General features: G+C 75.0%; 56 protein-coding genes (1 of these 56 cut by a window edge). 40 read left to right on the forward strand and 16 right to left on the reverse strand.

The genetic code is table 11. The annotated features are described in order from the left end of the window. The first annotated feature begins 308 nt into the window (after nt 1-308). The 10 genes from ACGF15_RS28240 to ACGF15_RS28285 all read left to right on the forward strand — a co-directional run bounded on the left by ACGF15_RS28240 (nt 309) and on the right by ACGF15_RS28285 (nt 10429). A complete protein-coding gene (locus ACGF15_RS28240) occupies nt 309-1052 on the forward strand; it encodes a PIG-L deacetylase family protein (protein ID WP_392803023.1) in 744 nt (247 codons plus the stop codon). Between the two features lie 166 nt (nt 1053-1218). Beyond that, nucleotides 1219-1812 (forward strand): XRE family transcriptional regulator, encoded by a 594-nt coding sequence (locus tag ACGF15_RS28245; protein ID WP_345608137.1) that lies wholly within the window; start codon nt 1219-1221, stop codon nt 1810-1812. Between the two features lie 129 nt (nt 1813-1941). Beyond that, nucleotides 1942-2919 (forward strand): NADPH:quinone oxidoreductase family protein, encoded by a 978-nt coding sequence (locus ACGF15_RS28250; protein ID WP_392803026.1) that lies wholly within the window; start codon nt 1942-1944, stop codon nt 2917-2919. Further along, entirely contained in the window at nt 2916-4097 is a 1182-nt protein-coding gene (locus ACGF15_RS28255) for an acyl-CoA dehydrogenase family protein (protein ID WP_345608133.1), read from the forward strand. Before ACGF15_RS28250 ends, ACGF15_RS28255 begins: the two co-directional genes overlap by 4 nt. Next, the gene (locus ACGF15_RS28260) at nt 4094-5173 is read left to right on the forward strand and encodes an acyl-CoA dehydrogenase family protein (protein WP_392803030.1); all 1080 of its coding nucleotides are present in this window, start codon (nt 4094-4096) and stop codon (nt 5171-5173) included. Before ACGF15_RS28255 ends, ACGF15_RS28260 begins: the two co-directional genes overlap by 4 nt. Before the next feature lie 126 nt (nt 5174-5299). After that, a complete protein-coding gene (locus ACGF15_RS28265; RefSeq protein ID WP_392803033.1) occupies nt 5300-6904 on the forward strand; it encodes an ABC transporter substrate-binding protein in 1605 nt (534 codons plus the stop codon). A gap of 23 nt (nt 6905-6927) precedes the next feature. Further along, nucleotides 6928-7893, forward strand: a complete 966-nt coding sequence (locus ACGF15_RS28270; protein ID WP_345609784.1) for an ABC transporter permease — start codon at nt 6928-6930, stop codon at nt 7891-7893. Further along, nucleotides 7886-8779, forward strand: a complete 894-nt coding sequence (locus ACGF15_RS28275; protein WP_392803036.1) for an ABC transporter permease — start codon at nt 7886-7888, stop codon at nt 8777-8779. The genes ACGF15_RS28270 and ACGF15_RS28275 overlap by 8 nt, the downstream gene beginning before the upstream one ends. Nucleotides 8780-8874: 95 nt before the next feature. Then, on the forward strand, nt 8875-9777 hold the full coding sequence (locus ACGF15_RS28280) for an ABC transporter ATP-binding protein (protein ID WP_392803125.1): 903 nt from the start codon (nt 8875-8877) through the stop codon (nt 9775-9777). Continuing rightward, nucleotides 9770-10429: an ABC transporter ATP-binding protein gene (locus ACGF15_RS28285; protein ID WP_392803039.1), complete on the forward strand. Its 660-nt coding sequence runs from the start codon at nt 9770-9772 to the stop codon at nt 10427-10429. Before ACGF15_RS28280 ends, ACGF15_RS28285 begins: the two co-directional genes overlap by 8 nt. 77 nt (nt 10430-10506) lie before the next feature. Here the strand turns inward: ACGF15_RS28285 and ACGF15_RS28290 are convergent, their stop codons facing one another. Beyond that, on the reverse strand, nt 10507-11148 hold the full coding sequence (locus ACGF15_RS28290) for a TetR/AcrR family transcriptional regulator (RefSeq protein ID WP_392803042.1): 642 nt from the start codon (nt 11146-11148) through the stop codon (nt 10507-10509). Between the two features lie 188 nt (nt 11149-11336). Here ACGF15_RS28290 and ACGF15_RS28295 point away from each other — a divergent pair, with 188 nt between their 5' ends. Then, entirely contained in the window at nt 11337-12152 is an 816-nt protein-coding gene (locus tag ACGF15_RS28295; RefSeq protein WP_345608120.1) for a DUF2306 domain-containing protein, read from the forward strand. A 371-nt stretch (nt 12153-12523) separates the two neighbouring features. Here the strand turns inward: ACGF15_RS28295 and ACGF15_RS28300 are convergent, their stop codons facing one another. After that, a complete protein-coding gene (locus ACGF15_RS28300; RefSeq protein WP_345608118.1) occupies nt 12524-13303 on the reverse strand; it encodes an SDR family oxidoreductase in 780 nt (259 codons plus the stop codon). 722 nt (nt 13304-14025) lie between these two features. Between ACGF15_RS28300 and ACGF15_RS28305 the strand changes: the two genes are divergently transcribed. Further along, a complete protein-coding gene (locus ACGF15_RS28305; RefSeq protein WP_392803047.1) occupies nt 14026-14568 on the forward strand; it encodes a hypothetical protein in 543 nt (180 codons plus the stop codon). Between the two features lie 139 nt (nt 14569-14707). After that, a complete protein-coding gene (locus ACGF15_RS28310) occupies nt 14708-14866 on the forward strand; it encodes a hypothetical protein (RefSeq protein ID WP_345608114.1) in 159 nt (52 codons plus the stop codon). A 267-nt stretch (nt 14867-15133) separates the two neighbouring features. Here ACGF15_RS28310 and ACGF15_RS28315 read toward each other — a convergent pair whose 3' ends face one another. Further along, the gene (locus ACGF15_RS28315) at nt 15134-15907 is read right to left on the reverse strand and encodes a hypothetical protein (protein WP_392803050.1); all 774 of its coding nucleotides are present in this window, start codon (nt 15905-15907) and stop codon (nt 15134-15136) included. 266 nt (nt 15908-16173) lie between these two features. Between ACGF15_RS28315 and ACGF15_RS28320 the strand changes: the two genes are divergently transcribed. After that, nucleotides 16174-16623, forward strand: a complete 450-nt coding sequence (locus tag ACGF15_RS28320; RefSeq protein ID WP_392803053.1) for a hypothetical protein — start codon at nt 16174-16176, stop codon at nt 16621-16623. 367 nt (nt 16624-16990) lie between these two features. Here ACGF15_RS28320 and ACGF15_RS28325 read toward each other — a convergent pair whose 3' ends face one another. Together ACGF15_RS28325 and ACGF15_RS28330 are read right to left on the reverse strand one after the other, a co-directional pair. Continuing rightward, complete coding sequence (locus ACGF15_RS28325; RefSeq protein WP_345608108.1) at nt 16991-17605, reverse strand: YdeI/OmpD-associated family protein; 615 nt, start codon at nt 17603-17605, stop codon at nt 16991-16993. Nucleotides 17606-17983: 378 nt separating this feature from the next. Further along, nucleotides 17984-18535, reverse strand: coding sequence for a TetR/AcrR family transcriptional regulator (locus ACGF15_RS28330; RefSeq protein ID WP_392803056.1), 552 nt, complete (start codon nt 18533-18535; stop codon nt 17984-17986). Between the two features lie 108 nt (nt 18536-18643). Here ACGF15_RS28330 and ACGF15_RS28335 point away from each other — a divergent pair, with 108 nt between their 5' ends. After that, entirely contained in the window at nt 18644-19108 is a 465-nt protein-coding gene (locus tag ACGF15_RS28335; RefSeq protein ID WP_392803059.1) for a nuclear transport factor 2 family protein, read from the forward strand. Nucleotides 19109-19272: 164 nt separating this feature from the next. On the opposite strand, the gene ACGF15_RS28340 is transcribed toward ACGF15_RS28335, so the two are convergent. Further along, nucleotides 19273-19902, reverse strand: coding sequence for a type III effector protein (locus ACGF15_RS28340; RefSeq protein ID WP_345608101.1), 630 nt, complete (start codon nt 19900-19902; stop codon nt 19273-19275). A 124-nt stretch (nt 19903-20026) separates the two neighbouring features. Between ACGF15_RS28340 and ACGF15_RS28345 the strand changes: the two genes are divergently transcribed. The 4 genes from ACGF15_RS28345 to ACGF15_RS28360 all read left to right on the forward strand — a co-directional run bounded on the left by ACGF15_RS28345 (nt 20027) and on the right by ACGF15_RS28360 (nt 22280). After that, nucleotides 20027-20458 carry an Hsp20/alpha crystallin family protein gene (locus tag ACGF15_RS28345; RefSeq protein WP_345608098.1) on the forward strand — a complete coding sequence of 144 codons (432 nt, stop codon included), beginning with the start codon at nt 20027-20029 and terminating at the stop codon, nt 20456-20458. Between the two features lie 111 nt (nt 20459-20569). Continuing rightward, nucleotides 20570-20965 carry a DUF2267 domain-containing protein gene (locus ACGF15_RS28350; protein ID WP_256526541.1) on the forward strand — a complete coding sequence of 132 codons (396 nt, stop codon included), beginning with the start codon at nt 20570-20572 and terminating at the stop codon, nt 20963-20965. Nucleotides 20966-21025: 60 nt separating this feature from the next. Beyond that, nucleotides 21026-21469, forward strand: a complete 444-nt coding sequence (locus ACGF15_RS28355) for a DUF2267 domain-containing protein (RefSeq protein WP_392803064.1) — start codon at nt 21026-21028, stop codon at nt 21467-21469. Nucleotides 21470-21818: 349 nt separating this feature from the next. Then, complete coding sequence (locus ACGF15_RS28360; protein ID WP_345608092.1) at nt 21819-22280, forward strand: hypothetical protein; 462 nt, start codon at nt 21819-21821, stop codon at nt 22278-22280. Between the two features lie 218 nt (nt 22281-22498). On the opposite strand, the gene ACGF15_RS28365 is transcribed toward ACGF15_RS28360, so the two are convergent. Next, the gene (locus ACGF15_RS28365; RefSeq protein ID WP_392803067.1) at nt 22499-23422 is read right to left on the reverse strand and encodes a LysR family transcriptional regulator; all 924 of its coding nucleotides are present in this window, start codon (nt 23420-23422) and stop codon (nt 22499-22501) included. Nucleotides 23423-23531: 109 nt separating this feature from the next. On the opposite strand from ACGF15_RS28365, the gene ACGF15_RS28370 reads away from it, so the two are divergent. Continuing rightward, on the forward strand, nt 23532-24575 hold the full coding sequence (locus ACGF15_RS28370) for a zinc-dependent alcohol dehydrogenase family protein (RefSeq protein ID WP_392803070.1): 1044 nt from the start codon (nt 23532-23534) through the stop codon (nt 24573-24575). Nucleotides 24576-24822: 247 nt separating this feature from the next. Here the strand turns inward: ACGF15_RS28370 and ACGF15_RS28375 are convergent, their stop codons facing one another. Further along, nucleotides 24823-25752 (reverse strand): MurR/RpiR family transcriptional regulator, encoded by a 930-nt coding sequence (locus tag ACGF15_RS28375; protein WP_392803073.1) that lies wholly within the window; start codon nt 25750-25752, stop codon nt 24823-24825. A 108-nt stretch (nt 25753-25860) separates the two neighbouring features. Between ACGF15_RS28375 and ACGF15_RS28380 the strand changes: the two genes are divergently transcribed. From ACGF15_RS28380 to ACGF15_RS28405, 6 genes are read left to right on the forward strand one after another with little or no spacing between them, the layout of a single operon-like run. Continuing rightward, nucleotides 25861-27000, forward strand: a complete 1140-nt coding sequence (locus ACGF15_RS28380; RefSeq protein WP_362607702.1) for a C45 family peptidase — start codon at nt 25861-25863, stop codon at nt 26998-27000. Nucleotides 27001-27040: 40 nt separating this feature from the next. Next, nucleotides 27041-28687, forward strand: a complete 1647-nt coding sequence (locus ACGF15_RS28385) for an ABC transporter substrate-binding protein (RefSeq protein ID WP_392803076.1) — start codon at nt 27041-27043, stop codon at nt 28685-28687. A 6-nt stretch (nt 28688-28693) separates the two neighbouring features. Continuing rightward, entirely contained in the window at nt 28694-29647 is a 954-nt protein-coding gene (locus ACGF15_RS28390; RefSeq protein WP_362607698.1) for an ABC transporter permease, read from the forward strand. After that, the gene (locus ACGF15_RS28395; RefSeq protein WP_392803079.1) at nt 29644-30498 is read left to right on the forward strand and encodes an ABC transporter permease; all 855 of its coding nucleotides are present in this window, start codon (nt 29644-29646) and stop codon (nt 30496-30498) included. Before ACGF15_RS28390 ends, ACGF15_RS28395 begins: the two co-directional genes overlap by 4 nt. Nucleotides 30499-30504: 6 nt before the next feature. Further along, nucleotides 30505-31524, forward strand: a complete 1020-nt coding sequence (locus ACGF15_RS28400) for an ABC transporter ATP-binding protein (RefSeq protein ID WP_345608076.1) — start codon at nt 30505-30507, stop codon at nt 31522-31524. Then, nucleotides 31521-32360 (forward strand): ABC transporter ATP-binding protein, encoded by an 840-nt coding sequence (locus ACGF15_RS28405; protein ID WP_392803084.1) that lies wholly within the window; start codon nt 31521-31523, stop codon nt 32358-32360. Before ACGF15_RS28400 ends, ACGF15_RS28405 begins: the two co-directional genes overlap by 4 nt. A gap of 747 nt (nt 32361-33107) precedes the next feature. Here ACGF15_RS28405 and ACGF15_RS28410 read toward each other — a convergent pair. Next, entirely contained in the window at nt 33108-33572 is a 465-nt protein-coding gene (locus ACGF15_RS28410; RefSeq protein WP_362607691.1) for a hypothetical protein, read from the reverse strand. A 177-nt stretch (nt 33573-33749) separates the two neighbouring features. Beyond that, nucleotides 33750-34781 carry a helix-turn-helix transcriptional regulator gene (locus ACGF15_RS28415; protein ID WP_345608069.1) on the reverse strand — a complete coding sequence of 344 codons (1032 nt, stop codon included), beginning with the start codon at nt 34779-34781 and terminating at the stop codon, nt 33750-33752. Between the two features lie 452 nt (nt 34782-35233). Between ACGF15_RS28415 and ACGF15_RS28420 the strand changes: the two genes are divergently transcribed. Then, nucleotides 35234-35422 carry a hypothetical protein gene (locus tag ACGF15_RS28420; RefSeq protein WP_345608067.1) on the forward strand — a complete coding sequence of 63 codons (189 nt, stop codon included), beginning with the start codon at nt 35234-35236 and terminating at the stop codon, nt 35420-35422. A 55-nt stretch (nt 35423-35477) separates the two neighbouring features. Then, nucleotides 35478-35696 carry a helix-turn-helix transcriptional regulator gene (locus tag ACGF15_RS28425; protein WP_345608065.1) on the forward strand — a complete coding sequence of 73 codons (219 nt, stop codon included), beginning with the start codon at nt 35478-35480 and terminating at the stop codon, nt 35694-35696. A 12-nt stretch (nt 35697-35708) separates the two neighbouring features. Here the strand turns inward: ACGF15_RS28425 and ACGF15_RS28430 are convergent, their stop codons facing one another. From ACGF15_RS28430 to ACGF15_RS28455, 6 genes are all read right to left on the reverse strand, one after another. After that, the gene (locus tag ACGF15_RS28430) at nt 35709-36533 is read right to left on the reverse strand and encodes a hypothetical protein (RefSeq protein ID WP_345608063.1); all 825 of its coding nucleotides are present in this window, start codon (nt 36531-36533) and stop codon (nt 35709-35711) included. Further along, a complete protein-coding gene (locus ACGF15_RS28435) occupies nt 36526-37284 on the reverse strand; it encodes an ABC transporter permease (protein ID WP_392803091.1) in 759 nt (252 codons plus the stop codon). Before ACGF15_RS28435 ends, ACGF15_RS28430 begins: the two co-directional genes overlap by 8 nt. Next, nucleotides 37281-38219, reverse strand: a complete 939-nt coding sequence (locus ACGF15_RS28440; RefSeq protein ID WP_345608059.1) for an ABC transporter ATP-binding protein — start codon at nt 38217-38219, stop codon at nt 37281-37283. The genes ACGF15_RS28435 and ACGF15_RS28440 overlap by 4 nt, the downstream gene beginning before the upstream one ends. 3 nt (nt 38220-38222) lie before the next feature. Beyond that, a complete protein-coding gene (locus ACGF15_RS28445) occupies nt 38223-39317 on the reverse strand; it encodes a hypothetical protein (RefSeq protein WP_392803094.1) in 1095 nt (364 codons plus the stop codon). A gap of 84 nt (nt 39318-39401) precedes the next feature. Next, on the reverse strand, nt 39402-40289 hold the full coding sequence (locus tag ACGF15_RS28450) for a hypothetical protein (RefSeq protein ID WP_392803097.1): 888 nt from the start codon (nt 40287-40289) through the stop codon (nt 39402-39404). Further along, complete coding sequence (locus ACGF15_RS28455) at nt 40286-41512, reverse strand: M16 family metallopeptidase (protein ID WP_392803100.1); 1227 nt, start codon at nt 41510-41512, stop codon at nt 40286-40288. The genes ACGF15_RS28450 and ACGF15_RS28455 overlap by 4 nt, the downstream gene beginning before the upstream one ends. Before the next feature lie 471 nt (nt 41513-41983). Between ACGF15_RS28455 and ACGF15_RS28460 the strand changes: the two genes are divergently transcribed. The 12 genes in view from ACGF15_RS28460 to ACGF15_RS28515 are tightly spaced (at most 33 nt apart) and all read left to right on the forward strand, a layout consistent with a single transcriptional unit that may run on beyond the window. Next, complete coding sequence (locus tag ACGF15_RS28460; RefSeq protein WP_392803103.1) at nt 41984-42883, forward strand: hypothetical protein; 900 nt, start codon at nt 41984-41986, stop codon at nt 42881-42883. Then, nucleotides 42880-44496: an amino acid--tRNA ligase-related protein gene (locus ACGF15_RS28465; RefSeq protein WP_392803106.1), complete on the forward strand. Its 1617-nt coding sequence runs from the start codon at nt 42880-42882 to the stop codon at nt 44494-44496. Before ACGF15_RS28460 ends, ACGF15_RS28465 begins: the two co-directional genes overlap by 4 nt. Next, nucleotides 44493-46001, forward strand: a complete 1509-nt coding sequence (locus ACGF15_RS28470; RefSeq protein WP_362607673.1) for a fatty acid--CoA ligase family protein — start codon at nt 44493-44495, stop codon at nt 45999-46001. The genes ACGF15_RS28465 and ACGF15_RS28470 overlap by 4 nt, the downstream gene beginning before the upstream one ends. Further along, nucleotides 45998-46837, forward strand: a complete 840-nt coding sequence (locus ACGF15_RS28475; RefSeq protein WP_392803109.1) for a sugar phosphate isomerase/epimerase family protein — start codon at nt 45998-46000, stop codon at nt 46835-46837. The genes ACGF15_RS28470 and ACGF15_RS28475 overlap by 4 nt, the downstream gene beginning before the upstream one ends. Beyond that, nucleotides 46834-48261, forward strand: coding sequence for a pentapeptide repeat-containing protein (locus tag ACGF15_RS28480; protein ID WP_362607669.1), 1428 nt, complete (start codon nt 46834-46836; stop codon nt 48259-48261). Before ACGF15_RS28475 ends, ACGF15_RS28480 begins: the two co-directional genes overlap by 4 nt. Continuing rightward, a complete protein-coding gene (locus ACGF15_RS28485; RefSeq protein ID WP_362607667.1) occupies nt 48258-48923 on the forward strand; it encodes a PIG-L deacetylase family protein in 666 nt (221 codons plus the stop codon). Before ACGF15_RS28480 ends, ACGF15_RS28485 begins: the two co-directional genes overlap by 4 nt. Before the next feature lie 33 nt (nt 48924-48956). Then, nucleotides 48957-50369 carry a UDP binding domain-containing protein gene (locus ACGF15_RS28490; protein WP_362607665.1) on the forward strand — a complete coding sequence of 471 codons (1413 nt, stop codon included), beginning with the start codon at nt 48957-48959 and terminating at the stop codon, nt 50367-50369. Then, nucleotides 50366-51493 (forward strand): acyl-CoA dehydrogenase family protein, encoded by a 1128-nt coding sequence (locus ACGF15_RS28495; RefSeq protein WP_362607663.1) that lies wholly within the window; start codon nt 50366-50368, stop codon nt 51491-51493. The genes ACGF15_RS28490 and ACGF15_RS28495 overlap by 4 nt, the downstream gene beginning before the upstream one ends. After that, entirely contained in the window at nt 51490-52701 is a 1212-nt protein-coding gene (locus ACGF15_RS28500; protein WP_345608034.1) for a pyridoxal phosphate-dependent aminotransferase, read from the forward strand. The genes ACGF15_RS28495 and ACGF15_RS28500 overlap by 4 nt, the downstream gene beginning before the upstream one ends. Further along, nucleotides 52698-53543 (forward strand): YggS family pyridoxal phosphate-dependent enzyme, encoded by an 846-nt coding sequence (locus ACGF15_RS28505; protein ID WP_362607661.1) that lies wholly within the window; start codon nt 52698-52700, stop codon nt 53541-53543. The genes ACGF15_RS28500 and ACGF15_RS28505 overlap by 4 nt, the downstream gene beginning before the upstream one ends. Beyond that, a complete protein-coding gene (locus ACGF15_RS28510) occupies nt 53540-54310 on the forward strand; it encodes a class I SAM-dependent methyltransferase (RefSeq protein WP_362607659.1) in 771 nt (256 codons plus the stop codon). Before ACGF15_RS28505 ends, ACGF15_RS28510 begins: the two co-directional genes overlap by 4 nt. Then, nucleotides 54307-55138 carry the 5' portion of a methyltransferase domain-containing protein gene (locus tag ACGF15_RS28515; protein ID WP_345608027.1) on the forward strand. It continues 362 nt past the right edge of the window, so the window shows 832 of its 1194 coding nt (coding positions 1-832); the start codon lies at nt 54307-54309; its stop codon lies off the right edge, out of view. The genes ACGF15_RS28510 and ACGF15_RS28515 overlap by 4 nt, the downstream gene beginning before the upstream one ends.

Genomic DNA, 55138 nt, shown 5'->3' on the forward strand with positions numbered 1-55138 from the left:
AAAAACCCCGGCCCCCCCCCCACCGGATGGTACCAAACCCACCCGCCCCCCCCGTCCCCGGGGGGCCCGCGGGGCGGGGGGGCGGCCCGCCCCCCCCGCCGCCCGGCGCGCGCGTTCCCCGGCCCGGGCCGGGGGCATTCGGGCTGGGGCGTGCCGGCCTCCAGCATGATCGCAGCGTGCCCGGGGGCGCCCGGCCCGGCGTCCCCGCCGGGCGGGTCCTGCGGCTCCCGCGGCAGGTGCCGCGCCGCGCCGTTCGGGCCGTCCCCGGCCGGCGGACCGGCCGGGCTGACGGACCGTATGCTGCCGCCATGAGCGATCACACACCCGAGCAGCTCGCGGAGATGCCCGCGGACTGGAAGCGCGCGCTGGCCGTCGTCGCCCACCCCGACGACCTGGAGTACGGCTGCGCGGCCGCGGTGGCGGCCTGGACGGACCAGGGCAAGGAGGTCACCTATCTGCTGGCCACACGGGGCGAGGCGGGCATCGACTCCATGGACCCCGAGGAGGCGGCGCCGCTGCGCGAGCGCGAGCAGCGGGCGAGTGCCGCGGTGGTCGGCGTCACCGCGGTGGAGTTCCTCGACCACCGGGACGGCGTCATCGAGTACGGGACCGCCCTGCGGCGCGACATCGCCGCCGCGATCCGCCGCCACCGCCCCGAGCTGGTGGTCACCCTCAACCACCGCGACACCTGGGGCGGAACGGCCTGGAACACCCCCGACCACCGCGCGGTGGGCCGGGCGGTACTGGACGCGGCGGCCGACGCCGGCAACCGGTGGATCTTCCCCGAGCTGGTGGGCCAGGGGCTGCTGCCCTGGAACGGTGTCCGCTGGGTGGCCGTGGCCGGCTCCTCCTCGCCGACGCACGCCGTCGAGGCGGGACCCGGTCTGGAGCGCTCGGTGCGCTCGCTGCTGGAGCACCGGACGTACATCGAGGTGCTGACCGACCAGGAGCCGGAGGCCTACTGCCGCACCCTCCTGACCTCCTTCGCGGAAGCGGCCGCGCCGCGCTTCGCGGGCCGCCCGGCCGTCGCCTTCGAGCTCTTCCCGCGCTGAGGCGCCTCTCGCGGCGCCGTGCGGCCCCGCACCTTCCCGCGCGACCCCGCCCTTTCCCTTGCGGCCCCTCCCGGTGCGGCCCCGCCCTTTCCCTCAGGGACCCTCCCGGTGCGACCGGGCCATGTGCTGACTTGACACGCGGGTTTGCCGTTTCTGCAATGGAGGCATGGTTCGAGAAGACGAGGACGAGCGCCTGGGCGCCGTGCTGAACGAGGTCGGCCCCCGGCTGCGCAGGATCCGCAAGGAGCGGGGGGCCACGCTGGGTGCCCTCTCGGAGGCCACCGGGATCTCGGTGAGCACGCTCTCGCGGCTGGAGTCCGGAGGCCGCCGCCCGAGCCTGGAGCTGCTGCTGCCCATCGCCCGGGCGCACCAGGTGCCACTGGACGAACTGGTGGGGGCTCCTCCGGTGGGGGATCCGCGGGTACGCGCCAAGCCGGTGGTGCGCGGCCACCGCACGATGTACGCGCTCACCAGCCGCCCGGGCGGGCTCCAGGCGTACAAGGCCGTCTACCAGCCGTCGTCCGAGCCGCCCGAGCGGCGCACCCACGAGGGCTACGAGTGGCTCTACGTGCTCTCCGGGCGGCTGAGGCTGCTGCTCGGGGACCACGACGTGGTGCTGACGCAGGGGGAGGCCGCGGAGTTCGACACCCGGGTGCCGCACTGGTTCGGGGCCGCGGGCGACGAGCCGGTCGAGTTCCTGAGCCTGTTCGGGCCGCAGGGGGAGCGGATGCACGTGCGGGCCCGGCCGCGGCGCGGCTGAGCGCCCCGCGGGCACCCGTGGCCGGAGGCGACGGGCCGGCGCCTCTTCCACTGGCGGCAAGCGACCGCTTAGTATGCGGGCTGGCACAGTTCTGCCCGTACTGCCCTACGGCCGGTGGGAGGCCCCGAGATGCAGGCATGGCGAGTACACCGCAACGGCGAACCGGGCGAGGTGATGCGGCTCGACGAGGTCGAGCGGCCCGAACCGGGGCCCGGTCAGGAACTGCTGCGGGTGAGGGCCGCCAACGTCAACTTCCCCGACGCCCTGCTGTGCCGCGGCCACTACCAGGTGCGCCCGCCCCTGCCCTTCACCCCGGGCGTCGAGGTGTGCGCCGAGACCGCCGACGGCCGCCGCGTCATCGCCGCCCCGGCCCTGCCCCACGGCGGTCTCGCGCAGTACACCGTCGCCGACTCCGCCGCCCTGCTGCCCGCCCCGGAGGCGCTGGACGACGCCGAGGCCGCGGCCCTGCACATCGGCTACCAGACGGGCTGGTTCGGCCTCCACCGCAGGGCCGGCCTGCGCCGGGGCGAGACCCTGCTGGTCCATGCCGCGGCCGGGGGCGTCGGCAGTGCGGCCGTCCAGCTCGGCAAGGCGGCGGGCGCCACCGTCATCGGCGTCGTCGGCGGAGCCGGGAAGGCCGAGGCGGCCCGCGAACTCGGCTGCGACGTGGTGGTCGACCGGCGCATCGAGGACTTCGCCGCCGCCGTCAGGGAGGCGACCGGCGGCCGTGGCGCCGACGTGGTCTACGACCCGGTCGGCGGCGCCGCCTACACCGGGTCGACCAAGTGCATCGCCTTCGAGGGGCGCATCGTCGTCGTCGGCTTCGCGGGAGGCGAGATCCCCGCCCCCGCCCTCAATCACGCCCTCGTCAAGAACTACTCGATCCTCGGCCTCCACTGGGGCCTCTACGCGCGCAAGGACCCCGGTTCCGTGGCGGAATGCCACCGGCAGCTCACCGAGTACGCGGCCAAGGGCCTGATCAAGCCGCTGATCAGCGAGCGGGTCCCGCTGTCCGGCGCCGCCTCGGCCGTGCAGCGCGTCGCGGACGGCGCGACCACGGGCCGTCTCGTCGTCCTCCCCGGCGCCGACGAGGGGGAGCGGCGGTGACCGGCCCCGAGGAACTCCGCCGGCGGGTCGCCGACCTCCTCGCCGCCCACCCCCCGGCCGAGACGGGGCGCACCGACTTCCTCCGGGCCCGGTTCGACGCCGGTCTGGCCTGGGTGCACTACCCCGAGGGCCTCGGCGGGCTCGGCGCACCGCGCACCCTCCAGGCGGCCGTCGACGCCGCCCTCGCCGAGGCCGGGGCCCCGGACAACGACCCGCGCCGGATCGGCATCGGCCTCGGAATGGCCGCCCCCACCCTCCTCGCCTACGCCTCCGACGCGCTCAGGAAGCGCTTCCTGCGCCCGCTGTGGACCGGCGAGGAGGTGTGGTGCCAGCTCTTCTCGGAGCCGGGTGCCGGGTCCGACCTCGCGGCCCTCGCCACCCGGGCCGTCCGCGACGGCGACACCTGGGTCGTCGACGGGCAGAAGGTGTGGACCTCCAGCGCCCACGCCGCCCGCTGGGCCATCCTCCTCGCCCGTACCGACCCGGACGCGCCCAAGCACCGCGGCATCACCTACTTCGTGTGCGACATGGCCGGCCCCGGGGTCGACGTGCGCCCGCTGCGGCAGATCACCGGCGAGGCGGAGTTCAACGAGGTCTTCCTCACCGGAGTCCGCATCCCCGACGCCCACCGCCTCGGAGCGGTCGGCGACGGCTGGCGCGTCGCGCAGACCACCCTGATGAACGAGCGCGTCTCCATCGGCGGCCACCGCGTACCGCGCGAGGGCGGCATGATCGGCCGCCTCGCCGCCACCTGGCGCGAGCGCCCGGAGCTGCGCACCCACGACCTGCACCAGCGGCTCCTCGCGCTCTGGGTCGAGGCCGAGGCCGCCCGGCTGGCGGGGGAGCGCCTGCGCCAGATGCTCGCGGCCGGGCAGCCGGGACCCGAGGGCAGCGCGGCGAAGCTGGCCTTCGCCCGCCTCAACCAGGAGATCAGCGGCCTGGAGGTCGAACTGCTCGGCGAGGAGGGGCTGCTGTACGACGACTGGACCCTGCGCCGCCCGGAGCTCGTGGACTTCACCGGCCGGCAGGCGGGCTACCGCTACCTGCGCGCCAAGGGCAACTCGATCGAGGGCGGCACCAGCGAGGTGCTGCTCAACATCGTCGCCGAGCGCGTCCTCGGCCTGCCCGCCGAACCGCGCAGCGACAAGGACACCCCGTGGAAGGACCTGGCCCGATGACGGACCTGCTGTACGGCGAGGCCGAGGAGGACCTGCGCGCCTCCGTCCGCTCGCTGCTCGCCGCCCGCTCGGACCCGGCCGCGGCGAGGGCGGGACGGGAGGAGGCCGGCGACCCCTACGACCCCGCCCTGTGGCGGTCGCTCGCCGGCGGTGCCGGCGCCGCGGGGCTGCTCGTCCCCGAGGAGTACGGCGGGCAGGGAGCCGGTCCCCGGGAGGCCGCCGTGGTGCTGGAGGAGCTGGGCCGGACCGTCACCCCGGCCCCCTTCCTCACCAGCTCCGTGGTCGCCACCACCGTGCTGCTCGCCCTGGACCCGGACCGCCGGCCCGTGGGCGGGCTGCTGGAGGACCTCGCGGCCGGTGAGCGCACGGCCGTGCTGGCCCTGCCGCTGTCCACCCCGCCCGGCGTCACGGCCGCCCCGCCGCAGGGGCGCGCCACCGCCGTCGCGGACGCCGTCGCCGCGGACGTCCTCCTCGTGCCGAGGGCCGACGGGCTGTACGCCGTCGACGCGGCGGAGGCGCGCGTCGAACCCTGCACCCCGCTCGACCTCACCCGTCCGCTCGCCGCGGTGAGCGCCCCGGACGGCACCGGCACCCGGATCGCCGCCCCCGGGCCCGCCGCGGACGCCGTCGGCCAGGGCCTGCTCGCCGGGGCCGCCCTGCTCGCCTCCGAGCAGCTCGGCCTCGCCGAGTGGTGCCTGGAGGCGGCCGTGGCGCACACCCGAGAGCGGCACCAGTTCAACCGCCCCGTGGGCTCCTTCCAGGCGCTCAAGCACCGCATGGCCCGGCTGTGGCTGGAACTCGTCTCCGCGCGGGCGGCCGCCCGCGCGGCCGCCGACGCCCTGGCCACCGGTGCCGGGGACGCGCCGCTCGCCGCCGCGGTGGCCCAGGCGTACTGCTCCCCGGCCGCCGTGCGCGCCGCCGAGGAGTGCCTGCAGCTGCACGGAGGCACCGGCATGACCTGGGAGCACCCGGTCCACCGGTACCTGAAGCGGGCCAAGGCCGACGAGATCGCCTTCGGCACCCCGGGCCGCCACCGGCAGGAGGTGGCCCGGCTCACGGGCCTGGACGCCCCCTGAGACCCGGCGGGCCGCGCCCGTGCCCGTACGCCCCACCGGTAACACCCCCTGTTCCGAACCGGTCTTTACATACTGTTTAATTGCGAGAACTTTGCAACAACAGTCGATCTTCAACAGGGGGTCATCATGACGGGCCGATCCCTACGGGCCGCCTCCGCCGCGGCCCTGGCCGCCGCTCTGCTCCTCGGAGCGGCGGCCTGCACCGCGCCGTCCGACGGCGGAACCCGGGCGGCGGACGGCAGCACCGCGGTCGTCGGCATCGCCTACGAGCCCGACACCCTCAGCCCCCTCCTCGGGTACGGCAAGGACGGCAACTCCAAGATCTTCGACGGGCTGCTCGCCCACGACGCGGACCTGCGGCTGCGCCCGGCCCTCGCGGCCGAACTCCCGGAGGTCAGCCCCGACGGGCTCACCTACACCTACACCCTCCGCCGGGGCGTGACCTTCCACGACGGAGAGCCCTTCGACGCCGAGGACGTCGTCTTCACCTACCGCACCATCCTCGACGAGAAGACCAACAACCCCTCCCGCACGGAACTCGACGCCCTCAGCGGCGTCCGCGCCGAGGGCAGCCACACCGTCGTCTTCACCCTCGCCTACCCCTACGCCCCCTTCGCCCAGCGGACCGTGCTCCCCATCGCCCCCGAGCACATCGCCGGCCGTCAGGACGTCAACACGGGGAGGTTCACCACCGAACCGATCGGCACCGGGCCCTACATCCTCACCGGCTGGTCCAAGGGGGAGAAGCTCAGCTTCAAGGCCAACCCCCGCTACTGGGGCGGCGAACCGGAGGTCGAGCGGCTCACCATGGCCGTCATCCGGGACGACGACGTCCGCGCCACCCGGCTGCGCGCCGGAGACCTCGACGGCGCCGTCCTGCCGCCCGCCCTCGCCGAGGGCTTCGCCCGCGACAGGAACCTGCGGACCCACCGGGCCACCAGCTACGACTACCGCACCGTCACCCTGCCCACGGGCAACCCCGTCGCGGGGGACACCGCGGTACGCCGCGCCCTGGACATCGCCGTCGACCGGCAGGCCATGGTCGACGGCATCCTGAACGGCGCGGGCAAGCCCGCGTACGGCCCCGTCCCCACCGGCAGCCCGTGGTTCACCGCAGGCACCGAGCGCCGCCACGACCCCGGGGCCGCCCGGCGGATCCTCGACGAGGCGGGATGGAAGCCCGGCAAGGACGGGATCCGCACCAAGGACGGCGTCCGCGCCGCCTTCCCGCTCTGGTACGTCACCGGCGACAAGCTCCGCCAGGACCACGCCCTCGCCTACGCCTCCGACGCCCGCAGGATCGGCATCGACATCACCACCCAGGCCGGGACCTGGGAGGTCATCGAACCGCGGATGGAGGACGACGCGGTCCTCGCCGGCGGAGGGGCGCCCGGCGACCCCGACTTCGACCAGTACCTGCTGCTCCACTCCGACCACGCGGGCGACGGCTTCAACAACATGGCCCGCTACGACAACCCGGCCGTGGACAAGGCCCTGGAGCAGGGCCGCCGGGCAGGCGACGAGGCCGCCCGCAGGCGCGCCTACGACACCGTCCAGCGGGAACTGGTGCAGAACCCGGGCTACACCTTCCTCACCCACATCGACCACGTCTACGTGCTCGCCGACGCCTGGGACGGCCTCAGCACCCAGGTCGAGCCGCACGACCACGGCCTGGCCGCCGGACCCTGGTGGAACATCGAGACCTGGACCCCCAAGGGCACCCCGCGGTGAAGCGGCGCGCTCCCTGGGGCGCCATGGCCCGTATGGCGGGACGGCGGGTCCTGCTCGCCGTCCCCGTCCTGCTCCTGGTGACCTTCGGCGTCTTCGCCGTCGCCGCGGCCTCCCCCTTCGACCCCGTCAAGGCGTACACCGGCACCGCGGGACTCACCGCCTCGCAGGAGAACCTCGACCAGATCAGGGCCAACCTCGGCGTCGACCGGCCGTTCACCGCCCGCTGGGCGGACTGGATCGCCGACGCCCTGCGGGGAGACCTGGGCGACTCGGCCGTGCTGCGGATGCCGGTCGCGGACGCCGTCGCCGAGCGGCTCGGATGGTCGGTCCTCCTGGCCGCCGCGGCCTTCGCCCTCGCCGTACTCCTCGGCACCGCGCTCGGCGTCCTCGCCGCGCGCCGCCCCGGCGGCCCGCTCGACCGCTGCGCCACCGCGGCGGCGTACACCCTGGAGGCCGCTCCCGCCTTCTGGCTGGGACTCCTCGCCATCTGGCTGTTCTCCCTCCAATGGGGCGTGCTGCCCGCCGGCGGGCTCACCGACACCGCCAGCGACACCGTCACCGCCGGGCAGGTCGCCCGCCACCTGGTGCTGCCCGCGGCCGTCCTCGGCATCAGCCAGCTGCCGTGGTTCTTCCTCTACGTACGCCAGGGAGTCGGCGACGCCCTGGCCGAGGACCCGGTGCGCGGCGCCCGCGCCCGCGGACTGGCCGAGCGCACCGTCCTGCTCGGACACGCCCTGCGCTCCGGCATGCTGCCGATGCTCACCCTCATCGGCTCCCGCGTCCCCGAACTCATCACCGGAGCACTGCTCGTGGAGACCGTCTTCAGCTGGCCGGGCATCGCCGCCGCGACCGTCCAGGCCGCCACCGCCGTCGACTTCCCGCTGCTCGCGGCCCTCACGGTGCTCGCCACCGCGGCCGTGCTGCTCGGGAACCTCCTCTCGGACCTGCTGTACGGCCTCGCCGACCCCCGGGTGGGCTTCGATGGCTGACCGGCACCCCGCCCCCTGTGCCGCCCCGGCCGTGTGGCGCAGCCGCGGCGGCACCCGCCGCTCGACCCGCACCCTGCGGATCGCCGCCTCGGCCGCCGTCCTCGTCTGCGTGGCCCTCGCGGTGCTCGTCGTGCCGCCCGCCGTGGACCTCGACCAGCAGGCCGTCGACCTGTCGAGCAAGCTCCTGCCACCCTCCGTCGAGCACCCCTTCGGCACCGACGACGTCGGCCGCGACCTGCTGCTGCGCTGCGTCTACGGACTGCGCGTCTCGCTCCTGGTCGGCCTGGTGGCCGCGCTCGCCGCGACCGTGATCGGCACCGCCGTGGGCGCCGCGGCGGCGGCCCTCGGCGGCTGGACCGACCGCCTGCTGATGCGCCTCGTCGACACCTTCTCCTCCGTGCCCCACCTGCTGCTCGGCATCTTCGTCGTCGCCATGTTCCGGCCCGGGGTGTGGCCGGTCGTGGTGTCCGTCGCGGTCACCCACTGGCTGTCCACGGCCCGCATCGTGCGGGCCGAGGTACTCTCGCTGCGCTCGCGCCCGTACATCGACGCCGCCGTCAGCGGCGGAGCGGGCCGCCTGCGCATCGCCGTCCGCCACCTGCTGCCCGGCGTCCTGCCGCAGGCCGGACTCGCCGCCGTGCTGATGGTCCCGCACGCCATGTGGCACGAGTCGGCCCTGTCCTTCCTCGGCCTCGGACTGCCCACCCACCAGGCCAGCCTCGGCAACCTCGTCCAGAGCGCCCGCGGCTCCCTGCTGGCGGGCCACTGGTGGCCCACCCTCTTCCCCGGCCTGTTCCTGATCGTCCCGACCCTCGCCGTCGCCGGCCTCGCCGGCGCCTGGCGGGAGCGCCTCAACCCGCGCAGGCGAGCGGAGCTGACGCTGTGACCGAGTCCTCCGCCACCCGCCCGAGCACCCGCGCCCGCCCGTCCGCCGACCGGCCTCCCCTGCTGGAGGTCAAAGGCCTGTCCGTGCGCTTCCGGATGCCCGGCGGGCGGCACATCGCCGCCGTCAGCGACGCCGGCTTCACCCTGGAGGCCGGACAGTGCCTCGCCCTCGTGGGCGAGAGCGGCTGCGGAAAGTCCGTCCTCGCCTCCGCCCTGCTCGGGCTGCTGCCCGCCAACGCCCAGACCGCCGGCACCGCCCGCACCGCGGGCACCGAACTCCTCACCGCCGACGAGGCGGTCCTGGCCCGCACCGTCCGCGGACGCCTCGTCGGCCTGGTGCCCCAGAGCCCCGCCGCCCACCTCACCCCCGTACGGACCGTCGGCGCCCAACTGGCCGAGACCGCGAGGGCGCTCACCGGCCTCCGGGGGGAGGCCGCCGCCCGGCACGCCGCCGGGGCCGCCGAGCGCGCCGCCTTCCCCGCCGGCCACCTCGACCGCTACCCCCACGAGCTCTCCGGCGGCCTCGCCCAGCGTGCCGCCACCGCGCTGGCCCTGGTGGGCGACGCGCCCCTGCTGCTGGCCGACGAGCCCACCACCGGCCTCGACCGCGACCTGGTCGAGCACACCGCGGACGAACTGCGGCGCCAGGTGGACCGGGGACGCGGCCTGCTGCTGATCACCCACGACCTCGCCGCCGCCCAGCGCACCGCCGACCGGGTCGCCGTGATGTACGCCGGCCGCATCGTCGAGATCGCCGAAGCCGACCGCTTCTTCGGCGAGCCGGGGCCCCGGCACCCCTACGCCCGCGGCCTGCTGAACGCCCTCCCCGAGCGGGCCTTCACCCCGATCCCCGGACTGCCGCCCGAACTGGGCGACCTCCCCGCGGGCTGCGCCTTCGCCCCGCGCTGCTCCAAGTCCGACGGCCGCTGCGCCTCGCAGCGGCCGGCCTTCGCCGCGGGAACCGCCTGCCACCACCCCGAGGAGGCCGACCGTGATTGAGCTGGACCAGATCACCGCCGGATACGACCGCCACACCCCGGTGGTGCGCGGCGCCTCCCTGCGCCTGGCGCCGGGCGAAGCGGTCGGCCTGCTCGGCCCGAGCGGCTGCGGCAAGTCCACGCTGGCCCGCGTGGCGGCCCTGCTGCACCGCCCCGAGGCAGGCCGCCTCACCATCGACGGGGAGCCGGTCCGCGCCTGGCGCCACCGGGCACCGCGCCGTCTGCGGACCGCGATCGGGGTCGTGTTCCAGCAGCCCCGCCTCGCCGCCGACCCCCGGCTGCGGCTCGTCGACCTCATCGCCGAACCCCTGCGCGCAACGGGCCGCCGCGAGGGCGCCGCGCGGCAGGCGGCGGAACTCGCCGAGACCGTGGGGCTGACCGGCGAACTGCTGCGCCGGCGCCCCCACGAGGTCAGCGACGGCCAACTCCAGCGCGCCTGCCTGGCCCGGGCCCTGGTGCTGCGCCCCCGGCTGCTGGTCTGCGACGAGATGACCGCCATGCTGGACGCCTCCACCACGGCCGCGCTCGTCGCCGCGGTGGAGTCCTACCGGGCCGCCCGCGGGGCGGGCCTGCTGGCCGTCGGCCACGACCGGGTGCTGCTGGGGCGCTGGTGCGACCGCACGGCCGAGTGGGAGGACGTGGCGACCGGCTGAGCTCCGGCGGCGGCGGGCGCACGGCCGCGCCGCCGACTCGGCGATCCGGAGGAGCGCGCCGGTGCGGCTGCCGGGGCTCAGGCCGGTGCGCGGGACTCGGGGGTGCGCAGCATCGCGGCCAGGGTGTCGGCGGCGAGGCGCTCCGGGGTGTCGTCGAGACCGAGCTTCGCGAAACCACCGTTGAGGTGCAGCACGGCCAGGCCGTGGACCGCTGCCCAGATCGAGCGGGCCAGGACCAGCGGCGAGGCGCCGGAGTCCAGCACACCGCGGTGCTGCGCCTCGGTGACCGCGTCGATCAGGGGCTGGAAGGACGCGGGGCCGGTCGGGGACTGCCGGTGTGCGCCGCGGCTGCGGAAGAGGATGCCGAACAGCGCCGGGTTGTCCTGCGCGAAGCGCAGATAGGCGGCGCACATGCCCACCAGGGTGTCGGCGGGGCCGTCCGCGGCCGCGTCCGCACGGAGCAGGCGTCGGCGCAGTTCCTCGTAGCCGAGATCGCCGACGGCGTGCAGCAGGGCGTCGCGGTCGGCGAAGTGGCGGTAGGGGGCGGCGGTGCTGACACCGAGGCGCCGGGCCAGGGCGCTGAGGCTGAAGCCTTCCTCGCCGCGCTCGTCGAGCAGTTCGCGAGCCCCCGTCAGCAGCGCCTCGCGCAGCGCCCCGTGATGGTAGGAATCGGGGTTCTTCGCCCCGGACCCTGTGTCCGGTCTCGCTTTCGACGCCATGTTGACCACATTAACATTCATGGCTATGTTAAAGGTCCTCACAATGTAAGAGTGAGTCACATGAGGGTGGGGGTGTCTCCGTCCCGCCCTCCCCGCCTGCCCTCCCCGCCCCGGCGCCGGGTGCGGCCCGGGCCGGCGGCCGGCAAGCAGCCGAACCCGTATCCGCCGCGCCACCTGCTGGAGGGGCCGTGTCCGATCGCCCGAACGAAGAGGGAACCGCCACCCCGGCGCCCCGGCCCGCCGAGTCAGGGAGGATCGCGACCCTCGCGGGCTCCCGGAGCGCGCCGCCCCCGCCGCGCCGTCCTCCGGCCCGCTCCCGGACGGGCTGGACGCTGGTCCTGCTGAGCTCGCTGGCCGTGGCCGCCCTCTCCGTCGGCACCTATGCCGCAGGGTCCCTGGAATCCCTCGCCGAAGACGGGGCCGGCCTGTCCGAGGCGTATGCCGCCGCACCGGCCTTCGCCCAGGTCCTCCTCTACGTCCACATCGCCACCGCCGCCCTGGCGCTGCTGCTGGGCCCGTTCCAGTTCTCCCGCGCACTGCGTCGGCGCTCGCCGCGGGCGCACCGCGCGGTGGGCCGCGTCTACCTGGTCTCGGTCCTGCTCGGGGCGGTGAGCGGGGTGCTGGTCACCCCCTGGAACTCGGCCGGCATGGCAGGCTTCTTCGGCTTCGGAGGCCTGTCGGTGCTGTGGGCGGTCACCGCGGTGCGGGGCTACAGAGCCGCCCGCCGCGGCGACATCGCACACCATCAGGCCTGGATGATCCGCAACTTCGCCTTCACCTACGCCGCACCCGCGCTGCGCCTCTGGCTCGGCCTGCTGATCCTCGTCCAAGCACCCTTCCATGACATGGACACCGAGTTCGCCGTGGTGTTCGACAACGCGTACCACGCCGTGCCGTTCCTGGCCTGGGTGCCGAACATGTTCGTCGCGGAGTGGCTGATCCGCCGCCGCAACCTGCCCTCCTACCGCCTGCCGCCGCCCGCCTCCGCCCGGCGCGGCCGCTGACCGCGGAGCAGGGCGGCGGGTCGGCCGCGAACGGCGCAGCGGCAAGGGCGGCCCTCCACCGGTTCCGGCAGGAGGACCGGCCCACGCCGCATCGGAGCCGAGCGGACGACCAGCCGGATCCGGCCCCCCGCGCGGCCGCCCCACGGCGGCACGGGGCCCGCACCGTCCGCAGGCCCCGCGGGTCCGGACGCCGGTCCGCGGCCGGTCGGGACCCGGCCGCCCCCGTCCGGAGCCCGCGACGCCCCGGTGCGGCCCCGGCGCACGCAGTGCTCGGCACGCGGCCCCTCGCGCCGACGCGTGCACGGCCGTGTCCCCGTCGCGGTCTCGACGGCCGCTGCCCGACGGGGTTCCGGCGCGCCGGGGGCCCGTTGTCAGTGGGCCGAGTGACCTGCGCCCCCCGCCACGGCCACGTCGGCGCCGCTGATGTACGAAGCCATCGGCGAAGCCAGCAGGGCGATGACGGGTGCGACCTCCTCGGGGCGGCCCATCCGCCCGAGCGGCACCCCGCGACGGGCGACGGATCCGGCGGCCCACTGCCGGTAGGACTCGGCACTGCCGGACGCCGCGTGGACCGCCTGCTGCCGCTCCGTGTCGATCATGCCCAGACTCACGGTGTTGACCAGGATCTCGTCGGCCGCCAGTTCGGTGGCCATGGAGCGGGCGAGGTTGGCGAGCGCGGCGCGGGCGGCGCTGGCCGTGACCAGGCTCGGCTCCGGTTCGCGTGCGATCAGGGCTCCGATCAGCACCACGCGGCCCGCGTCGGAGCGCCGGAGCCAGGGCAGCGCCGCCCGTACCGGGAGCACCGCGCCCAGCACCTTGCCCTCCAGTTCGGCCAGCCAGTCCTTGGGCGTGGCGTCCGCGAAGGTGCTCGGGAGCCCTTCCCCGGCATTGGCCACCACGGCGTCGATCCGGCCGAACCGTCCGGCCGTCGCGCGGACGAAGCCCTCCATCGCCGCCTCGTCGCGCACATCGCCCGCATGGAGGTACAGCCGGTCCTGCTGGTGCGCCCACACCTGCGCCAGCCGCCCGGCATCCCGGGCGCAGGTCGCCACCCGGGCGCCCTCGTCCAGCAGCAGTTCGACGGCAGCCCGACCCACGCCGGAACTGCCACCGGTCACCATGACCACCCGCCCCGTCAGCTTCAGATCCACAAGATCGCAGGCTAGCCACGCGGCACATCCGGCACCACAGGTCCGCGCGCCATTCGCAGGCGCCCGGGCGGGCTGCCGCCCCGACCGGCACCGCCACCGGGGTCCCCGCGCGGAAACCGTCCAGAGGCCGACGTGACACCGCTGGTGACGGCCCTGCACGCGGAAAGGATCAGACCGGTCGGGCCGGCCACCCACCCGCGGGAAGGCGGCCGGCTCCCCGAGCCGCACCCCGCGTACGAGGCCGAATCCGGACCTGCCCGCGCCACGCCGCCCACCGCGGGCCCGAGGATCCGGCCGTCCGCGCCGGGGCCCGCACCTCGGGTGCACCGTGGGCGGGTCCGGTGGCGGCCCTCGTCCACCGGCACGGGGAGGCAGCAGCCGGCCCTTCCGGTGCGACCCCGCGGAGGCCGTCGGTTCGTGGGCTCCGATGGTGCGCTCCCGCCGGAGTCCCGTCGGTCGTGGCCCGGCCGCTCCCGACGGGACTCCGGCGGGAGCAGTTCGGCGCCCGTCCGGTCGAGTTCCCCCGGCAGCCGAGCGCGTCCGCCCGGAGCGGGTCGACGCGGGCGTGGCGGTCGCGGTCTCCTTCGGCTGCTCCCGGGGGAGCCGGCGGCTCCGGCCTCGCGGTTGACCAGCGAGGCGGTCCGTGCCACGCGGCGGCCCTGCTGATGCTCCGTATACTCCCCGGCGACGGTGGCGGAACGCCGATGGGGGACGCGGTGAGGGTGGCTGGAGCGGGGACCGGAAGGACCGGCGCGGCCGGGCTCGTAGCGGTGCTGGCCGTCGTGGCGGTGAGCGGCTGGTTCCTCTACGACCGGTTCGGCGGCCGCTCGCAGAGCCGGGCGACGATCACCGAGGCATGCGAGGGGCTGGTCGACCCGGGCGCGTTGATGCGCTTCGCCGGCGGCAGGAAGGTGGGGGCCGAGCCTCCGGGGGACCGGGTGTGCCTGCTCAGCCGGGAGGTGACCTTCGAGGGCGAGGAGCGGATGGACGCCTTCTTCTCCCTGTGGGTCGTCCCGTCCGGGGACGCCGAACCGGGCGGGAGGACGTTCGAGTTCACCGCCCGGTCTGTCACGGTGACCGCCACCTGCGCAGCTCCGGCCCGGTCGACCGGGGCGACCGCGCTGAGGGTGACCGCCGGCACCGAGTTCGAAGCCGCGACCCGCGGCGAGCCGGGAGCGCTGCCGGGCCTGGCCCGTGAAGCGGCCCTGCGCGCCGCGGCGAAGGCCGGGTGCGAGACCGTCCTGCCTCCCGCCCCGAAGCTCTGACGACGCAGGCCCGGCAGGTGTGCCGTCCAGGGAGGTCACGACGGGGCACGCGAGTCCGGCCGAGCGACCCCGCAGGGGGCGACAGCCCCTACCGGGCGTGTTCCACGGGCCGCCCCACCGCTCATCGGGTGGCACAGGTGTGGGCAGCGGAACCCACCGCGCCCGCCTGGTGGAGCTGACCCGGGAGGGCAACGGCATCGTCGGCTGGGACCTGGCCGGCTCGGAGGTCGTCCACGGCGTCAACTGCGCCGCCGACGCCAGCGAGACCGTCCGAGCCCCGTGGTGGCGCGACGCCTGACGGCGACTCATCGGACCCCCGCCGGGTTGTCGGCGCACAGACCGGTCCGCCGTGGCACCCCTGCCTGTCACGTGAGGCCGAGGCACCGGGGGCAGACCATCGCCCACTCCCAGGCCGCCGAGCGCCTCGCGCCGGCACGGGAGGCGTTCGGGTCGGCTGCGGACGAGCGCCTGAGGCCGGTCGCTTGAGGTGCGCCCGCAGCAACGCGGGGGCTTCGCCACGCCTCAGGAAACCCCCGAGCCGGTTCCCGCCTTCGCGGGCTCTCGATCAGGTCCCCGGCCCTGGACGGGCGCTGCGGCTGCGCGACCGCCGACGGCGGCTCCGGTGCCTGCTGGCCCTCAGCCGGTCCCGGCCGAGGAGGTCCCGCGAGGCCAGTTCGGCGAGTGCGGGGTGCAGGGCCGGCCCTTCGGCAGGGGAGGTGCTTCCGGCGGCTGGAGGGCCCTTGCGGCCGTAGCGGTCGAGCCAGGTGAGCTGCAGCAGCAGGGCGAGGCCGGTGGCGGCGGCCGCCGCCCACGGGAGCGGGCCGCGCGGTGCCGTGTCGAGCAGCGCGGCGGCGGCGAACGCCGTCTCCCCGCTGAACAGCAGCGCGCAGGCGGCGGTGAAGCAGCCGGGGCCCGGGCCCGATCGGGGCAGGCCGGCCCTCCACGCCGTGTGGAAGTCCTGCCTGGCGGCGCGGAAGGCGGAGTCGCCGAGTTCGATTCCGCCGAGGGTGGCCGGTGCGGTACGGCGGCGCAGCGCGGCCAGCAGGGCGTCGGGCAGCGGGTGCCCCGCGGTGCGCGCGGGGTCAGCGCCGGACGGGGTGAGGCTCAGGCTGCCCCGGTGGTCGACGGTGGCGAGCCCGTCGAGCAGCAGACGGGCGGCGGCGGCCTGCGCGTCGTCCTCGGCCCGGCGGCGGCCGGCCGCCGCGCGGTACGGGTCCGCGCCGAGCACCGCGGCCCGGCACTCGTCCTCGGCCCGGCCACGCCGGTGGCTCAGGGCGCGCAGGACGTAGAGCAGGGCAGTCAGGGGCACGACGATGCAGGCGAGGGTGACGGGGTCCACAGGCAGAGGGTAGGGGTTGGCCCCGTCGTCCCATCGCCCGCGGAAGCCTCAGGTTCAGCCCAGGGCGTGCGAGCCCCGGTGGGAGCCGGCGAGGAGCCGCGGCTGTCGACTCCCGCCCGGGGGAGGGGCACCCGCTGATCGACGCCAGGTCTTCATCACGGCGTGACGAAGACTGCGGACGAGGCGTGGGGGAGAGGACGGAGTCGGGGTGCCCCGTTCCTGGGCTGCCTGCCTGGATCGCAATCGCTCACGCTACCTTGGGCCTGATGCACCCACAGCAGCCTTCCACCTCCCTCACACCCGCCCCCGCATCCTCCGGGCAGCAAGGCACCCGCAGGAAGACGGTGGCGCTCTCCCTCCTGGCCGGGCTTGTGCTCGGCGTCGCGGGGACGGGCGCCGTCTGGGCCATGGGCGCGGACTCCGACTCCCCTGCTGCTGCCGGGACTCCAGCAGCGGATGCGCATGCAGCATGCGAGGCGCTCGCCGGGTTCGACGCGGGACAGTACCTCGATCAGGGCCCGGCCGGAGAGATCGCCCTCAACCGCTATGCGGCAGCCAGGGCACTCTCCGCGTCAGCGGCAGCGGGCGACACGACCTACAAGGAGCTCGCACAGACCATTCGCCGCTCACAGGACCGCCACGCTCAAGTCTTCGACTTCGACGCGACGGTGAAGAAGGATCTGGACCGGGCTCGCGAGATCTGCCGCGGGCTGTAGCTGGCGGACGCGTCAGCGGGCGCGTGTCCGGGCGGCATCATGACGGCCAGGGCAGCGCCACCGATCGCGGAATTCAGTGGTCCGCTTCTGTTGGCACCATGCGCGACCGTCAGCAGGCCGAGACCCTCGCCCGACAGGAACCTGCTGTTCCTGAGCACGTTCCGAGCTTCCAGGAAGTGGCGGGCGGCGTCGGCCTCGTCCCCCGCACTGTTCGGAGCCGCCCGGTCTGATTCGGTTCGTAGGTGCCGAAGGATCCGGCTGACCGCGTACGGGCGGAGTTACTCGCGCTTCCGGAGGCGCGAGAAAGAGTTTCGAGGAGCGGTTCCGTCGAGCGGTGTGGGCTTGTTCGTTCCGGTGGACGTTCCGGTCACGGCATCGGTGGCTTGGCTGGTCTGGCTCGCTGTGGGTAGATCGTCTCGTGCCGGACGAGCATCGCCACGCACTCGGCGATCTTCCGGGTGCGTGTCTCGGCCCGCTTGGCGGCGTTGACCCGGTTGATGAGGGCGAAGCGGTTGGCCTTGGTGAGCACCTCGAACATCGCCTGTGCCGCCGGGTCCCCGGCGATCGCGGCCTGGAGGTCGGGCGGTACCTCTGCCTCCGATGACGGTGCATAGGCGGCCGCCCACCGCCCGTCGGCCTTCGCGGCGTCCACCGCGGCGCGGCCGGCGGGCAGCATCAGGCCGGCTGCCTCCAACCGGGCCACGTTGGCGACGTTGCGCTGGGACCAGACACTGCGGGGCCGGCGCGGGGTGAACCGCCTCCAGGAACTCTCCTCGTCGCGCTTGCGGGCCTGGCCGTCGATCCAGCCGAAGCAGAGTGCCTCGTCGACCGCCTGCTGCCAGGTCAGGGTGGTAACGGTGCCGCCCTTCCTGGTCAGGGCGAGCCACACGCCAGGAGAGGTGGTGTGGTTGTCCAGCAGCCACGCGCGCAGCGCCGCAGCGTCAGCAACGATCAGCTCGTCCAGCTCGGTTCCGGTCACCACCGCAGGCTAGCGCCACGATCCGGTGGTGCGTCCTGCCGGGGTGGCTCGTTGAGCCCTCGGCGTCGGTGTCGGCCTGGCGCGTCCTCGTCCTTGCCGACGCCGCCGTGAGGAACGGCTGCCGGTGCATTGCCCTCGGTCCCACGGATTCGGCTGCCTGCCGTAGGAACAGGGGGCCGGGCACAGGCAGGGGCGCGGCCGGGTGACCAAGTCGTCCGGCCGGGGCCGGGTTCGGCCGCGGCGAGACGCCGAGACGGCACCCACCCCCTGATGTCGGCCCGGCCCATCCCCACCGGGCACCGCGAGGGCTCGGAGGCGCCGACCCGGTAGGTCCTCGGGCCCTGGTTCGGCTCGCCCCCCGGTCCCGCTGGCCCGTCCGCCTCAGCGCGCGCTCAGGAGGGACCGTGCCGCCTGACGGGCCTCGGCCGCCGGTCGTGTACCGCCCGTGATCCCCGCCGTGACCATGGCTCCCTCGGCCAGTAGATGGAGCGGCCCGGTCAGTGCGTCGGGCAGCTCGGCCCCGGCCACCAGTGAGCCGAGGTAGTCCCGGAACGCCTGCTTGTGAGCCCGAACCCGGCCTGCCACCCGCTCGGACCGGGCGCCCAGCTCGCCGTAGGCGTTGATCCAGGCGCACCCGCGGAACTCCTCTTCGCCGAACCACTCCTGAAGCCAGTCGAAGACGGCGATGATCCGCTGCTCGGGATCCTGCTCCCGCGCCACATACGCGGCGAGTTCACCGCGCCAGCGCACGTCGCGGCGCTCCAGGTACGCCTCGACCAACAGCTCCTTCGCCGGGAAGAGCTGATAGAGCCGCTTGAGCGATACCCCGGACGCCCCCCTGATGTCGTCCATGCCGACGGACTGGATTCCGCGTCCGTAGAACAGCTTCTCGGCGGCGTCCAGTGCCTGTTCCCGGGCGGTTGCGGTGTCCATGCGCGGCCTCTCCTTGACGCGAGAACGAACGTTCTCCTACGGTATCAGCCACCGGGAGAACGCTCGTTCTCTGGTGTTCTCTTCATCGATCCACCCCTGGAGGAAGACATGACCGACCGGCCGCCGCTGCCCCCGTTCACCCGTGAGAGCGCGGCACGGAAGGTGCAGGCCGCCGAGGACGCGTGGAACACCCGCGACCCGCACACGGTGGCACTCGCCTACTCGGAGGACTCGGTATGGCGCAACCGCGGCACCTTCATCACCGGCCGCGCGGAGATCGTCGGGTTCCTCGCCGAGAAGTGGGCGCGCGAGCGGGCGTACGCGCTGCGCAAGGACCTGTGGGCCTTCGACGGCAACCGCATCGCTGTCCGCTTCCAGTACGAGTGCCAGGACGGCGAGGGCCGGTGGTGGCGGTCGTACGGGAACGAGCTGTGGGAGTTCGACGGGCGCGGGCTGATGACCCGGCGCGAGGCGAGCATCAACGATGTGCCGATCGAGGAGAAGGACCGCCGTATCCTCGGCCCGCGATCGGAGGGCGAGCGCGGACCGGCCTTCCGCCTGCACGCGACCTGATGGAGCGCCGGACCGGGGGCCTGCTGTCCTCCGGCGCCGGCTTCTGTTTCGCTGCCGGGTGGGCGGGCGGTAGCGCCGGGCGCGCACGGGAGCCGGGGGTCCCCGGAGCCGTCCAGGTCAAGGGCCGGGGCGGCCGGCCTCACCTCGCTCGGGTGCGGCCGGGGTCAGGGGGAGGTGAGGGTGTCGAGTCGTGCGGTGAGGTCGGGGTGGGCGGTGGCCAGGTGGGGGCGGGTGGCGGTCAGGGGTCCGACCAGGGCGGCGGGGTCGTCGTCGGCGAGGGCGGCGTGGAGCGCTGCGACCGGGCGGCGGGCCGCGGGGGACAGGTCGGTGAGGGCGGTGATCTGGCCGGCGAGGCGGCGCAGGTCGGCGGCGTTGTCGCGGGCCCGGGCGGCGGTGGTGCGCTGTGCGGCGCGGGCTTGGCGGGTGGCCGTCACGCGTTGCTCGCCGGTGGTTCCCGCGGGGCCGGGGCGGCCGCGCAGGTAGCGGCGTTCGGCGGCCTGGCGGCTGGCGACGCCGAGGGGGTGGGCGAGGTCGGCCCAACTGGCGCCGGCGTCGCGGGCGGTCTCGATCAGGCCGGTCTCCCATCCGGCGAGCTGCTCGCGGACCTGCCGCAGCAGCAGGAGCGAGGCCAGTGCCTGTTCCGGGGCCGGCGCTGGGGCGGGTCCGTCGGGGTCGTCGTGCCGGGCGGTGCGCAGGGCGCCGTCGATGGCGTCGAGGGCCGCCGCGGCGGCGAGGAACGACGCCGGGCTGTGGGCGTCAGTGCTGGTCGGGGGCGGCTGGTCGGCCGGGGTCACGGGCACCTCCTCGGAGTGTCATCCGTCTGACGACATCATCTTTGTCATCCACTGGATGACATGCTACAACGGTGTCAGTGAGGCGCATTGGCAGCGACTGCCCGAACCTCTGGAGGTGTTTTCCATGTTGATGCGCACCGACCCCTTCCGCGAACTGGACCGGCTGGCCCAGCAGCTCATGGGCCCGGGAACCTGGTCGAAGCCGTCGGCGATGCCGATGGACGCCTACCGCGAGGGCGACGAGTACGTGGTGGCCTTCGACCTTCCCGGCGTCAGCGCCGAGGCGATCGACATCGACGTCGAGCGGAACATGCTGACCGTCAAGGCCGAGCGCCGGCCCGTGACGAGGGCCGACGACGTGCAGATGGAGCTGACCGAGCGGCCGCTGGGCGTCTTCTCCCGCCAGATCGTGCTCGCCGACACCCTCGACACCGAGCACATCCAGGCCGACTACGACGCGGGCGTGCTCACCCTGCGCATCCCGATCGCCGAGCGAGCCAAGCCCCGCAAGATCTCCATCGGCGTCGGCTCCGGCCGCAAGGAGATCTCCGGCTGACACGGCCGGAGACGGTGCGGAGGACGGGCACCCGGTCTCCCGCTCTCACCCCGTCCTCCGCACCCCGTGGGCAGCCCGAAGCAGACGAGAGAAGACGGGGTGGCGGACGAGATGACTCTGCGACGCGAAGCGTTCCTCGACCACGTCAAGGAGCGCGGCGAGTACGGCACGGCAGAAGAGGCGGAGCGCGCGGCCCGCGTGGTGCTCGCCCTGCTGGGCGCGCACCTGGTCGGCGAAGTCCGCGCCCGACTCGCGGCACGCCTGCCGGAGGAGTTCGCGCTGATCCTGCTCAACCCGCTCCAGAGCGCCGAGCCGCTGGCGCCGGAGCGGTTCGTGCGGGCGACCGCCGCGTGGATCGAGGGCGCCACCGAGCAGACCGCGACCTGGGACGTCGGCGCCGTCCTGTCCACGGCCGCCGACGCCGCCGGCGACGACCTGCTGGAGCAGATCCTGTTCCAACTGCCCGCCGGCTACGACCTCCTCTTCGGCCGCCCGCAGCCCATCTGACCCCCGCGGTGCCGCTGCAGGCACCGTCCCGCCCCGCCCACGAGAAAGGCATGCACCGCAGTGATCACCGACGTCCGCGCCCCGCTCGAGCACCCGCAGCCCTACGGGGCGGCGTACGAGCAGATGCTGGAGAAGGTCCGCTACGAAGGCGCGTACCCCACACGCGAGAGGGCCGACGAAGCCGTCCGCCTGGTCCTCGCCGGACTCGGGCGCCAGCTCACCGGCGGCGAACGCGAAGCCCTGGCCGCCCGCCTGCCCCGGGAGGCCGCACGCATCCTGACCGCCCCGAATCCCGACGCCCGGCCGCTGACCGGCTGGGCCCTGGTGAAGGACCTCGCCGCCCGCTCCGGCGCCTCCCCGGCCACCACCCGCTGGGACACCGGATCCGTCTTCGCGGCCGTCGCCGCCTGCGCCGGCCCCGACCTGATCACCCGCATCCTGCACCGGCTTCCCACCGGGTACGCGCTGCTGTTCGGCCGTGCCGACCTCACCCCCGCCGCGTAGACCGGTGGTGTCCGTGCCGGAACGCAGCACGAGACGAGCCCCGCCGCGGCCGCCACGGCACATCCCAGCCACGGCACATCCCCTGGGGCCCGCACCCGAGGGGGCGCACCGACCCGCCGGCGGTCCGGCACGCCGAGGGTGCCGGTGGCCGATGTCCCGGCGTCGCGAGGAGCACCTGGCCCCCTCGCCCCGTGGCGTGTACCGCGATGCGGATCGGGCCCTCAGCCGGGCCGGTGCCGAGTGGGGGTACACCCGTCCGCCGCGCATCGCTGGAAGTCCGGACCGGGTCGGCGTTGGATCGCCTGCGGAACGCCTTTCGCATTCGTACCCCAGAGAACGAGAGCAGCCGATGAAGACCTCATGTGTACTGCCGCTGTGTGCGCTGGCACTGCTTCCCGCCGTGCTCGGTGCGCCCCTCGCCCACGCGGACGCCGGCGGGGACGGGGACCGGGTGAAGCGGATCACTCTCGCCACCGTCAACTCGCAGGGGGAGTTCCCCAACGTCACCGCTGACCTGGTGGACAAGAGGAACAGGACCGTCGGCTTCGTCACGACCAACTGCGAGACGGTCGCCTCCGTCCCCGAGAGGACCATCACCTGCCACGGGTCCTACGTCCTCGAAGACGGCCAGATCACCTGGCAGAACGCCACACGCGATCCGCAGACCCCCTACCTCCTCGCCATCACCGGCGGCACCGGCGCGTACTGCGAGGCCCGCGGCCAGATCCGGGTGGTCAGCACCGAGTCGGAATCCGGCGGTGGTCTCTACGAACTCGAAGTGATCACCGGCCGCAGGTGTGCCTCCTCCTGAGGGCCGTACGGTCCGAGGCCCCACCGGCGGGTGAAGCGCGCCGGGCGCCGCGGTGGTGTGAGCGGCGCCCGCGGCCTCGACCGGAGGCGTTGCGTCCGGGGGCGGGGGCGGGGGCGGGGGCGGGGGCTGGGGCGTGGGCGCGCGGCCGTGGGTGTCCTGGCGCACGCGCTCACATGCCGGCAGGTGGTCGCTTCCCGGTGCTTTCCCGTGGGGGTGCTTCACCCCGGTGCGTCGTCCGTGCCGTCGCCGAGCGCGCGCAGTGCGGTGAGGCCGGCGGCGACCGCGGGCTCGCGCGCCGTACCGTGCCGGACGGCGGTCTCGATCGTGCGCGTGAGGGTACTGTCCGTCACCGGTCGTGCCGCCAGCCTCGGTGGAAGGTGGGCTGCGGCCAGGTGCGGGATGAGAGCGGTGTGGCCGCCGCCTGCGGCGAGAGCGATCATGGCGGAGAAGTCGGTGCAGGTGTGGCGGATCCGCGGAGTGAACCCGGCCGACCGGCAGGCTTGCAGGACCGCGTCCCCGCAGGCCGTGTGCCGCGGGGCCATGATCCACTCGGTCTCCGCGAGCTCCCGCAGGTCGACCGCGCCCTGCCCGGGGCGGGCTGCCGGATGGTCGTTGCGCAGGACCGCGACCAGCGGATCGGTCCGCAGGGCGCGGGTCTCGACGCCGGCGTACGGGGGTGTGGCGAGGTTGGTGTAGCGGTAGAGCAGGGCGAGGTCGACGCGGCGCTCGAGGAGCAGCCGCACGGCGGCTTCCGGTTCGGCTTCGGTGAGGTGCAGGCGCAGACTCCCGTGGGCGCCTTCCAGGGCTGCGCCGAGGGGGGCGCCCACCGGTGCGAACGCACTGGGGAAGCAGGCGACACGGAAGGGGCCGGTCGGCTCCCCCCTGCCGGCCCGCAGCCGGTTCTGGGCCTGTTCGAGCGCGGTGAGCACGTGCTCGGTGTCGTCGGCGAGCTGCCGCCCGGCGGCGGTGAGGTGGACGGAGCGGCCGGTGCGTTCCAGCAGACGGGTCCCGGTCTCGTCCTCCAGCGACCGCAGCTGCTGCGAGACGGCAGAGGGCGTGACGCCGTGGAGCTCCGCAACCGCGGTCACCGTGCCGTGGGCGGCCAGGTCGCGCAGGAGGACGAGTCGCCGGAGATCGAGCATCAGTTCACCTTAAAGAGAGGCTGTAGAGAATGTAGCTGGACACGAGAACATGTGTACGGCGACCCTGGCTGCTCCGCCCAAGGCCCCCGAGCAGTCCCAGGAGACTTCCGTGCGCGCTACCGTGATCCACGGCCCCCACGACATCCGGATCGAGGACGTACCCGACCCGGTCGTCCGGCGGCCGACCGACGCCGTGGTGCGGGTGGTCAACGCCTGCATCTGCGGCAGCGACCTGTGGGCATACCGCGGTGTGGCCTCCCGGGCGGCCGGGCAGCGGATCGGCCATGAGTTCCTGGGCATCGTCGAGGACACCGGCCCCGAGGTGACCGGCTTCACCCGCGGCGACTTCGTGGTGGCCCCGTTCGTCTGGTCCGACGGCACCTGCGACCACTGCCGCGAGGGCCTGCACACCTCCTGCCCCGAGGGCGGCTTCTGGGGCGAGGTCGGCTCCGACGGCGGCCAGGGCGAAGCCGTCCGCGTGCCGTTCGCCGACGGCACCCTGGTCAAGCTCCCGAAGGAGGCGGCCGGCGAGGAGAAGCTGCTCCCCGCCCTGCTCGCCCTCTCCGACGTGATGAGCACCGGCCACCACGCCGCCGTCGCCGCCCGGATCCGCCCCGGCTCCACCGTCGCCGTGGTCGGCGACGGCGCGGTCGGACTGTGCGGTGTGCTCGCCGCCCGGCGCCTCGGCGCCGACCGGATCATCGCGCTGGGCCGGCACGAGCAGCGCACCGCCATCGCCCGCGGCTTCGGCGCCACCGACGTCGTCGCCGAGCGTGGCGGAGCCGCGGTCGAGGCCGTCAGGGAACTGACCGGAGGCCGGGGCGCGCATGCCGTCCTGGAGGCCGTCGGCACCGAGGAGTCCCTGCGCACCGCGATCTCCATCGCCCGGGACGGCGGCGCGGTCGGCTACGTCGGTGTGCCCCACGGAGGCTCCGCCGGCGTGGACATCGCCCAGCTGTTCGGCCGCAACGTGACGCTGGCCGGCGGCGTCGCCCCCGCCCGCGCGTACATCCCCGAACTGCTGCCGGACGTGCTCTCCGGCGCCATCGACCCCGGCCTGGTCTTCGACCGCACCGTCGGCCTCGACGGAGTCCCGGACGGCTACCGCGCCATGCACGACCGCGAGGCGCTGAAGGTCCGCATCACCTTCTGACGCACCGTCCGGCCGTCCGCCGCCACGAGGCGCCCCGGCCTGGCTGCGGCAGACCCCGGAGAGGGGGGGCGGGACCCGCCGGCGGCCGGGGCGCCGAACCAGGCATCCATGGCGTCCGCGGGGATGGGGGTGCCTGCCGGGTCCGTGGCCGGGCGCCGGGGCGGAGGATGACACGGCCCGTGGACGTCGGGTACGGCTTGCGCCCCCCGCCCGACCGCCCGACCGAGCCCAGGGCCGCCGGCCGGCGTCACCCCCGTCTGTTGCGCTGCTCCCCGGACGCCAGCAACTGCTCCCGCAGCGCGTTCAGCTGGTGGGAGTGTTCGACCGCCGAGGTCTCGTCCAGGGTGGTCAGGGCCAGCAGGAGGGTGTCCGCCATCAGCAGGCCGGTCAGGGCATCGTTGGTGTTGCCCGTGGGGGTGCCGGGGGCGAGGAGCACCGCGTCGGCGCGGTCGCCGAAGGCCTCGCTGAGTTCGTCGGTGACGAAGACGACCCGGGCGCCGACCGCCCGCGCCCGCTCCACCAGCAGGCTCAGCTCGTACAGCTGCCGTCCGGGCTGGAAGATCACCACCGTGTCGCCCTGGCCGAGTGCGAGCATCGGGTCGGCCAGGGCGAAGCCCGTGGCGCCGACGAAGCGGGCGCGGCGGCCGATGCGGCCCAGCGAGCGGGCGAGGTGGCGGGCGGCCAGCTCGCAGGCGGCCACCCCGTAGCAGAAGACCTCACGCGCCTCGGCCAGCGCGTGGACCGCCCGTTCCAGGGGCTCGGTGTCGGCGAGGCGCCTGCACTGGTCGATGCGTTCCCGGGCCTCGTCGAACACCTCGTCGCGGATCTTGGCCAGGTCCTTGCCGACATGGGCGATGCGCTTGGCCAGCCGGACGTCGGGGGCCTGCCCGGCGGTGAAGTCGGCCGCCAGTTCCCGTTTGAGGTCGGGCAGGCCCGCGTAGCCGAGGCGCTGCAGGGCCCGGACGACCGTGGCGTTGCTGGTGCCGGTGGACGAGCCGAGGGCCTGTGCGCTGGCGAACATGATCTGCTCGGCCGGCGCGCTCACCAGGTACTGGGCGACGTCGCGCTCCGAGGCCGACAGGCCGTCCCACAGGTCACGGACCCGTGCGCGCAGGCGGGTGATGCCTCCGGGGGCCGCGCTGCCCGACACGCCACCATCCGCTTCTGAAATCTCCATTACGGCTCTTGACTCCCACGGTTCCGGCGTTACTCTCTGAACATCGCATTCCAGGAATCGAGATTCCTGAAACAGAGGTTACAGCACGTCTTCGCGAGGAGCCCCTCCATGAACACCACCCTTCCGGTCGTCGAGATCTCCGGGACCCCGTCCCAGAGGGGCCGGCAGTACGGAGAGGCCGTCGCCGTCCAGCTGGAGGCCGCCCTCGGCTACTACGCGGAGGCGTTCGGCCTCTCCTCCGGACTCACCTGGCAGCAGGTCACGGCCCGGGCCGCCCGCTGGCTGGAGCCCGTCCGGGACCACGCGCCCGACCTTCTCGAGGAGATGCAGGGCATCGCCGACGGAGCCGGGCTCGACCTGCTCGACATCCTCGCCCTGAACGCCCGCGGCGAGGTCATCTACGACGACTCCTTCATGCGGATGCGCGCCGAGGAGGAGGCCCCCGAGGGCTGCACCTCCTTCGCCGCACTGGGCGAGGCCAGCGGCAACGGCCATGTCTGGGCCGGCCAGAACTGGGACTGGCGCGCCGGAGTCGCCGACACGGTCGTCATGCTCCGGATCGTCCAGCCGCCGAAGCCCACCCTGCTCATGCAGGTCGAGGCCGGCCAGATCGGCCGCCAGGGCGCCAACTCCGCGGGTCTCGCCCTCAATGCCAACGGACTCGGCGGACGCTTCGACGACACCGTAGGACTCCCGCAGACCGTGATCCGGCGCAGGGTCCTGGACCAGTCCACCGTCACCGACGCGCTGGACGTCCTGTTCCGAACCCGCGCCCACATCGCCAGCAACGCCCTGCTCACCTGCCGGGAGGGCTTCTCCATCGACGTGGAGACCACCCCGGCCGGGCACGGCTGGATGTACCCCACCGACGGGCTCCTGGTGCACGGCAACCACTACCAGGCCGGCGTCCCCACCGCGCTGGCCGCCGGCTACCGGCCCATCGCCCCCGACTCCCTCGTGCGCGTACCGCGCGCCGAGGAGGGCCTGCGCGCACTGCGCGAGGCCACCGGACCCGACGAGTCCCGCAAGCTGATCAAGCAGGCGCTCTCGGACCACCTCGGTTTCCCGGGGTCGCTGTGCACCCACAGCGACCCCCGACAGCCTCCCGTCAAGCACTGGGCGACGCTCGTGTCCTCCTGCGTGGACCTCACCGCGGGCGACTACCACGTCACCGCCGGCACTCCCTGTGACCGCGAGTACCAGCACCTGCCCTGGAACCTCTACGACGGCCCCCACGCCCCGAAGTGATCGAGCCACGTCCCTGTACTTTTTGCTCAGGAGTACTGCCATGAACCTCAAGTCCTGTATCGCAGCCGCCGGCGTGGTCGCGGCCATGACGCTCACCGCCGCGTGCAGCGGCGCCGACACCGGCACGTCCGCCGGGGGCGACGCCAAGGTCGACGTCACCAGGCTCAAGCTGACCCCGACCACCCCCGCGGCCCACGGCGATGTGGACACCGTCGACTGGATGCTCGAGGACGAGCCCGAGTCGCTCGACCTCGACACCCGGGGAGGCAGCGCCGGCCGAGCCGTCCTCACCAACGTCTGCGAACGCCTGTACCGGCTCCAGCCGGACATGTCGGTGCGCACCTTCCTCGCCGAGAAGGAGAGCAGACCCGACGACCGGACCCTGGTCCTGACCCTGCGCGACGGCGTCACCTTCCACGACGGCTCCCCCATGACCGCCGACGACGTCCTCTACAGCCTCCGGCGCCACGCCGAGCCGGGGATGGAGCAGTCGGACGAGTTCCAGCACGTCTCGAAGATGTCCAAGACGGGCCCCCGTGAGATCACCATCCAGTTCAAGCAGCCCGACGCACTCTTCACCAAGGCCCTCGCCGGCGACGCGGGACTGGTCTACAACCGCCGGCTCGTCGAGAAGGCGGGCAAGGACTTCGGCACCCCCGGACAGGGCGACGCCTGCTCCGGACCGTACGAGCTGACGAGCTGGAAGTCCGGCGACTCCGTCACCATCACCCGCGCCGACGACTACTGGGGCGAGAAGCCGCTCACGAGGAAGGTCGTCTTCCGCTGGGCCGCCGACAGCGCCCTGGTCAACGCGCTCACCACCGGAGCGGCCGACGGCACCTACGCCGACTCCGTCAACACCGCGGCCGCCCTCCACGGCAAGGACGGAATCGACGAGCACTTCGGCCCGAGCACCGCCACCCTCGCCCTCATCCCCACCGAGCGCGGCGGTCTCGCCGACCCCGACATCCGCCGGGCCCTCTCCCTGGCCCTCGACCGCCAGGGCATCGCCGAGTCCGGCTACGGCGGACTCGTCGAACCCTGGGGCACCCCCGTCGGCTCCGGATCATGGGGCTACGAGAGAGACACCTTCGCCGCCGCCCAGAAGAAGATCACCGAGGCCCCCGCGAGTCCGGACGCCGAGGACATCGCCAAGGCGAAGGGCCTCGTCGAGAAGGCTGAGGACGCCCCCGACGGCCCCATCGTGATCGGCACCGACAGCACCCAGGGCCGCCTCGTCATCGCCAACGCCGTCCGCGCAGCCCTCGCCCGGATCGGGCTGAAGGGGGAGATCAGGACCGTGCCCTCGGCCGAGTACGGCGAGTTCTACGGCGACAAGGCCGCCCGCGCCGACATCGACGTCCTCGTCGCCGACTGGTACATCTCCAAGAGCGACCCCATCGGCCTCTACGACAACGCCCTGTCCGGCAGCTCCGACAACTGGGTGGGCTTCCGCAGCGCCTCCTACGACCGCAAGGTCGCCGAAGCGCAGGCCGCCCTGGACGACAAGCAGCGGGCCGCCCTCGTCGTGGACATCCAGCAGGAGTTCAGCGACGCCAAGGTGTGGATCCCCATCGCCCAGCAGCCCACGGCCCTGGTGATCAATGACGAGCTGACCGGCCCGCCCGCCTCCATGGCGTACCTGTACTACCCCTGGGCCGCCGACCTGGGCGCGAAGAGAGGCTGACCCACCATGATCGTCGCCATCGGCCGACGGCTCGCGGGGATCGTCGCGACACTGCTCGCCTCGTCCTTCGTGATCTTCGCCGCCGTGTACGCGGCCCCGGGTGACCCCGCCGTCTTCCTGGCGGGGGGCCGGGACAAGCTCACCCCCGAAAGGCTGGCCGAGGTCCGGGCCCGGTACCACCTGGACGAGCCCATGGTCGTCCAGTACGGCCGGTGGCTCTGGGATTGCCTCCACCTCGACCTCGGGCGCTCCCTGAAGTACAGCGACCAGGTCTCCGACCTGCTGGCCTCCCGGCTGCCCACGACCCTCGCACTGGTCGGCTACGCCACCGTGCTGTTCGTCCTGCTGGGCGTGGGCGCCGGGGTGCTGGCCGCGGTCCGCCGCGGCACCTGGATCGACTCCGCGGTCGTGGGCGGCACCACCCTCGCCGCCTCCGTCCCGTCCTTCGTCGGGGGGATCGCGCTGGTCGCGGTCTTCGGCGTCCGGCTCGGCTGGTTCCCGGTCAGCGGCAGCGGCAGCGGGTTCGCCGGAACGGTCCACCACCTGACCCTGCCCGCCACGGCGATGGCACTCGGCGCACTGGCCGTCGTCAGCCGAGTGACCCGCCAGGCCATGGTCGACGCCGGCACCGCCGACCACGTGGCCGTCGCGCGCGCCGCCGGACTGCCCGAACGCCACATCGTCCGCCGCCACGTCCTGCGCAACGCCCTCGGCCCCATCGTCACCATGTGCGGCCTGGTCACCGCGGGCATGCTCGCCGGAACCGTCGCCATCGAGACCGTCTTCGGCCTCAGTGGCATCGGCTCCCTGCTCGTCGGCGCCATCAACAGCCACGACTTCCCCGTCGCCCAGGCGGTCCTGCTGCTGATGGTCACCTCCTACATCGTGGTCACCAGCGTCGTCGACCTCGTCCACCCCGTGCTCGACCCCCGGCTCAAGGCCGTGAGGAGCCCCGTATGACCGCCGTCCCCGTCGGCGCCCTCCCGACCCCCGCGCCACCCCGCGCCCGCCGCCCCTGGGCCGTGATCTCGGCCGCCGGCTTCCTCGGCCTGGTGGTCCTCGCCGCCGCCCTGGCCCCCCTGCTCGCCCCCTACGCACCCGACGCCGTCGACCTGTCGGCCTCCCTGGCCGGAACCGGCGGCGACCACCTCCTCGGCACCGACGCCTCCGGCCAGGACCTGCTCTCCCGCGTCCTGTACGGGGCCCGCACCAGCCTGGTCGCACCCCTGCTGCTGCTCCTGCTCGCCGGCGTCCTCGGTGTCGCCCTCGGCACCCTCGCCGCCTGGCGCGGCGGCTGGGTCGACGCCCTGGTGTCCCGGATCACCGACGTCATGTACGCCTTCCCCGGGCTGCTCTTCGTCGTCCTGATCATCGCCGTGTTCGGCGCCGGCATCACCACCTCGGTGATCGCCCTGGGGCTCGCCTTCGCCCCGACCATCGCCAAGTACACCCGCAGCGTGGCCCTCGGCGAACGCTCCAAGCCCTACATCGACGCCTACCGCGTCCAGGGCATGAGCGGACTGCGCATCTGCGTCGCCCACCTCGTGCCCAACCTCGCCCGCTCCGTCGTCGGCTACCTCGTGGTGCTGTTCGGCGAGGCCCTGATGAGCCTCGCCACCCTCAGCTACCTCGGCTTCGGCGCCCAGCCGCCCAGCTCCGACTGGGGGCTGATGGTGCAGGAGGGACAGGCCGCGATCGTCCAGGGCGCCCTGCTGCCCGCCCTCGTCCCGGGCACCGCCATCGCCGCCGTCGTGGTGGCCTTCAACATGGTCGGCGTCCGGGCCGCCGACCGGCTCGGCGCCAGGAGGTAGCGCACCATGCTGCTCGACATCGAGAACCTGACCCTGCATCTGCCCGGCGCCGCCCGCCCCGTGCTCGAGGACGTCTCCCTGCGCGTCGGCGCCGGTGAGATCGTCGGCCTCGTCGGCGAGTCCGGCTCCGGCAAGTCCACCACCGCCAAGGCCGCCCTGCGCATCCTGCCCGACGGGGCACGGGCCCACGGCAAGGTGCTGCTCGACGGCGCCGACGTGCTGTCCATGTCCGACGCCGAACTGCGCGGGCACCGCGCCCGCACGGTCGCCATGGTCCACCAGGATCCCCGCTCCGCCCTCAACCCGGTCCGCCGCGTCGGGGACTTCCTCACCGAACGGCTCCTGCACACCGGCACCACCGACAGGCGCGCCGCCCGCCGCCGGGCCGTCGGACTCCTCGACACCGTCGGCCTGGCCGACCCGGAACGCCGCGTCCGCCAGTACCCGCACGAGTTGTCCGGCGGCATGCTCCAGCGCGTCGTCATCGCCGGCGCGCTGGCCGCCGAGCCCCGGCTGCTGCTCGCCGACGAGTCCACCAGCGCCCTCGACGTCACCACCCAGGCGGGCATCCTCGCCCTGCTGCGGCGGCTGCGCGACGAACGCGGACTGGGCCTGGTCTTCATCACCCACGACCTGCACCTCGCCGCCGCCTACTGCGACCGCGTCCACGTCATGTACGCGGGCCGTGTCGTGGAGGAACAGCGGGCGGAACGTCTCTTCGAGCACGCCCGGCACCCCTACACCCGGGGACTGCTCGCCTGCTCGCCGGAACTGGGCGAGACCCCGCGCGCCCTGCTGCCGATCCCCGGGCGCCCGCCCTCCCTGGCGGAGAGCTTCACCGGCTGCCCGTTCTCCGCCCGGTGCCCGCACAGCGAACCCGACTGCGACTCCTGGCGCCCGGAGTCCGTGGCCGTCGAGGGCGGGGGCACGGCCGCCTGCCGGCGCCTCACCGACCTGCCCGACCCGGCGGCGGCCGCCGCCCCCGCCCTACCACCGGCCGCACCGGCCGTGAGGAGCACCCGGTGAAGGCCGACGACCGGATCCCGTCGCCACAGGCCCCGCTGCTGGCGGTCGACGCGGTGACCAAGACGTACCGGCTCCCCGGTGGCGGCCGGCTGACCGCCGCCGACCAGGTCTCCTTCACCCTCGACCGGGGCGGATCCATCGGCATCGTGGGGGAGTCGGGCTCCGGGAAGAGCACCGTCGCCCGCATGCTCGTCGGCCTCGCCCGCCCCGACCGGGGCACCGTCGCGGTCGACGGCAGGGATCGCGCGGCCGGCCGGCGCCTCGCCTCCCGGCGCGATCGTCTCGCCCGCGCCCGCGAGATGCAGATGGTCTTCCAGGACCCGTACCTCTCCCTCGACCCCCGGCTCACCGCCCGTCAGTGCCTGCGCACGGCCCTGCGCCTGCACGGCCACCCCGAGGCCGACGCCCGGGTCGGCACGCTCCTCGACCGGGTCGGCCTGGGCAGCCGGGAGGCGCAGGCCCGCCCGCACGAACTGTCGGGCGGCCAGCGCCAGCGCCTGGCCATCGCCCGGGCCCTCGCCGTGGACCCCGCGATCCTCGTCCTGGACGAGGCGGTCGCGGCCCTCGACGTGTCGATCCAGGCCCAGATCCTGCACCTTCTCGCCGAGATCCGGCAGGACACCGGGGTCGCGCTCGTCTTCGTCAGCCACGACCTGGCGGTGGTGGAGCACATCACGGACGAGGTCCTGGTGATGCGGCGCGGCACCGTCGTCGAGCACGGGCCGACACGCGAGGTGCTGAGCGCTCCGGCCGACGCCTACACACGGCTGCTGCTGGCGTCGGTGCCGCGGCGGGGCTGGGATCCGGCGACGGTCTCGATCGGTGAAGTCCCCTGAGTCCCGACTCGCGGCACAGGTCGTGCTGTCGGTGATGCGAACGTCAGACCCGACGAGTTCGTGCATGGTGGGGGGCGAGGTGCCGAGCCCCTGATCGTCGATCATGGTCGTGTGGTGGGGCACGCGTCTCGTGCAGCGATCAGCAGCGATCGGTGGATCGCGGGCCTGTCGGCTGATGTGACGGCTGAACTCGTGTGCGAGCCGGCCCGTTGTGGCATGAGCGGCACCGGGCCAGGCTTGCGTCCGGGCCGCGGAAGCGGGCCGTGGGCGCCGGCGCGAGGCACCGGCTGGTCTCGGTCGACCGGCTCCCGGCCGCCACCCTCGTGCACCTCCGACACGGGGCCACGCACGACGTGCTCGCGTATCCCGCGCCTTCCAGGGGCAGCTCGGGAAGTCCTCGTCCTGGGGCGGCCCAGTACGGGGTGGACGGCGAGGTCTGCGACGGCAGACTCCCTGAGCCGCTGTTCCGGTGCGTGTCCCGTCGTCTCGACCTGGGCCGGGGAAGCGGGACGCACCTCTTCGCGTACATCCGCGTCCCCCGGGCCCGGTCGGGTGGACGGCATCGATCTGCATGACCAGCACCGTTCGACCGGAGCAAGGGCCAGTCGCGTGGCCGGTCGGCGGTCGGAGCGCCGGCCCACCGGTTCGGTCGGCGCGTCGGGCGGGTCCGGTACGAGGCGGGACGCGTACGGCGGCTGTCCTGTCGGCTCCGGTGCCCGGGTACCCGGTCGACGGCTCCGGGGCGGGCTACACGGGGTGGTGGCCGTACGGGCCGCCGGGCGCCAGGCTGATGAGCAGCAGCCGGGCGCCGGGGGTGAGGTCGGCCCGCCAGCCGCGCCCGGGGGGCACGTACAGCACCTCGCCGGAGCGCAGGCGGCAGGAGAAGGAGGGCTCGCCCGACGGACCGGCGGGCAGCAGGAAGGAGCCGGCGCCTTCGGTCTGCTGGACCAGGAGGCAGTCGGCGGAGCCGGCGGAGCTGCACCGGGGGCCTTCGACGTCGGCGAGATGGCAGGCGAGGGAGGGGTGCAGGCCGGTCAGCCGGGCGAGTTCGCGGGTCTCGCTCGCGCGGGCGGCGGCGTCGCGGCCGTCGCGCGCGTGGTCCTGCTCGGGCCACAGGATGGCGGGCTCCCGGCCGTCGCACACGGCGAGGAACTGCGCCAGTTCGCGCACGTGGGGCGGGGCGCCCCCGGCTGCCGATGACGCGCTGAACATGGGGCTCCTGGGGTGGGTCCGGACGGGTGGGCGCGCGGGTCCGCAGCCCGCGCGGCTGCGTGTGCCCAGCATTCCGCACGTCGGGCCGTCCGGACAGTCACGAAGAATTGTTCCCGCGGCCGCTCGGGCGCTCCGGAAGGGGACCGGGCGGGAACGGGCTCCGGGACCGGGGCGGGGTCAGGAGGGGACGAGGGGTCCGTCCGGCCCGCCGGCGTCCAGGAGGCCCTGGACCGCGGCGCGGACGCCGGCCTGGAAGCGGCTCTCGGCGCCCAGGTTGCCCATGATGTCGGCGATGTGGCGGCGGGCGGTGCGCAGGGACATGCCCAGGCGGCGGGCGATCGCCTCGTCCTTGAGGCCGGCGGCGAGCAGCCGGACGATCGTCTCGTGGATCTCGCGGGAGACCGTCTCGAGCTGCTGGCCGACCGCGGCGGTGAAGGGGGTGGCCCGGTCCCAGGTCTGCTCGAAGATCTCGCAGAGGTAGGCGACGGTGGAGGGTTCGCGGATGAGGACGGCCCCCCAGCTGTCGTCCTGGACGGGGATGAAGGCGGTCTCGCGGTCGAAGACGATGAGGCGGCCGAAGAGTTCGTGGGCCGTCCGGTATTCGCCGCCGAGGGCGGAGGCGGCGGCGACGTAGGCCTGGCTGGGGCCGTTGAAGCGTGCCGTGTGGTGGTAGAGGGTGCGCAGCCGGACGCCGCGCTCCAGGACGGCCCGGTCGCGGACGAGGGCTTCCTCCATCGCCTCGGGGACGCGGGCACCGCCGCCGGGCTGGCTGGCGATGATCTCCTCGCAGCAGCGTTCGGAGGCCCGGGCGAGGGCCTCGCGCACCAGGTGGAGGTTCTCCAGGACCTCGACCGCCCCGGCGGCCGAGCGTCGGCTGTCGTAGGTCGGGGCGGCGCGCAGCAGTTCCCTGCGGATGCCGGAGAGCTTCTGCCGCTGTTGGAGGATCTCGGCCTCGATGGGGGCGGCGAGCTGGGCGGCCGCGGTCTCGGGTGCCACGGCGAAGACGGTGGCGGGCTCGCCGGGGTGCTGCTGGAGGAGCCGCAGCCTCAGCAGGCGCCCGACGGCGGCGGCACCCTCCCCGGCGTCCGCTCCGGTCCGCGCGGCGACGGCGTCGACCGACGCGGCGCCGTGTTCGAGCACCCAGGCGTACACGGCGATGTCCGAGTCCTGTAGTTCGCCGGCCGCCGCCAGCGTGTCGTCCAGTCCCATGGCCGGCGTCCCCCACCCGTTCTGCCAGGGCCGTCCGGAGGGACGGCCCTGTGGTCAAGGCGAACAGAATAGGAGGTGGGGGGACGGGACGCCGCACGGGTCTGTCCGCGGCGGGTCGGCCTCCCGGTTCCGTGCATCCGGATGCCGGAGCGGCGGGCGGGCGGTTCGAGGGCCCCTCGAGCGGGCGGATCGGCCCTTCCATGGCTGGATTCTTATTGCTGCTGCCGGCAGCGCCGGGCCTGGAGGACCGGCTTCCGGACCGCCGGCGGATGTCCGACGGGCCACACGAGCCTGCGATATGACGAAAGATCCGTTATGCCGCCCGTCGTCTTCGTGCCAGGCGCTTTGATGAGGGGGTGAACGGTCGTTCGCGGAGCGCGGACACGACAGTCTGGTCCCTGTCAGGAACCGACCCCCGGCCCGGAAGCCGGGAGAGAAGGAACACCCCCCCCATGAAGATGAAGCGCCCCTCCCTGCCCGTCCGGCTCGTGCTGGCCGTGGTGCTGACCGCCGTCTGCTCCGCCACCGCGGGGGTGGCGGAGCCGGTCCGGACAGCCGGGCACCCGGCCGACGTGACGCGCACGGTCGCGGCGAACTGCTCGTACAACCCGGAGTGCGAGGACACCTCCTGGGGCGGCTGAGACGCGCCTGCCCCCCATCGGCCCGTACGTCCGCGATCCGACACAGGAGTCCGTCATGACCGACAGCACCGCTGCCACTCCCAGCTTCACGCCCCGCGAGCAGCAGGTGCTCGCCCTCCTCTCCGGCGGCGACACCTACTGCTCCATAGCGAAACGGCTGGGCATCAGCCGGCACACCGTCGACACCTACCTGCGCCACCTGCGGAAGAAGACCGGTACCCGCAACCGGACGCAGCTGGCTGTGCTCGCCTCCCAGCTGGGTTTCCGGGCCTGATCCGGGCCGCCCTCAGCGCAGGCTGAGGGCGCCGGACCGGACGGTGTGCCGCAGGCCGCGGGTGAGCAGCAGGAAGCCGCCCGCGGCCCATCCCGCGAGGACGAGCGCCTCCTGGAGCACCAGGGTCACCGGCAGCGTGCCGTCCAGGGCCAACTGGCGTACGGCGGCCAGTCCGTGGCTCACCGGCAGCACGGCGGCGACCAGGGCAGGCGGCCCGCTGCTCGGTACGGGGGTGTTCACGCCGGCCACCAGCAGGAGCGTGATGGTCGTGGCGACGGTCAGGTACATCCGCCATTCGGGCTTGCGCAGCGCGATCCCGGACAGGCACAGGGCCAGGCAGTAGACGCCCAAGGTCATCAGGACGTTGACGCCCAGGATCGCGGGCAGGGCCGCCCAGTGGAGCGGGACGGGTAGCAGCAGGTGCACGGTCAGCAGGGCGACGGTCGAGGTCAGCAGGCCGTCGGTGACCCAGTGCAGGCCGCGCGAGGCCAGGGCGAGGAACGGCGGGGTGCGGCTGATCAGCAGGAACTGCAGCGTGCCCGAGCGGAGTTCGCCGACGGTGGAGGTGACCACGCCCAGGGCGCCCAGCGGGCCGAGGACGACGGCGTTGCCCAGGGCGAGGTGGCCCTGCTGCTCCGGGGAGCCCAGGAGCTGGCCGAGGTTGGCGAAGAAGAGCACCTGGCACAGCAGCCGGACCACCCAGCCGCCGAGCCAGGAGCGCCAGGTGAACATGGCCCGGTAGTCCTGGTACGCGGCGAGGGCCCCGTAGCCGACGAGGTGGAGCACGGCCCCCGCCGAGCGCCTGGTCAGCGGTGCCGGGGCGGGGCGGCTAGTCATGGAGGACCACCTTTCCGCTGCGTACGGAGGCCAGGACGCGGCGCAGCAGGTACGCGCCCAGCAGGGTCTGGGCCAGGATCAGGGCGCACAGCACCGCCAGGCGCAGTGCCAGGTGCGGGACCGGGCCGGCGGCAGCGTCGCGCAGCAGGTCGGTCCCCCAGGAGAGGAAGAACCCCTTGGCCAGGGAGTCGGCCGGGCCCGGCAGCCGGTCGACGGGCAGGATCAGGCCGCCCAGCAGGTAGAAGGGGTACGTCAGGGAGTTCTGCAGGGTGCGGGCCCCGCGGGCGGTGATCATCAGCGCGCTGACCAGCAGGGCGGCGCTGGCGCAGCCGGCGATCAGCAGGACGGTGACGGCCAGCGCGGTGACGGGGCTGCGCAGGGCCACGTCGAGGCCGAACACCCACCGGCCGATGAGGACGACCTCGAGCAGCACCGGCAGCGCGAGCAGGGTGGTGGTGAAGGTGCGCACGGCCAGGGCCAGGAGGTAGCGCTCCGGGGTGAGCAGCGACAGCTCCAGGGTGCCGTCGGACCGGTCGTCGCCGACGGTTTCGGCCGCGACGAACACCGCGTGGGACCACAGGCTCATGACGAACGCGGTGAGCGCGACGGTGGTGGCCAGGTCGGCGCGGTCGTGGCTGCGCAGGAAGTGGAAGAAGACCAGCGAGTACAGCGGGATCACGGCCAGGGTGGCGAGCATCCCCGGCGAGCGGACCAGGATCACGCCCTGGGCCCGCGCGGCGGCGGCGATCACAGGGTGAACTCCCGGTCCTCGATGACGGTCCGGTAGACCTCCGCGAGTCCCGGGGCGGCGACCGCGATGGACTCGGCGCGGGCCTGGGCGAGCAGCAGCAGGGCCTGGGCCAGGCTCTCGTCGTCGGCCGGGCGGGCCGTGAGGTTGCCCTCGGCATCGGTGGTGGCACTGCCGGGGAGTGCGGCGATGCGTGCGGCGGTGTCGGCCTTCACGCCCTCGGCGGTCAGGGTGCGGGGGGCGCGCAGGCCGGCGAGGAGTTCGGTGGCGGAGCCGATCCGCAGGATGCGGCCGTGGTCGATCAGGGCGACGCGGGAGCACAGGGCCTGTGCCTCCTGCATGTCGTGGGTGGTCAGGACGATGGTCGTGCCGTTGCTTCGCAGGGTGCGGACCAGGGCGCGGAAGCCGGCGCCGGCGTGCGGGTCCATGCCGTTGGTCGGCTCGTCCATGACCAGGACGTCCGGCTCGCCGAGCAGTGCGCGGGCCAGGTGGACGCGCTGGACCATGCCGCGGGAGAAGGTCTCGACCCGGTCGTCGGCGCGCGCGGCCAGGCCCAGGAGTTCGAGGACCTCTTCGGTGCGCCGGCGCACGGCCCGGGGGTCCAGGCCCTGGAGGGCGGCCCAGTAGCGCAGGTTCTGGCGGGCGGTCAGGCGGCCGTACAGGCCCCGGTCGCCGCCGAGCACCAGGCCGATGCGGCGGCGCACCTCGCGCGGGCGCTCCACGACGTCGAAGCCGGCCACCCGGGCGGTGCCCGAGGTGGGGACGAGCAGGGTGGTGAGGATCCGGGAGAGGGTTGTCTTGCCCGCGCCGTTGGGCCCGAGCAGGCCGAGCACCTCGCCCTGGCCGACCTCGAGGCCGACGTGGTCGAGGGCCGTGACCTGGTGGCCCCGACGGGCCCGGAAGGTGCGGGTCAGCCCTTCGACTTCGATGACGGCCACGGCTCAGGCCTCCTGTCGGGGGGCGGGCCGCAGCGGCCAGGGGGCCAGCGCGGCCAGCCGTTCCAGGGCGTCGGCGTGCAGGGCGGGGTCGACCAGCTCGCCGGGGACGAGCAGGAAGTCGCCGACCGGTGTGCGGCTGATGGCTCCCTCGCTCCAGCGGTGTTCGGTGCTGCGGTGGCCTTCGCCGCGGCGCAGCGGTGAGGTCAGCTGCATGCCGTAGAGGCGGCGGGCGGGGGCGGGCTGCGTCCCGGTGCGGCGGCGCAGCTCTGCCTCGGCCGGGCCGCGCAGTCCCGCCACCAGTTCGTCGGGGACGGCGGTGGCCAGCGGGGGCGTGGCGCGCACGCGCTCGCACAGGGCGAGCAGTTCGGGGGCGAGGGCGAACCGCTCGGCGGCGGCGGCCAGTTCCCGGGGGTCCGGGGCGGCGGGTGAGGTCATGACGCAGACCAGGTCGAGGACGTCCTTGACGGTGTAGGGGCGCTGGAAGCGCTCCTCGGCCAGGGAGAGGACATCGGCGAGGACCTGGTCGCCGGGCAGCGCAGCGCGCAGCGGGACGCCTTCGCCGTCGCCGGCGAAGGCGAAGGTGGTCACCTCGAGGCCGTGGTCGGGGTCGAGCAGCGGGTCCTCGCCGGGCCACCACAGGCCGGCGTAGAGGTGGGGCCGTCCCCGGTCGTCGAGGTGGGTGAGTTCGGCCTCGTCGCTGTCGTGGTGGTCCAGGGCGAGGGCCAGGACCTGCCACAGGGCGGTTTCGGAGGGTACGACGACGTCGAGGTCGCCCAGGGCGCGCAGGGTGCCTTCGGGGTAGTGGCGGGCCAGCGACGGTCCCTTGACGACGCGGGCGCCGGGCACGCGGGCGGTCTCCTCGGCCAGCCGGCGGTAGGTCGCCGCGCGCCGGTGCATGCGGGCGAGTTCGTCGCGGGCGCCGGTGCCCATGGGGGTGCCCTCGCGCTCGGCCAGGGACAGGATCAGCGGGGCCAGGACGCCCCGCACCTGGCGGGCGGCCTGGAGCAGGCGCCGGACGGGGAGTGCGGTGTCGACCTCCAGCAGCTCGTGGAGGAGGCCGAGAGTGAGCGGGAAGTCGGAGCGGTGGTCCGCTGTCATACGAGGACTCCTCGGAGCCGGGTGGTCAGGGGCGGCGGCCGTGGCGGGCCGCGGGGCGCCGGAGGTCGGCCCCCGGCGCGGTGGTCAGGGGCGGGGGGCGTGCGCGTAGCCGTGGGTCGGGGTCCAGCCCTGGCGGCGCAGGGCGGCCACGACCCGGGCGGCGCGTTCGCGGCCCGCGGCGTCGACGGGATGGGTGACGTTGCCGATCAGCGGCCTGCCCAGGGCGGCGGCGGTCGCGGCGCAGGCCGCCACCAGGTGTGCGGTCGCGGCCCGGCGCAGTGCGTCGTCCTCGACGAGGATGTCCACCAGGTCCACGAACTCGGTGCCGCTGACGTCGTCGTGGGCGTCGGTCAGGACGGTGGCGTGCCCGATCGCCGCGGGCGCGCCGGGGTGCCGTACCAGGTAGGAGCGCCGGTCGGGGGCGTCGAGCAGGCCCCGGACGGCTTCGTCGGTGCCCGCGTCCGTGACGGTGCGGCCGCGGTCGGCACCGGCGTGGCGGATCGCCCGTTCGAGCCACGCTCCGACGGCGGCGTCGTCCGATGCGCCGGCCTCGGTCAGGCGCAGGGCTACGGGGGCCGCCCCGGGCGGCGGCCCCGGGGTGTGGCGCAGATAGCTGAGCAGGGGGTGGAGTCCGGGCGGCGCGGGCAGGTGCGCAGGGACGCGCACGACGGCGGAGGTGCAGCCTGGGTGGCGCCGGAAGAGGGCTTCGAGCAGCTTCGGCGCCCGGGCCAGGAGCGCCGGGTCGGCGTGCTCCACCAGGAGTTGCCGTTCCCCGCTGACCGGTTCGACGTACTCTCCCGCCACCACCGGCAGGCCGTCGACGCGGTCGAGCAGGCCGGCCTCGTCCGCGGCCCGCAGGTAGCGGTCGTCGACGCCGAAGGCCGGCGGCGGGCCGCCGGGTGGCGGAGTGCCTTCGGCTCCGGGCGCATGACCGCTGCCGGAGGGCGGCGGGCCGCCGGGGGCCGGGCTCACTTCGGCTCCGGGCGGACGACCGCGATCAGGGAGGCGCCGAGGTCGGCGGCGGCCCGGGCGACATCGGCGGCCGTCACGGCGGCGAGCGCCTCGATCTCCTCCTCCGCGTCCCAGACCCGGTCGTGCAGGATGCGCCGGGTGGCGGTGGCGATGGCCCGGTCCAGCGGCGCCTCGGCCTCCCGGACCGCCTCGACCGTCGCCCGGCGGACGGCCGCCGCGAGGTCCTGCTCGCGGGGCCCGTCCTCGGCGACGGTGCGCAGCACGTCGCGGAAGGCGGCGAGCAGCCGGGGGGCGTTGTCCGGCTCGCAGCCGGCGAGCATCCGCCAGGCCCCGGAGTCGCTGTAGTTGCGCGACCAGGAGCGGAACGCGTAGGCCAGGGCCTCCTGGTTGCGGATCCTGGCGTAGAGCGGGGAGGCGGGGCTGCCGCCCAGGAGGTGCGCGAGGACGGTGTGGGCGTGCCGGCGGGGGTCGCCGGCGTGCGGTGCGCGACCGCCGGCCAGCAGCCAGCAGAAGGAGTCGGGCCACTGCTCGACGTCCTGCGGGACGGGCGGGGCGGGGATGCCGCCGAGCGAGCCGCAGTGGGGGTCGGGGAGCGGGTGGCCGGCCTGGCGGCCGAGGCCGCCGCGCTCGAGCGCCTCGCGCAGGGTGCCCTCGGGCAGGCCGCCGGCGGCGGCCACGGCGATCGGGGCGGTGCGCAACGCGAGGGCGTGCGCCGAGCGCAGCGAGTCGAGTGTGAGCCCGGAGACGGACGCGGGGCGCCCGCCGACCGGCGAGCCCAGCGGGTGTCCTTCGAAGAGCCGGGCGAAGAAGGCGTCCTGGACGGCGTCCGCGTCGTCGGAGTCGGCGGCGGCGAGTTCCTGGAGGACCACGTCGCGTTCGCCCTCGAAGTCGGCCCGGTCCCACTGGGGATCGAGCACGGCGCGGCAGATCCACTCGGCGACGTCGGCCGCGTCCTCGGTGAGCACCTGGGCGTGGATGACCAGGGATTCGGGGCCGGTGGTGGCGTTGCAGTCGCCGCCGCGGTCCTCGATGCGCTCGCTGAGCGAGGGCCCGTTCCCCAGGGGCGTGGACATCAGGAGGTGTTCGAGCAGGTGGGCGGCGCCGCCCAGGCCGGGCGGGTCGTGGCGGGCGCCGAATCCGAGCGCGACGCACAGGCTGGTGGTGCGCAGGGACGGGTCGTGGTGCACGACCACGGGGACGTCGGGCGTCGGTGAGGGGGTCATGTTTTTCCCGTCGTGCGAAAAGGGCGGGGAGACAGGCAGGGGTGCCGCCGGACGGTAATTCCGACGGCACCCCTCACAGGTAAGGCCGATTACTTGCCCGTGCGGACGTTGACCTTGTCGAGACGCGGACGCATGGAGACGACGTGGTTGCGGTTCATGATGAACTCCTCTGAGAGAAATGGTGATTCGAAATGTTCCGGCCGGGGCGTTCTCCCCGGCGGCACATCAACAATCTGACCGGCCGGACCTCACTCTGTCAATAATTCCGGGCATCACGAAAATGCGGATCACGTGATTGCGCCACCGAATTCGAGTTCCCTTTTCAGCGCCCCGCGCCGGCACGTGCCGCGCCCATTCGTTGATGTACGGAAAGAGAATTCGGCGGCATCATCGGAATCCGTTGTCCGCCGTTCCCGCGTTCGGCCGGGTCAGGACGTCCCGCGTACGTGTACTCCCCCAAAGGAGAGCCAAGTGTCGAGCACCCACTCCCTGTTGCTGATCAAACCGGACGGGGTGGAGCGGCAGCTCCAGCAGGCGGTCGTCGAGGCGGCCGAGGAGGCCGGCCTCACCGTCGTGTGCCGGCACCGGCTGCTGCTCGGCGAGGAGGAGATCGTCCGGGCCTGGGCGGACACCCGGCGCAGCGAGCACCCGCTGGAGCACCTGTCGCTGGACTTCTGGTACGGCGGGCGGCCGATGGAGGTGCTGCTGGTGCGCGGCCCGGACGCCTTCACCCGCGCGAACCGGGCCAAGTCCGCGGTGCGGGCCGCCTACCGGCTGGGGCCCTTCGGGAACGTCGTGCACGCCCCCGACCACACCGGGGAGTTCGAGCTCCAGCTGTCCGTGTTCGCCGGCGACTGCCCGACCTGCGCCGGAACGCTCTCCACCGACTTCGGCGACTACGGCGACGTGCCCCAGGCCTACCCGCCCGGCGCGCTGCTGCCCGCCGCCTGGCGCGACATCGGGCGGCTGCGGGAGCTGGCGCAGCCGATGTGGGAGGACCCGGCGTCCTGCTTCTGGCGTCCGACCTACCCGCAGCCCTACCGGTCGGGGGAGTCGGCGGGGGCGCAGGACCACGCGGTGTACATCGCCGCCTCCCCGAACCAGCTCTCCTTCGACAACCTGGTGGGGGCGATGCTGACGGCACTGCCGGGCATCGGCTTCCCGCACGCGCTGGAGCTGATCGTCTCGGCCCTGCACCACCAGGACTTCACGCTGGCCGTGGGCACGCTGGCCGAGTGCGAGCGCTACCGGGACGCGCTGATGGCGCAGGGCCTGAACACCCCCGTCCGTACGCTCGCCCAGGACGCGGTGCGCCGCCGCGAGCAGATCCGTACGGGCGCCACGGTGGGGACCTCCGGGGCGGCGGCATGAGCGGCCAGCTGGCCGACCGGCGGGCCAAGCGCGCGGCGCTGCTGGCGGCGGGGGTCGACCCGTACCCGCCGGCCCGGACCGTCGACGCCCGCGTCGCGGACCTGCGGCAGCGCTACGGCGTGCTGCCGCCAAGCACCCGGACCGGCGTGGTGGTGAGCGTGGCCGGCCGGATCGTGCGCCGCCGCGAGCACCGGGCCGTCGCCTTCGCCACCCTGCGCGACGGGGCCGAGGAGATCCAGGTGCTGCTGGCCGGGGACCGGGCCGGTGCCGACGGCCCGCGGGCCGCCTGGCGCGAACGCACCGACCTGGGGGACCTGGTGGTGGTCGACGGGGAGCTGGTGACCACCGGCAGCGGCGCCCTGGCCGTGTCCGTGCGGCACTTCACGCTGGCGGCGAAGGCGCTGCGGCCGCTGCCGGGCCGGCCCGGCAGCGCGGCGGGGGCGCCGGACGGCCGGAGCGCCGCGCACCGCGACCGCTACCGGCAGATGCTGCTGGACCCCGCCGAGACGGCGCGCGCGCAGGCCCGGGGCGCGGCGCTGCGGGCGCTGCGGGAGGGCCTGTACGGGCGGGGGTTCACCGAGGCCGACACGCCGCTGCTGCACCCCCTGCCCAGCGGCACGGCCCGCCCGTTCACCGCCCGCATGAACGCCTGGGGCCTGCCGCTGCACCTGCGGGGCACCGCCGAGATGTACCTCAAGCGGCTGGTGGTCGGCGGGCTGGACCGGGTCTTCGAGATCGGCCGGGCCTTCCGGAACGAGGGCGCCGACGCGCTGCACTTCCCGGAGTTCACCGTCTGCGAGGCCTACGCGGTGCACAGCGACTACCGGGACGCCGCCGCGCTGGCCGAGGCCCTGGTGACCGCCGTCGCGCGCGCCCTGGCCGGGCCGGGGACCCCTCCTGCGGACATCGCCCGGAAGCGGTTCCACGACCTGCTCGGCGCGGCCCTCGGCACGCCGGTCGACACCTCGACCCCCTGTCGGGAGCTGGCGGCCCACGCCGCGCGGCACGGCATCGCGGTGCCGGCCGGGACCGGCCCCGGCGCCCTGGCGCACCTGCTCTACCGCAAGCTGGCCGAACCCCTCATCGAGCGGCCGACGTTCGTCTTCGACTTCCCGGCCGAGGGGGCGATCCTGGCCCGCCCGCACCGCGCGGACGCGGCCCTCGTCGAGACGTGGACGCTGGTGATCGGCGGGCTGGACGTCGGCCAGGGCTGCACCGAGCTGACCGATCCGGTGGAGCAGCGGCGCCGGTTCGCCGACCAGGCCGCAGCCCGGGCGGCGCAGGGCCTGGACGCCACCGTCCTCGACGAGGGCTTCCTGGCCGCCTTGGAGCACGGCCTGCCGCCCCTGGGCGGCCTGGTGCTGGGGGTGGACCGGCTGATCACGGCGCTGCGCGGCACCGGACGGCTGCGCGACCACCAGTGCCACCCCGTCGCCCGCCCCGGACCCGCGCCCGGCGGGGCACCCGACCCGGACCGGTCCGGATCCGCACCGGGAACACCCGGCCGACCCGGGACCGTACGCGGCACACCCGCCGCGCCGGCCCGATCCGCACCCCCGCCCGACGCGCCCGCCCCGACCCTCCCCCGACTCCAGGAAGGAGCAGCACCGTGATCACCGACCACGAGCGGCTCGACGCGCTGCTGGCCGGCGCCTGCGACCGGTTCGCGGACCGGCCCGCCCTGACCGGGGGCGGCCGCACCCTCACCTACGCCGCCCTGGCGGACGAGGCCGCCCGGTCGCGCGCCGCACTGGCGGCGGCCGGGCACCGCGCCGCCGGGCCCGTCGTCGTCCGGGTCGGCAACGACCCCGCCGACCTAGCCGCCCAACTGGCGGTCTGGCAGGCCCGGGGCGTGGTCGTCCCGGTGCACCGGAGCTCGCCGGACGCGGTGCTGCGCGAGACCGCCGAACGCACCGGCGCCCGGCTGGTCCTGGACGGCACGCGGCCCGCCGGCGACCTCGTCCGGACGACCGGGGCCGCGTCGGCGCCCGCCCCGCGCGAACTCGACGCGCGGCAGGCGCTGGTGGCGTTCACCTCCGGGACCACCGGCCGGCCCAAGGGCGTCGTCCTCTCGCACCGGGCGCTGGCCGGCAAGCTGCGCGCCATCCAGCAGGTGCTGCCGTTCCGCCCCGACGACCAGGCCCTCCAAGTCCTCCAGCTCAACTTCACCTTCGGGCAGTGGACCTCGCTGCTCACCCTGGCCACCGGCGGCACCCTGCACCTGCTGCCCCGCTTCCACGCGCCGGCCGTGCTGGCGCGGCTCGCCACCGGGCGGACCGACCGGATCGCGGTGGTGCCCAGCATGCTGCGGCTGGTCGACCGGGAACTGAGCACGCCTGACTCCGGTCCGCGGCTGCGGGACGCGCTGCGGGCGTCCGGCGGGCCCGGCACCTGGATCACCGGCGGGGAGCCGCTGCCGGCCGGGCTGGGCCGGCGGCTGCGGGCCGCGCTGCCCGGCTCGGGCATCGCCGACGTCTACGGCCTGAGCGAGACCTCGACCTCCGACTTCGTCCTCCCCCCCGACCGCTACGACACGGCGGCGGGCACCATCGGCCGGCCCGGCCCGGGCGTGGAGTTCCGCATCGCCGCCGGGGACGGCCCGCCGCTCCCCGCCGTCCCCGGCACGACCGGCGAACTGTGCCTGCGCACCCCGTACCTGATGACCGGGTACCTGGACGACCCGGCGGCCACCGGGGCCGCGGTGGACGGCGGCTGGCTGCGCACCGGCGACCTGGCCGTGGTCCGGCCCGCCGACGGCATGGTGGAGCTGGTCGGCCGCCGCAGGCAGCTGATCTCCCGCGGCGGCGTCAAGATCGCCCCGCTGGAGGTGGAGCGGCCCTACGCCGACCACCCGGGCACCGCGGGCTGCCTGGCCGTCGGGGTGCCGGACCCGATGCTCGGCGAGCGCGTCCACCTGGTGTGCGTGCCCGCGCCCGGCGCCGACCCCACCGAGGAGGAGCTGCGGGCCCACGGCCGACTGCACCTGGAGCCGTACCACGTGCCCGAACGCGTCCACTTCGTCTCGGAGCTGCCCCTGGGCCGGACCGGCAAGACCGACCGGGCGGCCGCCGCGCGGCTGGCCGCGGACGCCACGGACCGGACGGAGGCGGCCGGGTGACCCTGCTCGGCGTCTCCACCGCCGCGCTCGCCGACCGGGACGACTTCGCGGCGCTGCTCGCCTACCGGCCCGACCTGGTCGAGTTCTACGGCTACCCCGGCTCGGCGCTGCCCCGGATCGCACGGTTCTGCGCCCGGCACGGCATCCGGCCGGCCCTGCACACCCCCGTCCCGTACGAAGGCGCCGCCGCACCCCGGCGGTTCGCGCCCACCGGCCCGGATCCGCGGGAGGCGGCGGCGGCCCTGCGGATGACGGCGGCCACCGTGCGCTGCGCGGCGGACCTGGGCGCCCTCCACGTCGTCGTGCACTTCCCGAGCCCCTACCCGCCGTACCCGCAGGACGGGTTCGAGCAGGCCGGACAGGACTTCCTGGCCGCCACCGCCGCCCTGGCACGGGAGCACGGGGTGAGCGTGCTGGTCGAGAACCTCTCCGCCCACCCGCTGCTGCGCACCCCGCGGCAGTACCACCGGGCGCTGGCCGGCCACCCGGAGCTGGGCCTGTGCCTCGACCTCGGGCACGCCCACCTGCTGGGCCCGCAGCACGCGGCGCCCGCCGGCTTCGCCGACCTCTTCGGGACCCGGGTCCGCAGCATGCACGTCTACGAGACCACCGCCGCCCGCTACCCGCGCCACGGGCACGAGCCCGCCAACCGCGGCGGCACCCCGGCCGGGGGCTTCCTGGGCCTGCCCGCGCTCCTGCCCGGCCTGCTGCGCCGCACCCGGCCGGCGGCGCTGGTCATGGAGCACGAGCCGGTCCCGCCCGGCACCGAGCCGGCCGTCGCCGACTGGCTCCGCGAACTGATCCACCACCACGACGACGCAGGAGCGATCGCATGAGCAACAGCACGCACACGGGTCTGCTGACCCGCCTCGCCGGGACCACCGGCACCGACCGCACCACGCTGCTCAAGGAGCTGTCGGAGACCACCCAGCACCTGATCGACACCACCGGCCGCGGCCTGGACCTCACCGAGGCCGACCTCACCGGCCTCGACCTGAGCGGGGCCGACCTGCGCCGCGCGACCCTGAACCGGGCCGTGCTGCACAGCACCCGGCTGGTCTCGGCCGACCTGTCCGAAGTCACCATGGTCTGCCCCGGCATGGAGCGCACCGACCTCCGGGGCGCCAGCCTGCGCTCGGCGTACGTGCACGCGCTGGCGGCGCAGACCTGCGCCTTCGACGGCGCGGACCTCACCGGCCTGCGGGACGCCACCGGCACGCTCTTCCACGGGTGCAGCATGCGCGGCGCCCACCTCGACGGCGCCCACCTGGCGGGCTCCTTCTTCTACCAGTGCGACCTGTCGGACGGCTCCGCGCGGGCCGCCAACCTCCAGGGCGCCCTGGTCAACGAGTGCCTGCTGGACCACGCCGCCCTCGACGGCGCCCTGGTCGACCAGCTCACCGTCACCAAGTCCTCCCTGCACGAGACCTCGCTGCGCGGCGCGAGCGGCGAGGGGCTGGTCCTCCAGCGCCCGACCGCCGCGGACGGGCTGGTGCTGGCCGGGGCGTCGCTGCCGAGGCTGCGGCTGTCCGAGGTCCGGGCCGACGGGCTCGAGGCCGCCGGACTGGCCGCCCGCGACGCCGACTTCACCGAGACCGTGCTGACCGGCTCCGACCTGACCCGGGCCGACCTCAGCGGCGCCCGGATCAGCCGCTGCGACCTGCCCGGCGCGCTGCTGGCCGAGGCCCACCTGACAGGCGGGTCGGTGGCCTCCAGCAGCCTGCGGGGCGCGGTGCTGCGCGGCGGGCACGGCGAGAACCTGCACCTCGTCGAGAGCGACCTGAGCGGCGCCGACCTGGCCGGCTTCACCGGCCGCTGCCTGAGCGCCCGCGACGTCCGGCTCACCGGGGCCGACCTGCGCGGCGCCAACCTCTACCGGGCCATGCTCACCGGCGACCCGCCGCGCGCCATGAGCCTGCGCGGCGCCGTGCTGGAGAACGCCACCCTGGTCCAGGCGTACCTCGCCGCCGACCTGCGGGACGCGGACCTGCGGGGCGCGAACTGCGCGTACAGCCGCTTCAGCCAGTCGGACCTGAGCGGGGCCAAGCTGACCGGCGCCGGGATGTACCAGTCGACCTGGGTCAAGGTCCCGGTCCGCGGCGCCGACCTGACCGGGGTGCGCGCCCCGGTGTTCGCCGACCGCTGCCCGGGCCTGCACGAGGCCCTGGAGCGGGCGGGCGGCCCTGCCGCGGCAGAGTTCAGCTCCTTCCTGGGGCGCTTCGAGGCCGCGCTCGCCGCCGGCCGCAAGGGCTCGACGTGACCCGCGTCCTGATCGTCGCGGCCCACCCCGACGACGCCGAACTCGCCCTGGGCGGCACCATCGCCCGCCTCACCGACGGCGGGGCGCAGGTGACGGTGGCCCTGTTCACCGTCTCCGAGACGGCCGACGGTGCCGACCGCGGGCGCCGCCGGCGGCGCGTCGCCGCCGCCGAGGCCGCCGCCGAGGTCCTGGGGCACCGGCTGCACTGGCTCGGCGACGGCCGCTACGACCAGGTCGAGGACCTGCCGGAGTACCGGGCGGTCGCTCTGGTCGACGACTTGGTGGCGCGGACCGACCCCGACACCGTCATCAGCCACTGGGACGGCGACTCGCACGGCGACCATGTCCGAGTGGCCCGGGCGGTCGTCGCCTCCTCCCGCCGCTGGCCGCACGCCGCGCTGGCGCAGTTCGGCCCCAACGAGCACCGCACCGTGCGGCACGCGCAGTTCGTGCCCCAGCTCTACGTTCCCACCGCCGACCAGCTCGCCCGCAAGGCGAGGGCGCTGGCCTGCTACCGCTACCCCGGGCAGGGGTTCCGCCCTCTGGACCCCGGCACGGTCGAGCTGTTCGACCGGGCGCGGGGGGCCGCCGTGGGGCTGGACGCGGCCGAAGGGCTGCGCCTCGTACGCCATCGCCTCACCCCCGGCCGTCCGCTCCTCTGAGCGCCCGGTCCTTCCCACCGAAGGAGTCACGCCGTGACATCACTGACCACCGAGCCGACCCGGGCCGCGACCGAACCGGCCGCCGGACCCGCCGGACCCGCCGGACCCGCCTTCCCGGCCACCCGCCACGACCACCGGGCCGAGCTGGTCGCCGGGCGCGCCGCGGCCTGCGTCTGGGGCCTGGGCCACATCGGGTGGTCCACCGTCGAGGCGCTGCGCGCCGAGGGCGTGGCCGTCGTCGGCTACGACGTCGACCCCGCCCGGGCCGAGCAGCGCGGCGCCGACGCGGCCGGACCGGCCGGGCCTGCCGCGCGGGTGACCTCGGACCGGGCCCGCGCCCTGGCCGAGGACGTCGCCGTGCACTTCGTCGCGGTGCCCACCGAACGCGAGGCGGAGCCCTGCTCCGGGGCGCTGGTCGAGGTGTTCGCCGCGATCGTCGCGGACACCGCCGCCCGGCGGCCGGAGCGCCCCCCGCTGGTGATCGTCGAGTCGACGCTGACCCCGGGGACGGTCGAGGAGCTGCTGCTCCCGATCGCCACCTCGGCCGGCCTGGAGCCGGACACCGACCTGCTGCTCGCGCTGGCCCCGCGCCGCGACTGGTTCCTCGCCGAGGGCTACGGGCTGCGCGACCTGGACCGGATCTACTGCGGCGTGGGGGCGCGCTCCGCCGACGCGGCCCGGGACGTGCTGGGGCTCATGTGCGACACCCTGCACCGGGCGCCCAGCCACGTCGAGGGCGAGCTGGTCAAGTGCGTCGAGAACGCCTACCGGCACGTGGAGATCACCCTCGCCAACCAGCTGAGCCTGGCGTACACGCACGTGGACATGGTGGAGGTGCTGCGACTGGCGGGCACCAAGTGGAACATCGGGACCTTCCACCCGAGCTTCGGCACCGGCGGCTACTGCATCCCGCTCTCCAGCCGCTACCTGCTGCGGGGCGCCGCCGACGCCACCCGGCTGTCGCTGCTCAGCGAGGCGGTGGACACCGACACGCGGATGCGCGGCCTGGTCGCGGAGGCGGTCGCACCGCACGGCCGGGTGCTGGTCCTGGGACTCGCCTACAAGGGCGGCATCAAGGTCGCCACGCTCAGCCCCGCCGTCGCCATCGCAGAGGAACTGCGGCGGCTGGGAACGGAGTTCAGCGTGTACGACCCGATGTACAGCGCCGCCGAGATCGACGCGCTGCTCGGGCCCGGCACGGCCGCCACCGACCTGGCCGCGGCCGTCCGGGAGGCGTCCACCGTCCTGGTCGTCCCCGACCACCCGGAGTTCCGCGGCGAGCCGTACCTCTCGCTGCTCGACGAGCCGCGCGAGCGGCCGCTGCTGATCCTGGACAACCACGGGGTCTGGGAGGACCGCGACTGGCCCGGCCACGTCGCCTACCGCCGGGCCGGCGGGACCTCCTGGCTGGACGTGCCCGCGCCCGCCGCGGCGGACGCCCGATGACCGCCCCCGCCGCGTACCTCCGGCCGGACGCAGCCCGTCACGCGGACGCGGCCCGCGACCCGGTGGTGGTGCGTGTCCGCGCGGTGGCCCGCGAGCTGCTCGCCCCGGCCGCCGCCGCGACCGCCGCGGGCCGCGTCCCGCGCTCCCACCTCGACGCCCTGGGTGCGGCCGGCGCCCTGGGCACCGCCGTCCACCGGCCTGCCGCCCCGGTCACCCCCGCGCAGGTCCAGCGCGAGGTGTCCGAGACGATCGCCGCCGCGGACGGCTCGACCTGGTGCGTCTGGGCCCAGCACCACCACCCGATGCGCGAGGTGGCGGGCAGCGCCGACCCCGCGGTTCGCGAGCGCTGGGCCGGACCGATGGCGGCGGGCCGGGTGCTGGCCGCGGGCGCGAGTTCCCATCTGCGCCGGTCGGGCCCGCCAGCCGTCACCGCCGTCCGCGACGGCCGGGGCTGGCGGCTGCACGGCCGGCTGGCCTGGCTGTCCGGCTGGGGGATCGCGGACGTGGTCCTGGTGGGCGCGGTCACCTGCGACGACCGGGTCCTGTTCGCCCTGCTGGACTGCGACGAGCGGGCCGGGATCGGCGAGGTCCGCCCGCAGCGGCTGTGGGGCATGGCGGCGACCAGCACGGTGTCGGCGCGACTGGACGGCACCGCCGTCGCGCCCGACCGGGTGGTCGCCCTGCACCCGGGCACCGCGTGGCGCCGCGCCGACGCCGAGCGCCGCCCGAACGTCAACCCCGGTGTGTTCGGCACCATCGCCGCCGCCACCGCCTGCCTGACCGACGCCGCGCAGAGCGCCGAGTACCGCGAACTGGGCCTGCGCACCGCCGCCGAGGCGGACGCGCTGCGGGCTGCCGCGTACCGGCTGATGGACGAGGTGCCGCCGCACGAGGCCGCCGAGGAGCGCCTCGCCGTCCGGGCGGCCGCCCTGGAGCTGGCCTGCCGGGCCGCCGCCGCCTGCGTCGCGGCCGGCGGCGGGGCCAGCGCCGCCGCCGGTTCGCCGCCGGCCCGGCTGTTGGCGGAGGCCTCCTTCCACCTCGTGCAGGCGCAGACCCGGGAGAGCCGTACCGCCACCGGCGCCCGGATGCTCGCCGTCGCCGACGCGGTCCGGAGCGCACGGTGAGCGGCCCGGGGCGCCCGCACCGGGTCCGGCTCGCCGACACCGGCCCCAACGTCTTCACGGAGATGTCCGAACGCGCCGCCCGGCACGGCGCGGTCAACCTCGGGCAGGGCTTCCCGGACACCCCGGGGCCCGAGCCGGTCGTCGCCTCCGCGATCGCCGCCCTGCGCGCCGGCCACCACCAGTACCCGCCGGTGCCCGGCCTGCCGGAGCTGCGCCGCGCCGTCGCCGACCACCAGCGCACCTGGTACGGGATCGACCTGGACCCGGCCCGGGAGGTCGTGGTGACCACCGGGGCGTCCGAGGCGCTGGCGGCCGCCCTGCTGGCGCTGACCGGCCCCGGGGACGAGGTCGTCGTCCTCGAGCCGTACTACGACGCGTACGCGGCCTGCGTCGCGCTGGCCGGGGCCGCGCTGGTGCCCGTCCGGCTCGACCCGCCCGGCTTCACCCTGGACCCGGCCGCGCTGCGGCGCGCCGTGACGCCGCGGACGAAGGTCCTGCTGGTCAACTCCCCGCACAACCCGACCGGGACGGTGCTGCCGCCCGCGGTGCTGCGGGAGGTCGCCGAGCTCGCCCGGGCCCACGACCTGCTCGTCGTCTCCGACGAGGTCTACGAGCACCTGGTGTACGAGGGGCCGCCGCACCAGCCGCTGGCCGCCCTGCCCGGCATGGCGGAGCGGACGCTGACGATCGGTTCGGCCGGCAAGACCTTCTCCTTCACCGGCTGGAAGGTCGGCTGGGCCACGGGCCCCCGCGACCTGGTCGAGCCCGTCACGGCGGTCAAGCAGTACCTGTCGTTCGCCTCCGGGACGCCCTTCCAGCACGCGGTCGCGGACGCCCTGCGGCTGCCCGCCGGCCACTTCACCGGGCTGCGCGACTCGCTGCGGCGCCGCCGGGACCTGCTGGCCGCCGGCCTGGAGGCGGCCGGCCTGCGCGCGCACACCCCGCGCGGCACGTACTTCGTGACCGCCGACATCCGCCCGCTGGGCGAGCGGGACGGCCTGGAGTTCTGCCGCGCCCTGCCCGCCCGTTGCGGTGTCGCGGCCATCCCCCACCAGGTCTTCCACACCGATCCGGAGCCGGGCCGCCCGTTCGTCCGGTTCACGTTCTGCAAGCAGGAGGCCGTGCTCGAGGAAGCGGTGCGCAGGCTCGCCACCCTCTCCCAGCGCCGCCCGACAGCCACCCCCCGAACGGAAGGGACGCACCCGTGACCACGACGGCCGCCCACCCCACCGCCCTCCCGGCCGCCGCGCGCCGGGCCGAACTCGAAGCCGCGCTCGGCGCCGTGACCGCCCGCGTCGCGGCGGCGGCCGCCGCCTGCGGGCGCGACCCGCGCGGGATCACACTGGTCGCCGTCACCAAGACCCGGCCCGCCGCGGACGCCCGGCTGCTGCACGCGCTCGGCGTCCGGCACCTGGGCGAGAACCACGACCGTGAAGCGGCCGCCAAGGCCGCCGACCTGGCCGACCTGGCCGGCCACCCCGAGCCGCCGCAGTGGCACTTCGTCGGTTCGCTCCAGCGCAACAAGGCCGCCTCGGTGGCGCGTTACGCCTCGCTCGTGCACTCGGTGGACCGTCCCGCGCTGGTGGCGGCGCTGTCCCGGGGCGCCCTGAACGCCGGCCGTACCCTGCCCTGCCTGCTCCAGGTGAGCCTGGACGGCGACCCGCGCCGCGGCGGTGTGCCGGCCGACGGGCTCGCCGCCCTGGCCGACGCGGTCGCGGACGCCCCGGGCCTGCGGCTGGCCGGGGTCATGGCGGTCGCCCCGCTCGGCGGACCGGCCGACGCGGCCTTCGACCGGCTGGCCGCACTCGCCGCCCGGCTGCGCGCCGACCACCCGCGGGCCACCGCCGTGTCGGCCGGTATGAGCGGGGACCTGGAGACGGCCGTCGCGGCGGGTGCGACCCACGTGCGGATCGGCTCCGCCCTGCTGGGTGGCCGGGCGTACCCGGCCCGGGGCGGGACACCGCCGGGCGCAACGGACCCGGAGGCGTACGGTCCGGCGGGCGCACGGACGACGGGAACGCACGCGACGCCGCTCGGCGGTGCCGCATGAGCGCCTCGCCGCAGCCGCCGCCGCAGCCGCCGCTGGCCCGCATCGGCCTGCCGGCCGCCGGCACCGGGACCCGGCCCCTGGACCTGCGCTACCTGGAACGCCCGCCCGCCGAGCACGAGCGCCCCTACTTCCCCTTCGTCGCGGACCGCCTGCGCGGGGTCCTGGACCGGCCGGGCGCCTCCGTCCTCGACATCGGCTGCGCCAACGGCGCCTTCCTGCACCACCTCGCGGACCGCTGCCCGCACGCCGCTCTGTCCGGGGTCGACGCGCTGCCCGCGCTGGTCGAGCACGCCGCCCGGCACGTACCCGGGGCCGACTTCTCCGTCGGCGACGTGTGCCGTGCCCGGACCCTGCCCGGGCGGCAGTACAGCGCGGTCACGATGCTCACCCTGCACAGCCACTTCGACTCCCTCGATCCATGGCTGGACCACGTCCTGCACCTGGTCGAACCGGGCGGGCGGGCCCTGTTGTTCGGCACCTTCAACCCCTTCCCCGTCGACGTGCTGGTCCGGCTGCGCCAGGCCGGCGGCGCCGAGGACAGCGGCTGGATCCCCGGCTGGAACATCCACTCCCGCGCCGCGTTCGCGGACCGGCTCGCCGCCCGCGGACTGCGCCACCGCTTCCACGACTACGAGCCGCCGGCGGACGTCCCGCGCTCGCCCGACGACCCGCTGAGCACCCGCCGCGCGACCCTGGACGGCGCGACCGTGCTGACCAACGGCGCCGGGGTGCTGCTGCCGTTCGCCCTGTTGGAGGTGTTCGTATGAGCGCGCGCCGCCCCGCCCGGCCGCTGGCCGAGCCGCTGCGCGCCCTGCTCCGCAGCCCGGTGACCGGGGATCCGCTCACCTGGGCCGGGCCGCACCTGCTGACCGACGGCACAACGCTGTGGCCCTGCCCGGACGGCATCCCGTACCTGCGCACCGGGCGCGACGGGCTGCGGGCGCGGGCCGTCGACGCCCTCCGGGCGGGCGAGGTGGACCGGGCCCTGGCCCTGCTGCTGTGCGACCGCAAGGACGACACGGTCCCGCCTGCCGACCCCGCCGCGGCCCTCGCGGCGGCCACCGGCGCCACGACCGCCGCGGCGGCCATGGCCGGCCTCGGATACGGCGGCCTGGCCCCGTACTTCCTGCACCGCTGGTGCCAGCCGACGTACCTCAGCGGCCTGGCCCTGCTGGACGCGCACGCCCCGACCGGCAGCACCCTCTTCGAGATCGCCTGCGGAGCCGGGCACTTCCTGCGCACCTGGACGGAGCGGTCCGGCCCGGCCATCGGCTCCGACCTGGTCTTCTCCCACCTGTGGATCGCCAGGACCTTCTGCGCCCCCGACTCGGACCTGGTCTGCTTCGACGCGGACGGCCCCTTCCCGCTCGCCGACGGCGCCGCCGGGGCGGCCCTGAGCCACGACAGCTTCCACTACTTCCGCGACAAGCGGCACGTGCTGGCGGAGCTGCTGCGTGTCAGCGGCACCGGCCCGGTCCTGCTGGGCCACGTCCACGACGCCGGGCACGCCAACTTCTCGCCGGGGCTGCCGCTGACCGCCGACGGCTACCGGGAACTGCTCGCGCCGGACCACTGCTACGACGACGAGGCGCTGA

Origin of the sequence: Streptomyces sp. NPDC048001, assembly GCF_043203115.1 — a bacterium.
Lineage (GTDB): Bacteria > Actinomycetota > Actinomycetes > Streptomycetales > Streptomycetaceae > Streptomyces > Streptomyces sanyensis.

What these genes read in the sequence shown, in the direction of transcription:
- ACGF15_RS28410 (WP_362607691.1), bottom strand. Translation starts at nt 33,572, where the DNA reads ATGTTCAGCGCGTCATCGGCAGCCGGGGGCGCCCCGCCCCACGTGCGC.
- ACGF15_RS28245 (WP_345608137.1), top strand. Translation starts at nt 1,219, where the DNA reads ATGGTTCGAGAAGACGAGGACGAGCGCCTGGGCGCCGTGCTGAACGAG.
- ACGF15_RS28430 (WP_345608063.1), bottom strand. Translation starts at nt 36,533, where the DNA reads ATGACTAGCCGCCCCGCCCCGGCACCGCTGACCAGGCGCTCGGCGGGG.
- ACGF15_RS28375 (WP_392803073.1), bottom strand. Translation starts at nt 25,752, where the DNA reads ATGGAGATTTCAGAAGCGGATGGTGGCGTGTCGGGCAGCGCGGCCCCC.
- ACGF15_RS28380 (WP_362607702.1), top strand. Translation starts at nt 25,861, where the DNA reads ATGAACACCACCCTTCCGGTCGTCGAGATCTCCGGGACCCCGTCCCAG.
- ACGF15_RS28510 (WP_362607659.1), top strand. Translation starts at nt 53,540, where the DNA reads ATGAGCGCCTCGCCGCAGCCGCCGCCGCAGCCGCCGCTGGCCCGCATC.
- ACGF15_RS28265 (WP_392803033.1), top strand. Translation starts at nt 5,300, where the DNA reads ATGACGGGCCGATCCCTACGGGCCGCCTCCGCCGCGGCCCTGGCCGCC.
- ACGF15_RS28395 (WP_392803079.1), top strand. Translation starts at nt 29,644, where the DNA reads ATGACCGCCGTCCCCGTCGGCGCCCTCCCGACCCCCGCGCCACCCCGC.
- ACGF15_RS28330 (WP_392803056.1), bottom strand. Translation starts at nt 18,535, where the DNA reads ATGGACACCGCAACCGCCCGGGAACAGGCACTGGACGCCGCCGAGAAG.
- ACGF15_RS28415 (WP_345608069.1), bottom strand. Translation starts at nt 34,781, where the DNA reads ATGGGACTGGACGACACGCTGGCGGCGGCCGGCGAACTACAGGACTCG.
- ACGF15_RS28270 (WP_345609784.1), top strand. Translation starts at nt 6,928, where the DNA reads ATGGCCCGTATGGCGGGACGGCGGGTCCTGCTCGCCGTCCCCGTCCTG.
- ACGF15_RS28420 (WP_345608067.1), top strand. Translation starts at nt 35,234, where the DNA reads ATGAAGATGAAGCGCCCCTCCCTGCCCGTCCGGCTCGTGCTGGCCGTG.
- ACGF15_RS28465 (WP_392803106.1), top strand. Translation starts at nt 42,880, where the DNA reads ATGAGCGGCCAGCTGGCCGACCGGCGGGCCAAGCGCGCGGCGCTGCTG.
- ACGF15_RS28250 (WP_392803026.1), top strand. Translation starts at nt 1,942, where the DNA reads ATGCAGGCATGGCGAGTACACCGCAACGGCGAACCGGGCGAGGTGATG.
- ACGF15_RS28260 (WP_392803030.1), top strand. Translation starts at nt 4,094, where the DNA reads ATGACGGACCTGCTGTACGGCGAGGCCGAGGAGGACCTGCGCGCCTCC.
- ACGF15_RS28335 (WP_392803059.1), top strand. Translation starts at nt 18,644, where the DNA reads ATGACCGACCGGCCGCCGCTGCCCCCGTTCACCCGTGAGAGCGCGGCA.
- ACGF15_RS28350 (WP_256526541.1), top strand. Translation starts at nt 20,570, where the DNA reads ATGACTCTGCGACGCGAAGCGTTCCTCGACCACGTCAAGGAGCGCGGC.
- ACGF15_RS28480 (WP_362607669.1), top strand. Translation starts at nt 46,834, where the DNA reads ATGAGCAACAGCACGCACACGGGTCTGCTGACCCGCCTCGCCGGGACC.
- ACGF15_RS28345 (WP_345608098.1), top strand. Translation starts at nt 20,027, where the DNA reads ATGTTGATGCGCACCGACCCCTTCCGCGAACTGGACCGGCTGGCCCAG.
- ACGF15_RS28320 (WP_392803053.1), top strand. Translation starts at nt 16,174, where the DNA reads ATGCACCCACAGCAGCCTTCCACCTCCCTCACACCCGCCCCCGCATCC.
- ACGF15_RS28495 (WP_362607663.1), top strand. Translation starts at nt 50,366, where the DNA reads ATGACCGCCCCCGCCGCGTACCTCCGGCCGGACGCAGCCCGTCACGCG.
- ACGF15_RS28390 (WP_362607698.1), top strand. Translation starts at nt 28,694, where the DNA reads ATGATCGTCGCCATCGGCCGACGGCTCGCGGGGATCGTCGCGACACTG.
- ACGF15_RS28275 (WP_392803036.1), top strand. Translation starts at nt 7,886, where the DNA reads ATGGCTGACCGGCACCCCGCCCCCTGTGCCGCCCCGGCCGTGTGGCGC.
- ACGF15_RS28280 (WP_392803125.1), top strand. Translation starts at nt 8,875, where the DNA reads ATGCCCGGCGGGCGGCACATCGCCGCCGTCAGCGACGCCGGCTTCACC.
- ACGF15_RS28445 (WP_392803094.1), bottom strand. Translation starts at nt 39,317, where the DNA reads ATGACAGCGGACCACCGCTCCGACTTCCCGCTCACTCTCGGCCTCCTC.
- ACGF15_RS28365 (WP_392803067.1), bottom strand. Translation starts at nt 23,422, where the DNA reads ATGCTCGATCTCCGGCGACTCGTCCTCCTGCGCGACCTGGCCGCCCAC.
- ACGF15_RS28240 (WP_392803023.1), top strand. Translation starts at nt 309, where the DNA reads ATGAGCGATCACACACCCGAGCAGCTCGCGGAGATGCCCGCGGACTGG.
- ACGF15_RS28360 (WP_345608092.1), top strand. Translation starts at nt 21,819, where the DNA reads ATGAAGACCTCATGTGTACTGCCGCTGTGTGCGCTGGCACTGCTTCCC.
- ACGF15_RS28455 (WP_392803100.1), bottom strand. Translation starts at nt 41,512, where the DNA reads ATGACCCCCTCACCGACGCCCGACGTCCCCGTGGTCGTGCACCACGAC.
- ACGF15_RS28290 (WP_392803042.1), bottom strand. Translation starts at nt 11,148, where the DNA reads ATGGCGTCGAAAGCGAGACCGGACACAGGGTCCGGGGCGAAGAACCCC.
- ACGF15_RS28385 (WP_392803076.1), top strand. Translation starts at nt 27,041, where the DNA reads ATGAACCTCAAGTCCTGTATCGCAGCCGCCGGCGTGGTCGCGGCCATG.
- ACGF15_RS28400 (WP_345608076.1), top strand. Translation starts at nt 30,505, where the DNA reads ATGCTGCTCGACATCGAGAACCTGACCCTGCATCTGCCCGGCGCCGCC.
- ACGF15_RS28425 (WP_345608065.1), top strand. Translation starts at nt 35,478, where the DNA reads ATGACCGACAGCACCGCTGCCACTCCCAGCTTCACGCCCCGCGAGCAG.